Below are 56,397 nucleotides of genomic sequence, written 5' to 3' on the forward strand. Positions count from 1 at the left end.
AAGACGTGCTGGTCATGATTTCAACGTCAGCGAGTTTGATCCCGCCGATATCGACCGTGGGTCCATCAGTCGCAGCCGCGTTGAAAATCTCTGCGCCGTCGAACTGCCCGATCCGGATGAACTGATCACGCTTCAGGTCGTCGCCTGAACTTTTGGCGACACCGAACATTGCAGCGCCATGCGCTGCAAGCTACGGATCGTTCGGCGCGTTGCTGCTCTGCGCGCTGGCGGGCTGTGTGCGTTTGGCGCGGCCTCAGTACAGACGCGAAGGTGTGTTGGCGACCAAAGCTGAAGCGTCAATCCGTTGTACAGACTGACGCTTCGCTCAGGTTCAGGCCGCCGCCACTTCGTGCGGCTCGAAACTGTCCGCCCGCGCCATCTGCCACATCCGCGAGTAAAACTCGCCGTTCACTTCGCCGGTGAGCAACTCCCCCGGTTTCAAAAACACATGCAACTGCGAGAACAACTTGATCTCGGTTGCCGACATGCGCCGCACCAGATGCTTGGCCGACAGTTGCGATGGATGCTCAAGACCCGCAGCGGCCAGCATTTCCGCCAGCGCCTTCAACGTGTTGCGGTGGAAGTTGAACACGCGCTGCGCCTTGTCCGGCACCACCAGTGCGCGTTGGCGCAAAGCGTCCTGCGTGGCCACGCCGGTCGGGCATTTGTTGGTGTGGCAGCTTTGCGACTGGATGCAGCCGATGGCGAACATGAAGCCGCGTGCGGAGTTGGCCCAGTCGGCGCCGATGGCCAGCACGCTGGCGATGTCGAAGGCGCTGACGATCTTGCCGCTGGCGCCGAGTTTGATCTTGTCGCGCAGGTTCAGGCCGACCAAGGTGTTGTGCACGAACAGCAGGCCTTCGCGCATCGGCACGCCGATGTGATCGGTGAACTCGACCGGTGCGGCGCCGGTGCCACCTTCCTTGCCGTCGACGACGATGAAGTCCGGAAGGATGCCGGTTTCCAGCATGGCTTTGGCGATGCCCATGAATTCCCACGGATGGCCTAGGCAGAACTTGAAGCCCACGGGTTTGCCACCGGACAGCTCACGCAGTTGCTGGATGAATTGCATCATTTCGATCGGCGTGGAAAACGCGCTGTGGCGTGACGGCGACACGCAGTCTTCGCCCATCAGGATCCCACGGGTTTCAGCGATTTCCCTGGTGACTTTGTGCTTGGGCAGGATGCCGCCGTGGCCGGGTTTCGCACCTTGGCTCATCTTGATTTCGATCATCCGCACTTGCGGGTTCTGCGCCTGGGTGGCGAAGCGTTCCGGGTCGAAACGGCCGTCGCTGGTGCGGCAGCCGAAGTAGCCGCTGCCCAGTTCCCAGGTCAGGTCGCCGCCGTGTTCGCGATGATACGGGCTGATGCTGCCTTCACCGGTGTCGTGGGCGAAGTTGCCGAGTTTCGCGCCCTGGTTCAATGCACGAATGGCGTTGGCGCTGAGCGAGCCGAAGCTCATCGCCGAGATGTTGAACACCGACGCCGAGTACGGCTGCGAGCACTGCGGGCCACCGACGGTGACGCGGAAACTGCTCGGGTCGCTCAGCGGTGCCGGGCGCATCGAGTGGCCGATGAATTCGAAACCGGATTGATAGACGTCGATCAGCGTGCCGAACGGTTTGTCGGCGGTTTCGTTTTTCGCTCGCGAGTACACCAGCGAACGCTGGGCGCGGGAGAAGGGCAGGGCGTCGCTGTCGGACTCCAGCAGGTATTGGCGGATTTCCGGGCGGATACCTTCGACCAGATAACGGATGTTGCCGAGAATCGGGTAGTTACGCCGCACCGCGTGCGGGCTCTGCAGCAGGTCGAACAGACCGATCAGGCTCAGCACGCCGGTGACGGCGGTGATCGGCCACAGCCAGTCATGTTCGAGGAAAGGCAGGCTGGCGAGGGTGGAAATCACGCAGACGGCAAAGAAGGCGTAGCGGCTCAGGAGTGACAGGCTCATACGGTTTCCTTGGTTCGGACTCGGAATAAATCAGCGCCGCAGTTCCTTGTGGGAGCGTAAATCGCGCTGTTTCAGGCGTTTTGTGCCTGAAGAAAAATCGAAAACAGCTCGGACTGGGCTTTGATCCCCAGCTTGCTGTACATGTGTTTCTTATGGACTTTCACGGTTTCTACGGAGATTTCCAGCTTACGGGCGATTTCTTTACTGGAGCAACCGCTGAGCATCAAACGTCCGACATCCAGTTCCCGGGCCGTCAGTTGTGCGCCCTTGAGTTGTTGCACCGACGCCTCCAGTTGTACGCGCCAATCGGCTTGTGCGGGGGTGACGGCGAGGGCCACGGTTTCGTTGATTTCATAGGGCAGGCGCTGGCGCAACAGGCCGAGGACCCACGGCTGGATCAGCGACAGCAGGGCGATCTGCTCGTTGGTGAAACGCTGCTTGCTGCCCAGCGACAGGCACAGCGTACGGTCGCTTTCGAGCTGACAATTGAACTGGATTTCGTCGGCGACGACATTCAGACGAAAGTATCGCTGGTAATACTCGGTCAGCTCGAAATGTTCCGGCGCCACCTCCGAGAGGCGATACAAACCGGTGCGCGATTGCTCACGGCAGGCGATGTAGAACGGGTCGAGCCGGTACAGACCGCGCAGATAATCCTGGAACAGTTGGTCGGGGCTGCCGTCTTCGCCGGGGCATTCGGCAAAGACCTGCGGGTGTTGATCGGCGCTGAACAGCAACGCCACCCAGCTATCGAACGGCACGTACTGATCGAGCAAGCGCACCAGTTGCGCCCAGAAATTCGGCTTGTCGAGCGCGTCGATCAGTTGCCCGACGGCGCGGTGCCAGGTGATGTCGTCAAACGAAAGTGTCATCGATCTACCCCTATCGGGTTACCCCGGCCGCGTGATTCCCTGGCCGGCCGCTTGCTGCGCATACTGGCCCACAGACAGCCACCGGGCAATCTTTGCGCGCCCGCCGCTCATCACAAGGGAATCTCCATGAAAGTCGAACTCGCCCAACTGGCGGGCCGTGACAATGCCACGGCATACAACCTCGAACGCGCACTCGCAGCGATTGCCGCGTGTGCGCCCGACACGCAATTGATCGTGTTCCCGGAAACTCACCTGATGGGCTTCCCGACTGCCGAAACCGTGACGCAAAGCGCTGAGCCGCTGGACGGTCCGACCGTCAGCGCAGTGCTCGCCGCCGCGCGCGAACGCGACATCGCCGTGGTGATCGGCATGGCCGAGAACGACAACGGCCGCTTCTACAACACCACACTGCTGATCACTCCTGAGGGCATCGCCCTGAAATACCGCAAGACGCATTTGTGGGCGTCGGACCGCGGCGTGTTCGAGGCCGGTGACCGTTACGCCACGTGCGAGTGGCACGGTGTGCGCGTCGGCTTGTTGATCTGCTACGACATCGAATTTCCAGAGTCCGCCCGTGCCCTGGCGCAACTGGGGGTGGAATTGCTCATCGTCACCAACGGCAACATGGACCCGTACGCGCCGACCCACCGCACCGCGATCATGGCCCGCGCCCAGGAGAATCAGGCGTTTGCGCTGATGGTCAACCGCGTCGAGGCGGGGGATGACGGCTTGATGTTTGCCGGTGGCAGCGCATTGGTCGATCCGCTGGGCTCGCTGTTGTTCGAGGCCGGGCGCGAGGAAGGGACGTTCAGCGTTGAGCTGGATTTCGCTCAATTGCAGATTGCGCGCAAGGATTACCGCTATCTGGATGATCAGCGTTTGAAGTTGCCGGGGGAGGTGGTGGAGCGCAGCGATGGTGTTCGCGAATTGTTGATTCCACGCCGTTGACCGCTGCCCTCACCCTAACCCTCTCCCGGGGGGAGAGGGGACTGACCGAGTCGAATTCAGGTTTTGAAACTGCGAATTCAAGTCCAGCTGAGGATCTGAAACCCATGGAGATCGGCTCCCTTTCCCCCTCGCCCCCCTGGGGGAGAGGGCTGGGGTGAGGGGGAAAAGATTTCAAGTCGAACATAAAACTCAAATAACACCAGAACAATAAAACCAACCCGAAAACATTCGCCGAACCCGGCTCTGCCATAAATCCAATAAAATTCGGAGTAAGTCGCCCATGGCTCGTTTGCAACGCACCCTTTCATTAGGGTCGGTGGTGCTGTTCGGCGTCGCCTGGTCGCCGGTTCCGCCTACAGCTACGTGCGCAAGGCGATCAGCCCGAAACTCGGCTTCATCGCCGATTGTCTTCGGCAGTGACGCGACGTCGATGAGCGTGGGATCCTAGTGGCTTTTCAGCCAAGGCCTGATCCGAACCATGACGCTCATCTCCGCCGCTTCGCCCCGCATTATTCGCATCGCCGCCGCCCTGTTGATCGGCGCCGACGGCCACACCCTGCTGGTGCGCAAGCGCGGTACCACGGCGTTCATGCAACCGGGTGGCAAGATCGAAGCGCACGAGTTGCCGGTGCACGCGCTGGCGCGTGAGCTGGAGGAGGAGCTGGGCTTGCAGATCGATCCGGCGCAAGCGACGTTCCTCGGCCAGTTTTCCGCCCCCGCGGCCAACGAGCCGGGATTCGTTGTGCAAGCAGAGATCTTCCAACTGACCATCGACGCTGAGGTCACGCCGGCCGCGGAAATCGAAGAGGTGATCTGGGTCGATCCTGCCACTGATCCTGCCGTCGAGCTGGCGCCATTGACACGTGACCTGATCCTGCCGTTTTATCGCCAATCATTGACGGCCATCGCCTGATCATCCTCGCCAAGGACTTTGCCATGATCCCGCTTCAAGACTTGCTGATCTTCGCCGCTGCAGCCTTGCTGATGGTGCTGACACCGGGGCCGAACATGATCTACCTGATCTCGCGTTCGATCTGTCAGGGGCGCAAGGCCGGGGTTATCTCGTTGCTGGGTGTGGTCGCGGGCTTCTTTGTGCATATGTTTGCCGCAGCGGCCGGTTTGACCGCGGTGTTCCTCGCGGTGCCGATGGCCTATGAAGTCTTGAAGTGGGCCGGTGCGTTGTACCTGCTGTGGCTGGCCTGGCAAGCGGTCAAGCCCGGCGCACGCTCGCCGTTCGAGGCACAGCAATTACCGCCGGACTCGTCGCGCAAACTGATCACCATGGGTTTCCTTACCAGCGCCTTGAACCCGAAAATCGCGGTGTTCTACCTCTCGGTGTTTCCGCAGTTCATCAGCCCCGAACACGGTTCCGTATTCACTCAAAGCATCCTCCTTGGCCTGACGCAGATCAGCGTCAGTTTCAGCGTCAACCTGCTGATCGCGCTGTTCGCAGCGGGCATCGCGTCGTGGTTCGTGCGTAACCCGACGTGGCTGGCGATGCAGCGTTACTTCATGGGCTTTGTTCTCGGCGGACTCGCTGTGCGGCTGATGCTCGAGCAACGCAGGACGGCTTGACCATGTGGATCGAACGTCTGAATGCCAGCCACGCCCTGGCTTACCGCGAGCTGATGCTTGAAGCCTACGACCGGCATCCGCAAGCCTTCACTTCCAGTGTGCGTGAGCGCGCGGTGATGCCGCTGAGCTGGTGGGAAGCGCGCCTGACCAGCAAACTCGACGTCGTTCTCGGCGCGTTCGAAGCCGGCACATTGGCCGGCATCGTCGGCCTGGCGTTCGAGCCGCGCGAGAAGGCCCGACACAAAGCCACGTTGTTTGGCATGTACGTCTCGGCGGATTTTCGTCAGCACGGTTTGGGGTATGAACTGGTTCAAGCGGCGCTTGCCGAGGCGCAGCATCATCCGGCGCTCAAGGTCGTTCAATTGACCGTTACTGCCGGCAATGACGCGGCGTTCAAACTCTACGAGCGTTGCGGCTTTATCCAGTTTGGCCTCGAACCGCTGGCAGTGCGGGTGGACGAAGATTATTTCGACAAGATCCACATGTGGCGCGAGATCTGAAATCCCACAGAGTCGCGCTGTACTTGAGTCAGCGAACCGCGCTGACACCATCCAGTGTCGAGAACGAAGTGTCCTTGGCCGTCAGCAGGAAATCGCGCATGTACGGCGCATCCAGCATGTCGGCGCGAATCGCCGCGTACAGCGTCGCAAACAAACCTTTCTCACCGAGACGCTTGGCCTTCACGTAACCGCGCGAGCTGTATTCATGCAGCGCCCAGTGCGGCATGCCACACACGCCGCGACCGCTGGCGACCAATTGCATCATCATCACCGACAGTTCCGAGGTGCGCACCTGCGCCGGTTCAATGTCGGCCGGTTCGAGGAAGCGCGTGAAGATGTCGAGGCGATCACGCTCCACCGGATAAGTGATCAGCGTCTCCGTCAGCAAGTCTTCCGGCACGATGTACGGCTTGCTCGCCAAGGCATGCTGATTGGCCACCGCGAGCATGGCTTCGTAGGTAAACAGCGGCACATAAGTGATGCCGGCGATTTCCAGTGGATCGGACGTCACCACCAGATCCAGATCGCCACGGGCCAGCGCCGGCAGCGGTGCAAACGAGAAGCCCGAGGCCAGGTCGAGTTCGACTTCCGGCCAGGCATCGCGGAACTGGTCGATGGTCGGCATCAGCCACTGAAAGCAACTGTGGCATTCGATGGCCATGTGCAGACGCCCGGCGGTGCCCCCGGCGAGTCGGCTGATATCCCGTTCTGCCGCGCGCAACAGTGGCAGCGTGGCGTCGGCCAGTTGCAGCAGGCGCAAACCGGCACTGGTGAAACGCACCGGTTTGGTCTTGCGCACAAACAACTGCATGCCCATGCGCTCTTCCAGTTCCTTGAACTGGTGGGACAGCGCCGACTGCGTCAGGTGCAGGCGATCAGCCGCATCGACGAGGCTGTCGGCCTCACGCAGGGCATGCAGGGTTTTCAAATGACGGATCTCAAGCACCAGTGGCTCCATGAACAAAATTTGTCGATCAAGCGATGGTGGTGAGTTTGTCTCATGTTGATGAGGCTGTCGACTGCAACTGATTGCGCATGAGTGCTGACCGTTCAGCACTCTTCATCAAACTGTCACGCAACTGTGGCAGCGCGCTTGAACAAACTTCATCAGACTCGCGCTCTACTGGGGTTCTGCGTTTCGGTGTTTTTCATGTACAAGGTGTTTTTATCTGTCGCGGCCATGTTGGCCGCGCTTTTGTTCGGTGGGCCGTCAATGGCGGCGGCGCGTTGCGATGTCAACGTGCCGACTGAACACGTCGATCTGCAACAAGTCAGCATTGCTTATCAGAGTATTGGTCGCGCGTCGGACCCGGCGTTGTTGCTGGTGATGGGGCTGGGCGGGCAGTTGATTCACTGGCCCGACGAAGTGGTCGTGGCGCTGTGTCAGCAAGGCTTTCGGGTGATTCGTTATGACAATCGCGACGTCGGTCTGTCGACCTGGCGCCAGGCCCCGCTTGAGGCCAATCTGACCTTTGAAGTGCTGCGCTACAAACTTGGCCTGCCGGTGGCGGCGCCGTACAGCCTGACCGACATGGCCGACGATGCGCTGGGCCTGATGGATGCGTTGCACGTCGAACAATTTCATGTGCTGGGCGCGAGCATGGGCGGCATGATCGCCCAGCACCTGGCGGCGATGGCCCCGCAACGCGTCGAAAGCCTGACGCTGATCATGACCAGTTCCGGCGCCGAAGGTTTGCCGGCGCCGAGTGCGGCGCTGGTGCAGTTGTTGTCCCGCCGCGGTGCGCCGAATCGGCAGGTGGCGCTGGAGCAGCAGGCAGACCTGCTGGCGGCGCTGGGCAGCCCGGCGGTCATCGATGATCGGCAGGCACTGTTGCAACAGGCCGCAGCGTCCTACGACCGCGCGTTCAATCCTGAAGGCGTGAAGCGCCAGATCATGGCGATTCTCGCCGAGCCGAGCCGGGTCGCGTTGCTCAATCAGTTACGCGTGCCGACGCTGGTGGTGCATGGCACGGCCGATCCGTTGTTGCCGGTGATGCATGGTGTGCATCTGGCGGCACACATTCGTGGCAGTCAGTTGAAGCTGATTCCCGGATTGGCCCATCGTTTTCAGGAGGCGTTCAAAGAACCGTTGCTGGCGGCGGTGTTGCCGTATTTGCAGGCGCATCGTGAAGACACGTCGCATTGGGCGCAGATTGAGCCGGTGGTGGGTGGGAATCTGCTGTAACCGAAAGCGTTGTGGTGTTGGTGATGGCCCCTTCGCGAGCAAGCTCGCTCCCACAGGGGAACGCATTCCAAATGTGGGAGCGAGCTTGCTCGCGAAGGGGTCACCACAAAATCCGGGGCAGGTGTATCGTGCAAACTTTCCCGGACGATTTCCCCTCGCGAGGTGTGTGATGAGTTCCGCTTTGAAAATCGATTTTGTCAGCGACGTCTCCTGCCCGTGGTGCGTCGTCGGTCTGTATGGCTTGTTGCAGGCGCTGGAAGTCCTGCGCAATGAAGTGCAGGCCGAGATCCGTTTTCAGCCGTTCGAGCTGAATCCGAAGATGGCCGCCGAAGGGCAGAACATCGCCGAGCACATCCACGAAAAATATGGCTCGACCCCTGAGCAATCGCAAAAAAATCGTGAAGCCATCCGCGCCCGCGGTGCCGAACTCGGTTTCGCGTTTCGCACTGATGGCAATAGCCGTATCTACAACACTTTCGATGCGCACCGCTTGTTGTATTGGGCCGGGCTTGAAGGTGTGCAGTTGCCGTTGAAAGAGGCACTGTTCAAGGCGTATTTCAGCGATGGCGGCAACCCGTCGGATCATGCGCAATTGCTGCAGATTGCTGAGCGTGTCGGCCTGGATCGGCAGCGCGCGGGGGCGATTCTGGCATCAGATGAATTCGCCGATGAGGTGCGTGAAGAAGAGCAGGTGTGGCTGCAACGCGGGGTGAGTTCGGTGCCGACGGTGGTGTTCAACGGGCAGTACGCGGTGACGGGCGGGCAACCGGTGGAGACGTTTGTCGGGGCGATTCGGCAGATTATGGCGGAGTCAAAAGGTGGCACCGTCAGCTGAAGATCAAAAGCCCCTCACCCTAACCCTCTCCCGGAGGGAGAGGGGACTGATTGGGGGATGCTGGAGTTGTACACCGACCTAAACGTGCTGCACCTAATCCATAATCGACTCGGTTTTTCAGGTCGATGTAACTTGAACGACACCTCGGTCGGCCCCCTCTCCCTACGGGCGGTCCGACGTTTCGGGAGGGCTGGGGTGAGGGTAGATCTTGATCTTAGCTGTGCAGGCGCACCCAAACGCTGACCAATACGGTTGCCGCTATCAACCACGCCACCGCCGCAACGGCCAATGACGCTTCAAGCCGCATCCGGTCAACCATCACATACAACGTCGCCAGATACACAAAATATGGAATGATCGACCACATCCCGAACACGATCGTGGTCTTCAAATCGTCAACCGAACGCCCCTTGCCGACGATGTAATGCGCAATCAGCGCGAACGTCGGAAACAGCGGCACCAATCCTGCGATGTAATAGTTTTTGGTCTTCGACAACGCCGCAAGGATCAACACCACCGCAGCGCCGATCGCCGCTTTCAGAATCAGATCCATCAGTGGCTCAACCCATACTTTTTGACTTTGTCGAACAGCGTGGTCTTGGCCATGCCCAGTTCCAGGCTGGCCTGCGTCAGGTTACCGCCGCTGCGTTGCAGGGCGTCGCTGAGCAGGTTGCGCTCGAACGCTTCCACCGCTTCGGCGAATGCCAGGCCTTGGCCGCTGCTGGCGCCGGATTTCTTGAACGCCGGCAAACCGAGGGCGAAGCGTTCGGCGACGTTGCGCAGTTCGCGTACGTTGCCTGGCCAGTCGTGGCTCATCAGGTTCGACAGGGTCTGATTGTCCAGTTCCGGCAGCGCACGGTCGAAGCGCAGCGCCGATTGCTGGGTGAAATGTTCGAACAGTTGCAGGATGTCCTCGCGGCGCTCGCGCAGTGGCGGCAGTTCCAGCGTCACCACGTTGAGGCGGTAGTACAAGTCGCTGCGGAACTCGCCGGCCTTGCTCGCTTCGTCGAGATCGGATTTGGTGGCCGCAATCACCCGGCAATCGACCGCCACGCTCTGATTCGAACCAAGGCGTTCGAGGGTGCGCTCCTGCAACACGCGCAGCAGTTTGATCTGCAATGGCAGCGGCATGCTTTCCACTTCGTCGAGGAACAACGTGCCGCCGTCGGCGTGTTCAATCTTGCCGATCCGGCGTTTGCCGGCGCCGGTGAAGGCGTTGGCCTCGTGGCCGAAGATTTCACTTTCGAAAAGGTTTTCCGGCAGACCGCCGCAGTTCAGCGCGACGAACTGCTTGCTGTGGCGGCGACTGAAATCGTGCAGGCAACGCGCGACCAGTTCCTTGCCGGTGCCGGTTTCGCCTTCGATCAACACGTTGGCCGAGGTGTCGGCGACGTTGGCGATCAGTTCTCGCAGGTTCTGCATCGCCGGCGAGCGCCCGATGATTCGCCCCTCAAGGGAGTCGCGCTCGGCCAGTTGCCGGCGCAGCGATGAGACTTCACGGGCGAGGCTGCGTTGTTCCAGCGCACGCCGTGCGACATCGACCAGACGCTCCGGCGAGAACGGTTTTTCCATGAAGTCATAGGCGCCTTTCTGCATCGCGCCAACGGCCATGGAAATGTCGCCGTGCCCGGTGATCAGCACCACCGGCAGGCTGCGATCGCGTTGTTTCAGGCGGGTCAGCAGTTCCAGACCGTCGATGCCCGGCAGGCGAATGTCACTGATGACGATGCCGGCAAAGTTGTCGCCGACCTTCTCCAGCGCTTCTTCGGCACTGCCGACGCCGACGCAGGGAATGTCTTCAAGGGTCAGCGCCTGCTGGCAGCCGAGCAGGACATGGGGGTCGTCTTCGACGATCAGCACACTAAGGTCGTGGTTCATATTGGCTCGGCAGGAGTAGGGCTTACCAACGGTAAACTGAGGACGAAGGTGGTGCCACCGCTGGCCGGGTGTTCGACACCCAGATGCCCGCCGGTGGCCGCCGCGAGGCTGGCGGAAAGGGTCAGGCCGAGGCCCAGGCCTTGCTCGCCGGGCTTGGTGGTGAAAAACGGTTCGAACAAATGCTTGCGTGCTTCGGCGTCGATACCGTGGCCGTTGTCGCGCACGCGCAGGCGATATTTGCCGTTGAACTCTTCACCTTCCAGCCACAGCTCGGGTTGCGGTTGCGCCTGCATGGCGTCGAGGGCGTTGCCGATCAGGTTGACCAGTATCTGTTCGAGACGGGTCTGGTCGATCTGCACCTGCACATCAATGAACTGCCGATGAATGTTGAGCGCCGAACTCTCCAGGCGTGCACCCAGCAACTGCAGTGCTGCCTCCACGGCTTTGCCGAGACTGGCCTGGCCCTGATTGTCACCGCGTCGGGCGAACGAGCGCAGGCTGGCGGTGATGCGGCCCATGCGGTCGATCAAATCGTTGATGGTCTTGAGGTTGGTGCTGGCGACATCGAGCTGACCGCGCTCAAGGAACCGCACGGTGTTGCCCGACAGCGTGCGCATCGCCGCCAGCGGCTGGTTCAATTCGTGGGCGATGCTGGTCGACATCTGGCCGATGGCGGCAAGTTTACCGGCCTGCACCAGTTCGTCCTGCGCGCGGCGCAAGGTTTCTTCAGCCTGACGCCGTTCGCGGATCTGGCTCTTCAGGCGTTCATTGCTGGCGCGCAGGTCGCTGGTGCGTTCGGTAATCCGACGCTCCAGTTGATTGTTGGCTTCCTGCAAGGCTTCGCGGGCGGCGAGACGGGTGGCGATGACCTTGCGGCGCTCGTTCCAGGCGATCAGCAGAAAGGCGACCAAGGCAAACGCTACGGCGACCAGAATGCCTTGGTTGATCGCTTCGCGCCGCAGATCCTGCAAAGGTGTGAGCAGGGTGAAATTCCACGGCGTGTCGCTCAACGGGCGGGTCTGCGCCAGGTAGCTGATGTCGTCCTCGCCGGACTGCACTTCGCTGTTGGCCGGGAAGGTGAGTTTCTCCACGCCTTCGGACAGGGTTTCGCGGGCCAGCGGTTGCAGTTCGTTGAGCGGGAACCAGTAGTACTGCAGGCTGCGGGCGAGTTTTTCCTTGGTTTCTTCACTCAGCGGAATGACCGCTTTCAGGCGGCGGGCCGGATCGCTGGAAAGAATGATGATGCCGTTTTCATCGCTGACAAAGGCTTCCAGGCGCGCGCGCTGCCAACGTTCTTCCATGGCTTCGAGACGCACTTTGACCACGGCGACGCCGATGATCTTGCCATGCTCTTCAAGACCGTGAGCAAGGTAATAACCGGGCTCGCCGTTGGTGCTGCCGATGCCGTAGAAACGCCCGGGCTCGCCACGCACGGCTTTCTGGAAATAGGCGCGGAAGGACAGGTCTTCACCCAGATAGCTGTCGACATCGCGCCAGTTACTGGTGGCCATCACGCGGCCGGTGGTGTCCATGACGTAGATGGCCCGACTGCGGCTGCGCCGGTTCAGGCCTTCAAGGTAAGCATTGACCGTTTGCCGGTGTTCCGGGGTCGGGTCGGCCAGCAACTGCGGCACACTCGTTTCGAGTTCCAGCAGACTGGGCAGGTAGGTGTATTTGCTGATTTCGCTTTCGACCGCGCGGGCGTGCAGTTCCAGCTGACGCTGACCGTTCTCGCCGAGGCTGCGGATGCCGAAATGTTCACTGATCCAGAAGCCGGCAAAACCCAATCCGATCATCAGCGCGATGATCAGTGGCGGCAGGAACAAATGACGGATCAGACGGGGTTTCACGGCAAGTGATGGCGGCGCGGCGCGATAGAGATTGGGGTCGCATTTCATCACAGATGCCTTGGGTCAACCACAACACTTGCAGGCTCACCGCTGTCCCGGTGGGAGCGAGCTTGCTCGCGAAGAGGCCGGAGCAGTCAACATCGATGTTGAATGTCAGTCCGCTTTCGCGAGCAAGCTCGCTCCCACAGGGATCAGTGTGATGGCGCAAGTACTCGGTTTTAGTGCTGCAGGATTTTCTCGAGGAAGTGCTGCGCACGTTCGGAGCGGGCGCTGATGTCGCCGAAGAATTCCTCTTTCGGGCAGTCTTCGATGATCTTGCCGGCGTCCATGAAAATCACCCGGTCGGCCACTTTGCGCGCAAAGCCCATTTCGTGGGTCACGCACATCATGGTCATGCCTTCGTGGGCCAGTTGCACCATCACGTCGAGCACTTCGTTGACCATCTCCGGGTCGAGCGCCGAGGTCGGTTCGTCGAACAGCATGACGATCGGGTCCATCGCCAGCGCACGGGCAATCGCCACACGCTGTTGCTGACCACCGGACAGTTGCCCAGGATGCTTGTGCGCGTGCGCTGACAAACCGACGCGTTCGAGCAGTTGCAGACCTTTCTTGGTAGCCTCTTCCTTGCTGCGGCCCAACACCTTGATCTGCGCGATGGTCAGGTTTTCGGTGATGGTCAGGTGCGGGAACAGTTCGAAATGCTGGAATACCATGCCGACGCGCGAACGCAGTTTCGGCAGGTTGGTCTTCGAGTCGGCAATCGAGGTGCCGTCGACGACGATGTCGCCTTTCTGGAACGGCTCCAGCGCGTTGACGCATTTGATCAGGGTCGATTTGCCGGAACCCGACGGGCCGCAGACCACGATCACTTCGCCTTTTTTGACCTCGGTGCTGCAATCAGTCAGCACCTGGAAGTCCCCATACCACTTGTTGATGTTCTTGATAGAGATCATACGGCGAACCTTTTTTGCAGACGCTTGACCAGCAGCGAGGCGGAAAAGCTGATGATGAAGTAGACGACACCGGCGAAGATCAGGAACTCGTTGGACCGGCCAATGATGTCGCCGCTGGAGCGGGCGGAGTTAAGGAAGTCCACCAGGCCCACGGTGTAAACCAGCGAGGTGTCCTGGAACAGGATGATCGACTGTTGCAGCAGCAACGGCGTCATCTTGCGGAACGCCTGGGGCAGGATGATCAGACGCATGGTCTGGCCATAGGTCATGCCCATCGCCTGCGCGGCAGCCATCTGGCCTTTGGGGATCGACTGCACACCGGCGCGGACGATTTCGCAGAAGTACGCGGCTTCGAACATCATGAACGCCACGACGCAGGAGGTGAACGCACCGATCGGCGTGTCTTCGCCGGTGATCCAGCGCAGCACGAACGGTACCGCCAGGTAGAACCAGGTGATCACCAACAGCAGCGGGATCGAACGGAAGTAGTTCACATAGGCGCCGGCCACCCGCGACAGCAGTTTGCTCGACGACAGGCGCATCAGTGCGAGGATGGTCCCCAGCACGATGCCGCCGACCACGCCCATGACCATCAACTGCAAGGTCATGACCATGCCGTTCCACAGGCCCGGGATGGCGGGGATGATGCCGCTGAAATCGAAGTCCATTATTTACCCCCCACGGAGATCAGGCCGGGCACGGCGACTTTCTTCTCGACCATGCGCATCAGCAACATCAGGCTCATGTTCAGGGTGAAGTAGATGAGCGTGGCCAGGGTGAAGGCTTCAAACAGGTTGGCCGAGAACTCGGCGGTCTGTTTGGTTTGCGCCAGCAATTCCATCAAACCGATCAAGGACGCCACGGAGGAGTTCTTGAAGACGTTGAGGAATTCCGAGGTAAGCGGCGGAATGATGATCCGGTAGGCCTGGGGCAGCAGCACGTTCCAGTAGATCTGCGGCAGCTTGAAACCCATGGCGCGGGCGGCGGCTTCCTGGCCGCGTGGCAGCGCCTGGATGCCGGTGCGTACCTGTTCGCAGACCCGGGCGGCGGTGAACAGGCCCAGGCACACGACAACGCTCAGGTAAGCCGAGGTAGTCGGGTTGAGGTCCTGTTTGTACCAGTCCTGCAGGTTTTGCGGCAGCAGATCGGGCACCAGGAAGTACCAGATGAACAGCTGAACCAGCAGCGGCACGTTACGGAACAGCTCGACGTAGCAGGTGGCGATGCCCGATACGATGCGGTTCGGCACCGTGCGCATGACCCCCAGAATGGAGCCCAGCAGCAAGGCGATGATCCATGCCACGATGGCAATGGCAATGGTCCAGCCCAAACCGGTGACGTACCAGTCGAGATAAGTCTCGCTGCCGACGCCGGTGGACTTGAAGAACACGCCCCAGTCCCAGTTGTAATTCATTAGGGTCTCCCCTCGAGATCGATCGATGTACAAGCACCCGCTTGGGGAAGATCCTTTCCCTTCCGACGTTGAACGCCGGGCACACGCGATCGGCTCGAAAACCGCCAGGTCGAGTGTTCCACAGTAAAGCCCGCAGGTAGTAACAGACGCCTGAGGGAAAGTGGCCCCTCAGGCAATAAGGTTAGTCAGTAATCAGATTTTTACGTCAGGCGCCGGCTTGTCGCTCGGGGTGGCGATCAGATCTTTTACCTTGTCGCTCATCGGGAAGTTCAGGTTCAGGCCTTTTGGTGGAATCGGGCTCTCGAACCACTTGCTGTAGATCTTGTTGATCTCGCCGGACTTGTACAGGGCGACGATGGCGTCATCGACCGCTTTCTTGAAGGCCGGGTCATCTTTACGAACCATGCACGCATAGGCTTCGAACGACTGTGGAGTACCGGTAATGATCCAGTCAGCCGGCTTCTTGGCCTTGGCTTCTTCGCCGGCCAGCAGGGCGTCGTCCATCATGAAGGCAACGGCGCGGCCGCTTTCCAGCATGTTGAAGGATTCGCCGTGGTCTTTGGCGGAGATGATGTTCATGCCCATCTGCTTGTCGGCGTTCATCGCTTTGATGATGCGCTCGGACGTGGTGCCGGCGGTGGTCACGACGTTTTTGCCTTTGAGGTCGGCAAAGTCAGCGTAGGACGGCTTGCCATCCTTGTCTTTCTTGACCAGCAGACGGGTGCCGATTTCGAAGATGTTGACGGTGAAGTCGACTTGCTGGGCGCGTTCGGTGTTGTTGGTGGTCGAGCCGCACTCGATATCCGCGGTGCCGTTCTGGATCAGCGGGATACGGGTTTGCGAGGTCACCAGGTTGTATTTGACCTGCAGGTCTGGCTTGTTCAGGTCTTTTTTCAGGGCTTCAACGATGGCCACTTGAATGTCGTGGGAGTAGCCCACGGGTTTACCGGAAGCATCCGCGATGTAGGAAAACGGAATGGAGCTGTCACGGTGAGCGAGCGTGATGGTGCCCGAATCGTTGATTTTCTTCAGGGTGCCGGTGAGTTCGGCGGCGAAAACTGGCGTGCTGATCAGAGCGGCCGCAATGGCTGCGCCCAGGATATGGGGAACGATGCGCATCAAATTTTCCTCGAATTGTTTTTTTTATGGAGCCAGTTCGTCGGCCCTTTTGTGCTTCGAATGCCTGACGGCTCCTGAAGTGTTGGCACAGCAGGCATTCGTCGAGAGAGTGTAGAGCATGAGTCGTGCCAGACCAGTCGACGATAGTTAACTCGTTGTTTTGTAAGATTATTAAACTTTTGTGGCGGTGTTTTTCTGCTGAGCTGATCCGGTTATCCGAATCGACCAGAAGGTCGCGTTCGGAAAACCGAACGAAAGCCCTCAGCGCCAGACAGGCAGGCAATCAAACACGAACAGCAGATGGGCGACCGCACAGAGCACGCCGAAAAACAGCACCAGGACGATCATCGGCGTGCCACCCCAGACGCGATAGCGCGGGCTGCCAAAGCGCTTGCGCGAAGCCCGCGCCAGTAGCGCCGGGGTGATCACCGCCCACAACGTTGCCGCCAACCCGGCAAAACCGATGGCATGCAGAAAGCCTTCCGGCCAGAGCAAGCCGCAAAGCATCGGCGGCACAAAGGTCACGGCGGCGGTTTGCAGGCGACCGAGGGGGCTGTCATCGAAACCCAGCACATCGGCCAGGTAATCGAACAAGCCCAGGGTCACCCCGAGAAATGAACAGGCCACGGCGAAGTTGGAGAAAAACGTCAGCAGCAGATCGACGTTGGCGCTGTTGAGCCGTGAACCCAGGGCGCTGATCAAGACATCGATGTTGCCGCCGCGCTGGGCGATGTCCTTGAACGCGTCGCGGGGAATGTTGCCCATGCTGCACAGCATCCACACCAGATACAGCGCCAGCGCGATCAGGGTGCCGCCGACCAGACAGGCGCGAATCCGCTGCGGGTCCTTGCCGTAATGCTTCATCAGGCTCGGCACATTGCCGTGAAAACCGAACGAGGTCAGGCAGAAGGGCAGGGTCACCAGCAGATAGGGCCAGTAATGGCTGTCGCCGTCATTCAGATTGAGCAGCGTGGTGCTTTGCACATGGCCGAGCAAACCGCCGAAGGTCAGGAAGAACGCGAGGATTTTTGCCCCGAACACCAGCGTGGTCATGCGGCTCACCGCCGTGGTGCTGAGCCAGACGATGAACGCCACCAGCAGGCTGAAACACAGACCGCCGGCGCGCGATGACAGCGCCAGCCCGAGCGACTGCGCGGTGTGATGAATCACCGAACCGCTGGCGGAAATGTAGGCGTAGGTCAGGGTGTAGAGGACAAACACAATGCTCAAGCCATTCAAGCGGTTCCAGCCACGCCCGAGCAGATCGCCGGTGATGGTGGAGAAACTCGCGCCTTCGCGGTAGTTGAGGTTGGCTTCAAGAATCATCAGGCCTGAATGCAACGTGCAGAACCAGGCAAACAGCAGCACGGCGACGGAGCCGTAGAACCACAGCCCGGACATGATCACTGGCAGCGAGAACATGCCGGCACCGACGATGGTGCCGCCGATGATCATGGCGCCGCCAAGGATCGATGGCGCACGTTCGACAGCGGCAACGGAGGGTATTGAGGTGACGCGCATGGCAAGGCCCGCAATTTGAATTGTTATATGGCAGTGGTTGACACGGTCCCTGTGGGAGCGGGCTTGCCCGCGAATGCGGTCGTTCAGTCAACAGTGATGTTGATGCTGATGGCCTCTTCGCGGGCAAGCCCGCTCCCACAGGGTTTTGTACAGGATGGCGAGTCAGCGGATAGCCAGCAGACGCCGCACATTGGCCAATAGAAAGCCGTCCTGCCCCGGCAACGCATCGAACGACAGGCCCACCGGCAATTCACCCGCCGCCGCTACCGGAACGCTGATACTCGGCGCCGCCAGATTGCTCGCCGGGTCGGTATTGCGCACGAAGGTTTCAAAGTTGCTCTCATCCGCACAAGCGCTGAGCAACGGTGCGCTGCACGTGACGGTCGGGTACGCCAGCAGATCCAGTTGATGGCGGCTGAACAGGGCGCGGTATTCCTGCTCCAGGCGCAGTTTGCTCATCAGCGCCTGCACATAGTCGGTGTAGGAAATCGCCGGACTTTCCAGTTGGGCGGTGAGGATTTTCTTGATCGCCGGATCGCCGATCTGCGCGAGGATGTCGAGGAACTGCTCGCCACGTCCGGCTTTCATCAGGAACCGTGGAAAGTCGATGAAGAACTCGTAGATCGGCAGCGGAAACTGGATGCGCTCGTTGATCTCGCCAATCATGGCGTCGTCGACCGGCACGAAGATCACGCCACGATCAGCCAGGGTATCGATGGCCGCGCGGCAATCACGTTGCACATTGTCGGCGAGCTCGGCCCAGAGAAAGCGTTCGGGAATGCCGATGCGCAGCGCCCGGGTTTCGGCCTGATGCAGGCTGCCGGTCAGTTGCGCGTGAACGAACTGGCAATCTTCCACGGTACGGGTCAACAGGCCCGGGGTGTCTTTGGTTTGTGACACCGGGACGATGCCGTCCACCGGATAGACGCCGGTAGTCGGGCGAAACCCGACGGTGCCGCAGAACGCCGCCGGTATCCGTACTGAACCGCCGGTGTCGGTGCCGACCGCGCACGCCACCAGCCCGGCAGCGACTGCCGCCGCGCAACCGCCGCTGCTGCCGCCGGCACTGTGGCGCTCGTTGACGGGGTTGAGCACGGCGCCATGAGTATGGTTGGCCGAGGTCACGCCGAACGACAGTTCATGCATGTTGTTCTTGCCGACGATCTGCGCGCCCAATTGGCGGAAACGCTGAACGATGCCGGCATCGGCCGCTGGCACATAGTCGGCCAGCCCGGGAGTGCCGGCGGTGGTCGGCATGCCGCTGACGTTGATGTTGTCCTTGAACGACACCGGCAGGCCATACAGCGCGCTGTCGCGTTCGGCGGCATTTGCGTTGAACGCTGACGGGTCGAAGGTGATGAAACTGTTCAGGTGTTGCAGTTGCACATGGCGCTCGCGCAGGGCGTGCTGCCAGGTGTCGGGGCAGTGTTGACCACTGCGAAATCCGTTGACGAGCTGTTCAATGGAAAGCTGGCTGTACATGGATGATTCTCGGCGTGGAAAGGGACTGGGTCAGCAGTAGCGGTACTGCGAGTACAGGTCGTCGAGCGGGTTACCGGCAATCAAATCGCCGCCCAGGCTGCTGATCACTGCGCACGCACCATTCAGCGCGGTTTGAATCGCGCCTTCGGCCCAGCCGCCGGTGAACGAGGCGCCGCAACCGGCGAGGTACAAACCGGTGTCCTGTTTCGGATCGAGAGCGGTACGGAACTGGTAGAACAGGCGCTCGGAGTAAATGTCGTCGCCGGGGAAGTTCAGCTTGAAAGCGCCGAGTGCGTGCTTGTCGGTCAGCCAGTCGTATTCCAGAACGTAGCGCTGGTAGTCGCCGTCGAGCGGGAGCAGATGGCTGGCAAACTCCGGCGCGCTCATCGCCAGTTCATCGACCAGCCGCAGGCAGCGTTGCACCTTGTCGGTCATCGAAACCATCTTGTGCGAGTCGTCTTCCCAGGTGTAACTGATCAGCACCACGCCCCAGGAGTCCGGATCGTGCGGTGCGTAGTCGAGGCAATACACGCCCTTGACCAGGGTGTCGGTCTGGATGTTGTGCGCCAGGCCATGTTTGAGCCAGAACTTGTCCTTGGTCAGGATGAACAGCTTGGATGAGCCGACCATGTGCGTTTCATTGATCGCCCGCGCGACGTCGCGATTAACGAACGCCTGGTTCTGCGTGAGCTTGAGGTTCACTTGCAGGGCGCGGGTCGTGGTCGTGGTGATGACGCGGTCGCAGGCGTAGGTTTCGCCATTGTTGCCGGCCAGCAGAATTTCGCCGTGCGCACCCTTGTTGATCGATTCGATGCGCGTGCGGCAAATCATGTCGCGCACCTGAATACCGTTGAACTCGGTGTCGGCAATCCGCTCGGCCAGCGAGGAAATACCGTTGGGCACCAGACGCTGATTGACCTCCAGCGCATTCACCACCAGGCGCAGGATTTCGGTGAACGAGGCACGGTACACCGACTGGAAACCGCCCGAGCCAATGCCCAGCGAACCGAACAGATGGAAGTCTTCGGGCTTGCGCCACGGCTTGCCGCCCGGCGGTTTTTTGCCGGTGAAGATGCGCACCATCGCCGAGTAAAACGAGCTGTCACCGAAGCAGTCCAGATAGCGTTGCCACTCGGGCTGCACTTCGCAGTAATTGTGCTGCTTGAGCAATTCGGTGATCAGCAGCGGCGGTGCCAGGCACGTGCCGTCATCGAGGGTGACACCTTCGCTGAGAAACGCGACCCAGCCCTGGTGCACGGTGCTGAACAGCGCCGGCGGCGGTTGCATCGCCGCCCAGTGATGGGCCTCGCCACGGTAGTGGATTTCGGTGTCGACGACGCCCGGGTCGGGAAACGCTTCGGTGGTCTGGATGCCGAAACGATTGAGGTAGTGAAACAGTCCGACCTCACTCGGCGGAAAGCGCATGGCGCCCATTTCGGCAATGAATTGCGGCTGCTCTTCGTCAAAACATTGGGTCAGCAGACGCCCGCCGACATGCTCAGGTTCGGCTTCAAACAGGGTGACGCGACGCGCCCCGGCACGCAGCAATTCGTAGGCGGCGACCAGGCCGCTGAGGCCGGCGCCAACGATGCCGATGTGTTTCTCGGCGCTTTCCACCGGCAGGTGGCCGATGGCTTCATCGGCACTGCGCAGGAACTGGCCATAGTCATACAGCAGATCGACGTAGGGAAAAGACAGGCACGCGGACGCCTGACTGACATCATGGGAAATAGGCTTCACAGGGAGGACTTCTCGATCGATCAGATAATTAACTGCAGGCTTTCAAGGGCGCGTGCGGGGTTGAGCAACAGGATCTTCTTGCCGTGAATCTTCCACGTGCCATCGATGTTGATCAGTTGATGTTCGACGGTCACCGGGTAGTGCCATTCGCTGTCGCCGCGCGCTTCGCAATAAAGCATGTTGGAGCTGGCGAAAGCGCTGAACGAGGCTGCGTTGAGGGTGATGCGCGGGCGCTGGGCGATGTGCAGGCTGCGGCTCTTGGGTTGCTGGGAAAAGTTGCGCGCGTTGGCCAGCCGGTTGATCCGCAGCGTGGTCAGAAAGCGGTCTTCGTACACCAGCGATGATTCGTGCAACGGGCTGACCTGCTCGCGGGTCATCGGGATCCAGTAGTGGTAGTCATCACTGAGCAGTTGTTGCCAGGCGTCGAAATCCTGCTGGTCGAGCAAGTGCAGTTCGGTCTCGATCAGTTGCTCGATGGCGTGGTGATTAGATTGATCGTGTTGCATGGTCGTCCCGCATCAAGTGCTGCCAACTGTTATAGAAATTACGCATGGCCATTTCGCTGGTGCCGGACACCACTTGGCTCTGCGCATAAGATTCGTTCGGGCTGAACAAGCGGGCGACGTTGACCCATTCGTTGGCGTCGCTGCCCAGGCCTTCCATGGCCCGTTCGTACATTTCCACGTCGTCGTGGGCGACCATCGAGCACGGTGAGTTGATCAGGTTGTTGTACTGCACGGTTCTTTCCAGCAACTGCACGGGCGCACCTTGCAGTTCGAAGATCCACGACTCGACGATGGTTTCGCGGGCACTGACCGGTTTGATCACACGCAAGGTCTGGATCGGTCCCTTGACCATCAGGTTGGGGAAATACACGGTGTTGTGGCGGGTGTCGTCGAGGATCGCCCGGGCCTGCTCTTCACCGTAGCTTTGCACCATCAAGTCCCAATAACCGGGGATGTCGGTGTAGGCCTTGTGAATCGAATTACTGACCCCGGTGTGCCCGTGGCCATTGGGCCAGACCCGAATGCCCATGCCGGCGAAAAACTCGTAGGAGGCCATGAACGGCGAGAACAGTTCGACCGCCATCGGTGGCTTGCCCTGATCACCGGTTTCCTGCCACAGGCGGATGGCTTCGCCGGCCGAAGATTCGTGGGCGATCATCGGGTGGCAGGTGTCGGTCTGGTTGTCGACGACCATTTTCCAGTTGCAGCGATGGCGGTGCAGCAGTGGCTGGCCGATCACTTTCAACTGACCCAGCGGCGAGCGCATGACCATGTTGTCCAGGGTCGACAGCGACTCACCGAAAAACTCCTCGAAGCCGATGCCTTCTTCCGTCAAACGGACAAACACGAAGCCGCGATAGTTGTGCACCGCGTTCACCGGGCGCATGCCTTTGTGCGCAGAACAACTGCTGAGGTCGCAGTCGTCGTATTCCTTTTTCACCGGAATGCTCAGCAGCTCGCCGTCAGTCTTGAACGTCCAGGCGTGGTACGGGCAACGCATGAAGCGGCCGACATTGCCGCGCGCTTCGGCGAGGACTTTCACGCCTTTGTGCGGGCAGCGGTTGTGCAGCACGACGATGGCGCCGCTCTTCTGCCGAACCATCGCCAGTGGCTGTTGCGCGAGGGTGGTGGTGAAGTAGTCACCGGTCTCGGGGATCAGGCTGTCGTGACCCAGGTAACACCAGCTCGCGGCGAACACGCGTTGCTGTTCCTGTTCGAAAAGCGCCTGATCAAGGAACAGAGATTTATGCACTTCTCTGCCATTGAAATAGTTGTCCAACGGGGTGTCCTCTCTCAGATCGCCAGTTTCAGGCGCGGGCTTTTCGCACGGGAAACGCAGGGGTAGATTCGCGCACTGCAGGCCGCTTCCTGTTCGCTCATGATGAAGTCGCGGTGATCGACATCGCCTTCCAGTACATCCAGCGCACAGACGCCGCATTCACCACGACGGCAGTCGGACAACGGATCGAGTCCGGCCGCTTCGAGGGCTTCGAGCAACGACTGTTGCGGGCCGACATTGACGCTGACGCCGGAGTCGGCCGCCTCGACGACAAAGCCTTGCGCGGCGTCATCGCGGGCAACGTTGAACACTTCCAGATGGATCTGCTCACGGGCCAGGCCAACGCGTTCGGCGTGGCTGAGTACTTCACCGAGCATTGCTGCCGGGCCGCAGACATACAGACGGTCATCGGCGCGCAGATCGGCGAGCACTGCGCTGATCGCCGGGCGACTGCCGGAGAGGTGCAGTTGCAGGCGTTCTTGCAGCTGTTCTTGCAGGTGCCGGGCATAGACCGCGTCGTCGGCGCTCTTGGCGAAATAATGCAGCTGCGCCGCACGGTTCAACGCGCTGAGGTGGCGCAGGATGCCGGTCAGCGGCGTGATGCCGATGCCGCCGGCAATCGCGATGTCACGCCCGCTGTCAGCGTCGAGCGGGTAGTTGAAGGTGTTCAGCGGACCTTCCAGTTCCACGCTGTCGTCTACAGCCAACGCTTGGATGTACTGGCTGCTGGCGGAGTCTGGCGACAGGCGGATGGCGAAGGTGAACCGGCCATCATCCGCAACCTCGTCCACGTGCACCGTCGAGTAATGCCGACAGTCGTCCAGCCCCGGGATCAGCCATTTGAAGTGCGCACCGGCATGGGTCATGTCCGCCAGGGAGGCCGGACCGCTGACGGTGACTTCCTTGATCGATGCCGAGAGCATCCGGCAGTGGGTGACGGTGAATTTCATGCAGGTTTTTCCTGGCTCAACGGTGTTTCGTGCAGGTAAAACCACTGGACGTCGTGGTGCTGGACGCGAAGGATCGCTACTGACAGGCGCGAGGTTTCGCTCTGATTCAGGCGATGGGTTTCCTTGTAGCGCAGGGCCACGGTCGAGCCTTCGTGCCAGACCGTGTGCAGGTCGCTGATCAGGATCTCCAGTCCTTTGCGGGCACCGACGGCGCCGTTGAACAGTTGCTCGACTTGCGCCCGACCGACCACGGCGGCCGACGTGGTGACCATGCTGAAGTGCTCGGCGAACACCGCCATCAGCGGGGCGATGGCGTCTGCGCCGGCACCGTCGGCATCGGTGAAGACGCGGTGAATCAGTTCGTGCACGTGATGAATACTGTGTTGCGCTCGTTCAACCAGGTTGTTGTTCATGGCATTCCTTTGGAGGGTTCAATTGACTCATCTGAAACAGCGGAAACAGCCCGACCAGTGCCGCAATCGCGAAGGTCGCGTGGTAGGCCTGTGTGGTGTCGAACTGCTTGAGCAACACATTGAAGATCATCAGAAACAGCGCGGCACCGAGGCTGAACGACATCTGCCGATTGATGTTCCAGATCACGCTGGCCTTGTGCGTATCGCCGCCGGCAAAGTCCATCAACGAGGTGGTTTGCGCGGTGTTGGCGCCGATGCCGCCACCAATGCCCATCAGGCTGTAGGCGATGACGATCACCCACAGGTCGGTTGGCGCGTTGACCAGCATCAGCGTGGCGATGCCGGCGCTGTGCAGGAGCATGCCAAGGGTGAACAGGCGTTTCGCGCCGACGCGGTTATAGACCCGGCCGCAAATCGTCATCGCAACGAACGCGCCGATGGCATAGAGGATCATGAACATCCCGGTCAGCCGGGCGCTGAAGTGCAAGGTGTTCTGCAGGAAGAAGATGCTCATCAGGTTGACCCCGGTGAACACGCCGGGAATCGCGTAATAGATGAAGATCGAGGTGCTGAGCTTTTTGCTTTTGAGCAGGCTCAATTCGATGATCGCGTTGCTGCAGCGGCGGTAGTGCCGCAGATACAGCGCGATGAACAGCAGGCCCGCCGCGACACAGCTCAACGCGGCCAGCGCCGGGTAGTCGCCGCCGTACAGCGACATGCCCATCAGCAGGCTGGCGAGTGCGGCGCTGACCAGCAACAAGCCTTTGATGTCCGGGCGCGGCAGGTCTGCGGGTTTGCTTTCCTTGATCCACAACCACGAGAGCCCGGCGGCGATCAGCGAGAACGGAATGTTGCTGTAGAACACCCAGCGCCAGGAACTGCTGTCGACGATGATGCCGCCGACCGTCGGCGAAATGGCCGGGGCTATCAGCGCGACGGCCATCACCAGTGTGGAGATCCTGGCCCGCTGCTCGCCCTGAAACAGGTTGAAGGTCAGCGCCTGACCGACCGGAATCAGCAGCCCGCCACCGACGCCCTGAACGAAACGCCAGATCACCAGTTCATGGAAACTGTCGGCCATGCCGCACATCCACACCGATCCGCTGAAGACCAACATTGAAGCGGTGAGAATCTCGCGGCTGCCGAAGCGTCCGGCCAGCCAGGTACTCACCGGAATAATCAGGGTCAGGCCAAGAATATAAGCGTTGGCGACCCACGCCACCGATGAAGTACTGACTTGCAAAGTTGCCGATATACTCGGCAATGCCACCGCCGACATAAATATGTTTATACAGTCAATAAAGAAGCCGATCAGAAAGATCAGCGCGATCTTATAGCGATAGTTCATGTTGTATCCCCTTTGCCGCGCAGCATAGGGGCGATGGACTTGAAGTGTCGATACGACTATGCTTAAAACAATGTTTGACAGGATTTAACAGTGAGCCATAGCGCCATGCACTCTCATCTTAATCGGGTTCAGACGTTCCTTGCGGTGGTGGATTTTGGTTCTTACACCAAGGCCGCGAATTATCTGAGTATCAGCAAAGCCATGGCCAGCCTGCATGTCAAGGCGCTGGAAGAAGTTTTGTCGGCAACCTTGTTGATCCGCAATACCCGCAATATATCGCTGACCGAAATAGGTCAGGAGTTTTATGAGGAGTTCAAGGGCATTGTCGCGGACATCGACAATGCCTTTGATAATGTCCTCAAAGGTAATAATCGGGTGTCCGGGAAGTTACGGATTAGTTCAACCATCGAGTACGGCGAAAAGTATATTCTGCCGTTGATTCCATTATTCTCCGAGCGCTATCCGGAAATCCGTTTGTGCTACAACTTCAATTCGTCTTTGAACGATCTGGTCGCGGAAAAGCTCGATCTGGTGATTCGTCTGGGTAACTTGGCGGATTCGGCATTCAAGAGTCGCAAGTTGGCCGATTATGAAATCGTGCTGGTGGCGACCGAGCAATTCCTCGCGCGACATCCCGTGCGCGAACCGCAGGATCTGAACAGTGTGCCGTGGATTGCCAACAGCAATTTACAGGCGCCGACCCAGTGGACATTGCGCCATGGGGCAGGGCAGGGCGTTGAGGTCGGCGGCACCAGCCACTTCGAATCGAACTCGTCGACAGCCATTCGCTCGATGACGTTGTCGTCGTTGGGGGTGTCGGTCCTGCCGGCGTGGGTGGTCGCAGAAGACATTGCCGCCGGGCGTCTGGTGCGCTTGCTGCCCGAGTATTCGCTGCCTTCGCAGTCGATCAATGTCGTTTTTCCCAACACCCCGCACCTGCCGCACAAGTCGCGGGCGTTCATTGATTTTCTGTTGTTGCATCTGGCGCAGTGATGCCGGCCCAAAAGCCCCTCACCCTAGCCCTCCCGAAACGTCGGACCGCCCGTAGGGAGAGGGGACTGACCGAGTCGTCCTTGCGAGTTACGCCGACCTGAAATATCAAGCCGAACTCATGATTGGAAAATCCCCCGATCGGCTCCCTTTCCCTGCGCGGTATTTGAACGCCCCCCGATCGGCACCCTTTCCCTGCGCAGTATCTGAACTACCCCCGATCTGCTCCCTTTCCCCCTCGCCCCCCTTGGGGGGAGAGGGCTGGGGTGAGGGGGGCTGGATTTCATTGGCACAACAAAAAGCCCCTGAATCTCACAACTCAGGGGCTTTCATCCAAACGACGATCCGACAATCAGGCCGCTTCGGTCTTGCGGTTCTGTTCAACCTTGCCCAGATAAGCCGCCAGTTTTTCCTGCTCCGCCGGGGTGGTGAACAAGCCCAGTTTGCTGCGGCGCCATAGGATGTCGTGCGCCGTGGTCGCCCACTCTTCGCTGCACAGGTAATCGACTTCGCGGGTGTAGAGCCCGCCGCCGAGGTGTTCGCCCATGTCGGCCAGGGTTTCCACGCCTTCGAGCATGCGCCAGGTGCGGCTGCCGTAGGTGGTGGACCAGCGACGGGCGATCTCGGTCGGGACGAAGTCGAACTTGTCGCGAATCTGCGCGCACAGGGCTTGTGGCGTGGTCATGTCTTCGCCGCCGGGCAGGGTTGCCGTGGCGGTCCAGCTCGGGCGCATTTGGGTGAAGAACGGCATCAACTGCGCCATCGCCGACTCGGCGAGTTTGCGGTAGGTGGTCAGTTTGCCGCCGAACACCGACAGCAGTGGCGCTTCTTCGCCGCTGGCCGACAACGCCAGGGTGTAGTCGCGGGTCACCGCCGACGGGTTGTCGGATTCGTCGTTGCACAGCGGACGCACACCGGAATAGCTGTGCTGGATGTCGTCGCGGCTGACCTGCTTCTTGAAGTGCGCATTGACCACTTTCAGCAGGTAATCGGTTTCACCTTCAGTAATCGCCACTTTCGCCGGATCACCGGTGTATTCACGGTCGGTGGTGCCGATCAGGGTGAAGTGGTTCAGGTACGGAATGGTGAACACGATGCGCTGATCTTCGTTTTGCAGAATGTGCGCGTGTTCACCTTCGTACAGTTTCGGCACGATGATGTGGCTGCCCTGGATCAGACGAATGCCGTACGGCGATTCCATCTTCAGGTCATCACGGATGAACTTGGCAACCCACGGGCCAGCCGCATTCACCAGCGCTTTGGCGGTGATCGAAAACAGGCTGCCGTCGGCGCGTTCCAGGTTCAGGTGCCACAGGCCTTTGGCGCGACGGGCGCTGACGCAACGGGTCTGGGTGTGCACATGGGCGCCTTTTTCGCGGGCGGCCATGGCGTTGAGCACCACGAGGCGCGCGTCGTCGACCCAGCAGTCGGAGTATTCGAAGCCTTTCTTGATTTCACTTTTCAGCGCGCTGTCGGCGCCGAACTTCAGGCTTTTCGAACCTGGCAGTTTTTCGCGCTTGCCGAGGTTGTCATACAGGAACAGGCCGGCACGGATCATCCACGCCGGGCGCAGGTGCGGACGGTGCGGCAGCACGAAACGCATTGGTTTGACGATGTGTGGCGCCTTGGCCAGCAGCACTTCGCGCTCGGCCAACGCTTCACGCACCAGACGGAACTCGTAATGTTCGAGGTAGCGCAGGCCACCGTGGATCAGCTTGCTGCTGGCCGACGAGGTGTGGCTGGCCAGATCGTCCTTTTCGCAAAGGAACACCGAAAGACCGCGACCGGCGGCATCCGCTGCGATCCCGACACCATTGATCCCGCCACCGATCACGGCAATGTCGTAGATCTCGGAGATTGGGGGCGTACGCAAGGTAGAGGTGGACATCGGCTGGCCTCGGGTTCTTTTGATTTTCTGTCTTGGAAATCGAACATTAATGTTCATTTGCGAAAATGGTAGCCCATAAACACGCGCGCAGCCAGTCACGTTCGATTGAAAAAACTCATCGAAGGAGCGATAAAGGAAAATATTCGAACATTTAGAGGCAGATCGTTCCCATGCACAGCAAAGGAATGCATCCATCGACGCTCTGCGTCGGCTTTTGAGTTGGGACGCAGAGCGTCCCGGGCTGCATTCCCACGCGGAGCGTGGGAACGAGTAACTAGACGACTTCCAGGCGAATCTTGTGCTGACTCAACAACTGCGCCAGCGCCGGCACCGGTTGCTGATCGGTCACCAGACAATCGATCAGACTGATCGGCCCCAACCGGATCATCGCATTGCGTCCGAACTTGCTCGAGTCCGCCGCCAGAATCACTTGCCGCGCATTGGCGATGATCGCCTGCGAAACCCGAACTTCCTGATAATCAAAATCCAGCAAGCTACCGTCTTCATCGATCCCGCTGATCCCGACCAGCGCGAAATCAACCTTGAACTGATTGATGAAATCCACGCTCGCCTGACCGACAACACCGCCGTCACGGCGCACATTGCCACCCGTCAGCAGCACATCGAAATCATCCTTGGCACTGAGCATCGACGCCACGTGCAGGTTGTTGGTGATGATCTTCAGGTGATTGTGATTGAGCAGGGCGCGGGCAATCGATTCGGTGGTCGTGCCGATGTTGATGAACAGCGAGGCGTGATCGGGAATCTGGGCGGCGATGGCTTCACCGATGCGTTGTTTTTCATCGCGCATCTGATCGGCGCGCATCGCATAGGCGGTGTTTTCAACGCTGGAATCGTAAGCGGCGCCGCCATGGTAACGGCGCAGCAAATTGGCTTCCGCGAGCTGATTGATGTCACGGCGGATGGTTTGCGGGGTAACAACGAACAGCGTGGCCATTTCCTCGATGCTCACATAGCCGCGTTCGCGGACCAGCTCGAGGATTTGCTGCTGACGGGGAGGCAGATTCATGGGGCTTCCTTTGGGCTGCCGTGCAAAATTTGCCCATGATGCCGCAGGAATCCGCTCCCTACCAGTTACATACCGATACGAGTACTCAGGTTGGCTTATTCCGCGTCCTCACGCGCCCAGTCACGGGTGCGGCTGACGGCTTTCTTCCAGCCTTTGTACAGCTTCTCTTTCTCCACTTCGTCCAGGCTTGGCTCGAACTCACGCTCGATCACCGCTTTACCGCGCAGTTCGTCCAGGCTGCCCCAGAAACCGCACGCCAGACCGGCCAGGTACGCCGCGCCGAGTGCCGTGGTTTCGCGCATTTGCGGGCGCTCGACCTGAGTGCCGAGGATGTCGGCCTGGAACTGCATGAGGAAGTTGTTAGCGACCGCACCGCCGTCAACGCGCAGAGCCTTGAGGCGTTCGCCGGAGTCCTGTTGCATGGCGTCGAGCACGTCGCGGGTCTGGTAGGCGATCGATTCCAGCGCCGCGCGGATGATGTGATCGACGCGCACACCGCGCGTCAGCCCGAACAGTGCGCCACGGGCATACGGGTCCCAGTACGGAGCACCGAGACCGGTGAAGGCTGGTACGAGGTATACGCCGTTGCTGTCCTTCACTTTATTGGCGAAGTATTCAGTGTCGTGAGCGTCGTTGATGATCTTCAGTTCATCGCGCAGCCACTGTACGGTCGAACCGCCGTTGAACACCGCGCCTTCCAGTGCGTAAGCGACTTCGCCACGCGGACCGCAAGCGATGGTGGTGAGCATGCCGTGCTGGGATTTCACCGCTTTGTCGCCGGTGTTCATCAGCAGGAAGCAGCCAGTGCCGTAGGTGTTTTTCGCCTGGCCTGGCTCAACGCACATCTGACCGAACAGTGCCGCTTGCTGGTCGCCGGCGATACCACCGATGGCGATGCCGCTCTTGGTGCGACCGTAGATTAACGAAGAAGCCTTCACTTCCGGGAGCATTTCACGCGGAATGTCGAGGATTTCCAGCATCTTCGAATCCCATTCCAGCGAATGGATGTTGAAGAGCATGGTGCGCGAGGCGTTGGTGTAGTCGGTGACGTGCACCTTGCCGCCGGTGAATTTCCAGATCAGCCAGCTATCGACGGTGCCGAACAGCAGTTCGCCGTTGCGCGCTCGTTCGCGGCTGCCTTCGACGTTGTCGAGGATCCACTTCAGTTTGGTCCCGGAGAAGTACGGGTCGGTGACCAGACCGGTGTTGTCGCGGATGTACTCTTCGTGGCCGTCACGCTTGAGCTGCTGGCAGATCTCAGTGCTGCGGCGGCACTGCCAGACGATGGCGTTGTAGACGGGGCGGCCGGTGGTCTTGTCCCAGACCACGGTGGTTTCGCGTTGGTTGGTGATGCCGATGGCCGCGACCTGGTCGTGGTGCAGGCCGGCCTGCGCGAGCGCCTCAACCATCACTGCGCTCTGGGTGGCGAAAATTTCCATCGGGTCGTGTTCGACCCAACCGGCCTGTGGGTAATGCTGGGCGAACTCGCGCTGCGCGGTGCAGACCACGTTCGCGTCGCGGTCGAAAATGATCGCGCGGGAGCTGGTCGTACCCTGATCGAGGGCAATGATGTAGTTCTTATTCTGAATGTCGGTCATGTCGATTGCCTTGGACGAAATAAGGGAGAGTGGGCCGTGGCGCAGGCTCTATCGGGCAGGAGCCGGCGCCGACTGTTTCAAGAAGTTCTTGGTTTGCCGTCAATGGCCGGTTCTGCATCCTTTGTAGCAGGTGTGGCGCCGGTCAGGTGACGGGCGATCAGCCCGCGGTACCCGGCAGCGCCGAGGCAGGCACCGACAATCGGTGCAAAAATCGGAATCAGGAAGTACGGAATATCGCGGCCACCCGTGAAGGAAATTTCACCCCAGCCGGCGAAGAAAGTCATCAGTTTCGGACCGAAGTCACGCGCCGGGTTCATCGCAAAACCGGTCAGCGGGCCCATCGAGCTGCCGATCACCGCGATCAGCAAGCCGATCAGCAGCGGTGCCAGCGGGCCTTTCGGCAAGCCGTTGTTGTCGTCGGTCAACGACATGATCACGCCCATCAGGATCGCGGTGATGATCATCTCGACCAGGAAAGCCTGAGCGGTCGACAGCACCGGGTTCGGGAAGGTCGAGAACACCGAGGCCAGCTCGAGGCTGGCGGTCGAGCCGCGAACCATTTGGTGAGTTTGTTCGTAATCGAAGAATAGATTGCTGTACAGCGTGTAAACCAACAGCGCGCCGCAGAACGCGCCGGCGATCTGGGCAAGGATATAAAACGGCAGTTTGCGCTTTTCGAAGTCGGCGAAGATCGCCAGGGCGATGCTCACGGCCGGGTTCAGGTGCGCGCCGGAAACGCCTGCAGTGAGGTAGATTGCCATGCTCACGCCGACGCCCCAGATGATGCTGATTTCCCACAGGCCGAAGCTGGCGCCCGCGACTTTGAGCGCGGCGACACAACCAGTGCCGAAAAAGATCAGCAGTGCAGTACCCAGAAATTCGGCCATGCATTGGCTCGATAGTGATGGTTGCTGTAAAGCAGTTGTCATTGAAAACCTCGGTTTTTGTTGTTGTCTGGCGCGTTTGCCGACAGGGCAAGGCGCGATTTTCCCCGGTCAGGAATCCCCATTCCTTTCCCGGTTTACTGCTGGGTGCTGCGGTGACGATAATTCTTACATTATTCAGATTCGAAAAAATATAGACAAGAAACAAACCTGTCAAAGGTCGAAAGTGAACCGTCGGTCACAATAAAACTATTCGCTGTGTGAATGATCCTGCGGCATCCACGCGCAAGGGGGCCTGCGCAATGTCTGCAAGCCACGGGAATCGCGGCTTGGGATAGAGCCTTTTGGTGGCTGATCACCTAGAATCCGACGCAGTATTTTTCTGTCACTGCCGAGCCTGGAGTTGCCATGACCCCTGCGTTGGACTTGTTGAAAAAAGTTCGTGCCGAACATCGCGTGCACAGTTACGAACATGACCCAAAGGCCGCGTCCTATGGGCTGGAGGCCGCAGAGAAACTCGCGCTTGAACCGGCGCAGGTGTTCAAGACCCTGCTGGCGGCCAGCGAAAAGGGCGAGTTGCTGGTGGCCGTGGTGCCGGTCGTCGGAAGCCTCGACCTCAAAGGTTTGGCGCATGCGGCAGGCGTGAAAAAAGTCGAGATGGCTGACCCGGCTGCGGCCCAGCGTTCCACCGGTTATCTGTTGGGCGGCATCAGCCCGTTGGGGCAGAAGAAGCGCCTGCGCACCTTCATCGATAACTCGGCTCAGGGTTTTGCGACTATTTATGTCAGTGCTGGCCGGCGCGGTCTGGAAGTCGAATTGGCGCCCGCCGTGCTTGCCGAACACACCCAGGCGAAATTCGCCGTCATCGGCCGTCCATAGCCGTTATTGCTGTATGCAGAAAATTGGCCGGTTCTGTCACTGGCGCTGATCGCAGCATGCCTGCATCCTCTGCCGACTGACTTAGGGAGAAAGTTATGCAGCTTGAGTTTCATCAGGTCGACGCATTCAGTGATCGGCCGTTCAGTGGCAATCCGGCGATGGTTTACCGGCTGGATGCATGGCTCTCGGACGAGTTGATGCAGAAGATCGCCGCTGAGCACAATCTGGCGGAAACCGCCTTTCTGGTGCGCGAAGGCCAGGCCTGGCATATTCGCTGGTTCACCCCGACCACCGAAGTGCCGTTGTGCGGGCACGCTACGCTGGCCAGTGCTTATGTGCTGTTCGAAATCTACAAGGAAAGCGCCGAGCGTATCGACTTCACTTGTAAGTCCGGCGCGCTGAGCGTCACTCGAGAGGGTGATCGGTTGTGGCTGGATTTCCCCTCGATCGTGCCGTCAGAGATTGGTGTGACGCTGGACGTCGAGCGGGCGCTGGGTGTTGAGGCGGTGGATGTGCTCGGCTCGAACGAACTGTTCGTGGTGCTGGAGTCGGAGCAGGCCGTGCTTGATTGCAAACCGGACATGGTTGCGCTGGCCAAGCTGCCGTGGCTGGGTGCGATCGTTACGGCGCGCGGCAATCAGCACGATTTCGTCTCGCGCTATTTCGCCCCGGCGATTGGCATCAATGAAGATCCGGTGACCGGTTCGACGCATTGCAGCCTGATTCCGTATTGGTCGAAACGACTGGGCAAGTCGAGCCTGACCGCCTGTCAGCGTTCGGCGCGGGGCGGGGAGTTGTTCTGCCGGTTGGAAGGCGAGCGGGTGAAGATTGGCGGGCATGCGACGTTGGTTGCGAGCGGTACATTGTTGTTGGGCTAGCCCAAAAACACCTGTGGGAGCGAGCCTGCTCGCGAATACGGTCGGTCAGTCAAATCTTCTGTGACTGATACATTGCATTCGCGAGCAGGCTCGCTCCCACAGTTTTGATCCATGTTGGATCAGAGGGCAGCGCTGTAGCGGCGCACGCCGTTTTCCACCGCCGGGATTTGCGCAGCGGTGCTGCCGCAGGCCTGGAACAACACCAGATGTTCAGCGGCAACACGAATCCCCACCTCTACACCGACCTGATGATCAGCATGGCTCGGAAAAATCGATTCCAGCTGCGCACCCGTCGGCAGTTGCAGGCGATACAGCGTCGAAGCGCCAAGGAACGTCTTGCCGACGATCCGCGCTTTCAACGCACTGTCCGGCGCATAAACAATGTCATCCGGACGCAACAACACATCCACCGCGCCGCCAATCGGCCAGGTATAAGCCCGATTGCCGCGCAGTTCACCCAGTTCGGTCTGCACCGATTCCGGGCTGCCGAGTTGGCCGCGAATGAAATAACCCTGACCGATGAAACTGGCCACAAACGGCGTCGCCGGTTCGTGGTAAAGGTTGTACGGCGTGTCCCACTGCTCCAGTCGACCTTCCTTGAACACGCCAACGTGATCGCTGACGGCGAAGGCTTCTTCCTGGTCGTGGGTCACCAGAATCGCGCTGGTGCCACGGGCCTTGAGAATGTCGCGCACTTCATGGCTGAGCTTGCGCCGCAGTTCGCCATCGAGGTTGGAGAACGGCTCGTCGAGCAGCAGCAGTTGCGGCTCTGGCGCCAGGGCGCGGGCGAGGGCGACGCGCTGTTGCTGGCCGCCGGACAACTCATGCGGGAAGCGCTTGCCGAGGTTCTTCAGATTGACCAGTTCGAGCAGCTCTTCGGTGACGCGCTCCTTGTTCGGGTGCTTGCGAATACCGAAGGCAATGTTGTCCGCAACACTCAGGTGCGGAAACAGCGCGTAGTCCTGAAACACCATACCGATCCGGCGTTTCTCCGGTGCCAGAGTGAAGCCGGCGCTGGAAATAGTCTCGCCGCCAAGGGTGATTTCGCCCTCGTGCACCGGTTCGAAACCGGCGATGGCGCGCAGGGTAGTGGTCTTGCCGCAGCCGGACGAACCGAGCAAGCAGCCGATGTCACCGGCGTTGAGGTGCAGATTGAGGTTCTGCACCACACGTTGATCTTGATAACCGCAAGCGAGGTTGCGCAGGTTCAGCAGTAATTCATGGCTCATGCGTGGTGATATGCCGGTTCGACGAGGAACTCGAGCAGGGCCTTCTGTGCGTGGAGACGGTTTTCTGCCTGATCCCAAGCGACGGAGCGCGGGTCATCAAGCAGGTCGAGACTGATTTCTTCGCCACGGTGCGCCGGCAGGCAGTGCATGAACAGCACGTCCTCGGCAGCGAGGTCGAGCAGGGCACGGTTGACCTGGAACGGCGCGAACAGCTTGAGGCGCTTGGCAGTTTCCTCTTCTTGACCCATCGAGGTCCAGACGTCAGTGCTCACCAGATGCGCGCCGCGCACGGCGTCTTGCGGATCGCGGACGATGGTCACGCGATCACCGGCCCTGGCGACGAACTCGGGATTTGGCTCGTAACCTTCCGGGCACGCGACGCGCAACTGGAAGTCAAACTGGATCGCCGCTTCTATATAGCTGTTGCACATGTTGTTGCCGTCGCCGATCCAGGCCACGGTTTTGCCCTGGATCGAGCCGCGATGTTCAAGGAAGGTCTGCATGTCGGCCAGCAACTGGCACGGGTGCAGGTCATCGGACAGGCCGTTGATCACCGGCACGCGCGAGTTGGCGGCGAATTCGGTCAGGGTGCTGTGGGCAAAGGTACGGATCATCACCGCATCGAGCATGCTCGACATGACGATGGCGCAGTCGCCGATCGGCTCGCCACGGCCCAGTTGGGTGTCACGTGGCGACAGAAAGATCGCCTGGCCGCCGAGCTGGATCATGCCGGCCTCGAAGGAGATCCGCGTACGGGTCGAGGATTTCTCGAAGATCATGCCCAGAACGCGGTTTTTCAGAGGCTCGAACAGTACGCCGCGGTTACGCAGGTCCTTGAGCTCAACGCCTCGACGGATCACGCTGACCAGCTCTTCGGGCGTGCAATCCATCAGGGAGAGAAAGTGCCTTGCGCTCATCATTGACTACCTTTTGCTACAGACCGCAGATGCTCAAAGCCTTGTTTCACGGAACAACGGGCGAGACCTGCGGCGTAAGCCGCACGGGGCGACGAAATAGGGGGAGGCGCGATATTGACACTAAATGTCGCGTTTTTCCAATAGCTACGTTTTTTGCGGGAATAGAAGGGTGCACAGGATGTTGCCGTCGCGCATTTGCAGCCGGGTTCACGGCCGTCGCGAGCCCCTTTGTACACTGGCCTCGCCGGGCTTGGCAATGCGGCGTGGCGGGGATCGGGTCACTTGGGTCGGTTTACCGCCGTGGCGCCATGCCACCATTTGGTCGGATGCGCAGTCTGAAACATTTGCTAAAGCAAAGTGCTGAGTTATAAATACCTTTCGAGCGACGCAGGAAGCCTCCGCATGGAATCGAAAGAAAAACTGTTAATGGAATTGCTGGGCCACACGGCTCGCTCTCTGACCCATCTCACCGCGTCGGTCACCTCAATGTCGTTCGAACTGCTGCGCAGCGAAGACGAAGTCGTCAAGAGCGCCGGCCGCCACATGATCGATCGCATGGCAACCATCAGCGCCGGGCTCGACGAACACTGGCGATTGATCGGCGAACTCACCGGCGTTCACGTCGCCCACGAGCAGATCGAAACCATCCAGGAAATCCAGCTGGCAGCACCTCCGCAGCTTCCATCGAGTTGAGCGCGGCGGTCTATCGGCTCGCCTGATAACCGCCGATTCACAAGACGAACGTCGCTGGCGCCGGACCTGCCCCGGGGCCATAGTTTTGTTCCCGCGGGCGTGATTGCCCGCCCAGAACAAGACAGAGACTGGCCATGACCAAGACTCTCCATCACCGTGCCTGCCACCTGTGTGAAGCCATTTGCGGGCTGACCATCGAGACTACCGAAACTGATGGCCATGTCGCGATCACCTCGATCAAGGGTGATGCGCTCGACACCTTCAGCCGTGGCCACATCTGCCCCAAGGCTGTGGCCCTGCAAGACATCCAGAACGACCCCGACCGCCTGCGCCAGCCGATGCGTCGCGTGGGCAGCGAGTGGCTGCCGATCGAGTGGGACGAGGCTTTTGCGCTGGTGGCCGAGAAGCTGGCGGCGATTCAGGAGCGTCACGGCCAGAACGCGGTCGCGGTCTATCAAGGCAACCCAAGCGTGCATAACTACGGGCTGATGACCCACAGCAATTATTTCCTCGGTTTGCTGAAGACGCGCAATCGCTTTTCGGCGACCTCGGTCGATCAGTTGCCGCACCACCTGAGCAGTTATTTGATGTACGGCCACGGCTTGCTGCTGCCGATTCCGGACATTGATCACACGGACTTCATGTTGATCCTCGGCGGTAATCCGCTGGCCTCCAACGGCAGCATCATGACCGTGCCAGATGTCGAGAAACGTTTAAAGGCCATCCAGGCGCGCGGCGGTAAAGTCGTTGTAGTCGATCCACGGCGCAGCGAGACGGCGGCGATGGCCGATCAACATTTGTTCGTGCGCCCCGGTGGCGATGCGGCCTTGTTGTTTGGCGTGCTCAACACGCTGTTCAGCGAAGGCCTCACCCGCGAAAGCCATTTGCCCGTTGACGGGCTGGATGACGTGCGCGCAGCCGTCGCGGGTTTCACTGCTGAAGCCATGAGTCCGCTGTGCGCCGTTCCTGCCGAACAGATCCGTCAACTGGCCCGCGACTTCGCCGCAGCGCCGAGCGCGGTGTGCTATGGCCGTATGGGCGTTTCGACGCAGGCTTTCGGCACGCTGTGTCATTGGCTGGTGCAGTTGATCAATCTGGTCACCGGCAACCTCGATCGTGTTGGCGGTGCGTTGTGCACAGAGCCGGCGGTGGATCTGGTGGCATCGACCTCGGGCGGGCATTTCAACAAATGGCAAAGCCGGGTTTCCGGGCGCCCCGAGTACGGCGGTGAGTTGCCAGTGTCGGCGCTGGCCGAAGAGATGCTGACAGAAGGCGAAGGGCAGATTCGCGCGCTGATCACCGTGGCCGGCAACCCGGTGTTGTCGACCCCGAACGGGCGGCAACTGGAGCAGGCGCTGGACGGTCTGGAGTTCATGGTCAGCATCGACCTGTACATCAACGAAACCACGCGTTACGCCGACCTGATCCTGCCGTCGACCTCGGCGCTGGAGAACGATCACTACGACACCACGTTCAACCTGTTCGCGGTGCGCAACGTCACCCGCTTCAACCGTGCGATCCTCGCCAAACCCGAGGGCGCGCTGCATGACTGGGAGATTTTTGTGGGCTTGGCCAAGGCGTTTGCCGAGAAAACCGGCAAAGAACTGAAACCGACGATGCCGCCTTCGAAGATGATCGACATGGGCCTGCGCATGGGCATGTACGGTGATGCCAGCGAGCAAAAACTCTCGTTGGCGACGCTGTTTGATCATCCTCACGGGATCGACCTCGGCGCGTTGAAAGCGAATCTGGCGTCGCGCCTGAAAACAGCGAATCAGCGTGTGCAGGCCGCACCGCCGGAGATCCTCGCTGACCTCGCACGTTTTGCTGCTTTGCAGGCCCCGGCCGCCGATGAGCTGCTGATGATTGGCCGCCGTCATGTGCGCAGCAACAATTCGTGGATGCACAATTATCACCGACTGGTGAAGGGCAAGCCGCGTCATCAGTTGCTGATGCACCCGGATGACCTTGCCAGCCGTGGGCTCAACGATGGTCAGTTGGTGCGCGTCAGCTCGCGGGTCGGGCAGATCGAAGTGGAGGTGATCGGCAGTCTCGACATGATGAAAGGTGTGGTCAGCCTGCCGCACGGTTGGGGCCATGCGCGTCCGGGCGTGCAGATGGCGATTGCCAGCGGCCAGCCGGGGTCGAGTGCCAATGACCTGACCGATGAATGCCAGCTCGACGAGTTGTCCGGTAACGCGGCGCTGAATGGTGTGCCGGTGACGGTGGCGGCGGCTTGATCTAGTCTGTCGGGGAGACCGAGCATGGCGCTCGGGATTCCGTTACAATGCGCCACCGTGCCGACCCGTGAGTCGGAAAGTTCAGCCGAGGTGCTCCATGGATATCATCGAAACGATTAAAGAGCAGATTGCCAACAACACCATTCTGCTTTACATGAAAGGCTCGCCGAATGCCCCGCAGTGCGGCTTCTCCGCGAAAGCTGCGCAGGCTGTAATGGCGTGTGGCGAAAAGTTTGCGTACGTGGACATCCTGCAGAACCCGGAAATCCGCGCCAACCTGCCGAAGTACGCCAACTGGCCGACTTTCCCGCAACTGTGGGTTGGCGGTGAGCTGGTCGGCGGTAGCGATATCATGACCGAGATGTCTGCAGACGGTTCGCTGCAAAGCACCATCAAGGCGGCTGTTGAAGCGGCTGCTGCGAACAAGTCCGAAGCCTGATCGGCTTTTTGTAGGAGTGAGCCTGCTCGCGATTGCTTTCTGCCGGTAGCGATGTTGTCGGCTGAGATGACGCTATCGCCAGCAGGCTGGCTCTCACAGGGATTACGGTATTGACCGCAATCCGGGCAATAAAAAGCCCCGCGCCTCGAAAGAGGGCGGGGCTTTTTAGTGTCTCGAGTTTAGCGGGCGCTAACTTACTCTTCGCCCATCTGCGATTGCAGATAGTTCTCAAGACCGACTTTATCGATCAGGCCCAGTTGGGTTTCCAGCCAGTCGATATGTTCTTCTTCTGATTCGAGAATGTCTTCCAGCAGTTCACGGCTGCCGAAGTCGCCAACGGTTTCGCAATGCGCGATCGCGGTTTTCAGGTCAGCGTGGCCGGTCTTCTCGATACGCAGGTCACACTCGAGCATTTCCCGGGTGTGCTCGCCGATGTGCAGCTTGCCGAGGTCCTGCACGTTCGGCAGGCCTTCGAGGAACAGGATGCGCTTGATCAGCTTGTCCGCGTGCTTCATCTCGTCGATGGATTCTTTGTACTCGTGTTTGCCGAGCTTGTTCAGACCCCAATCTTCATACATGCGCGCATGCAGGAAGTACTGATTGATCGCGACCAGCTCATTGGCAAGGATCTTGTTGAGATGCTGGATGACTGTAATGTCGCCTTTCATGATCGGAGTCCTGCCCTGTATTAGCTGTATATACGGCAGAGTTTGAGCTTCGTACTTATAAGTGTCAAACCTAAGTTATTGAATAATATATGAAAATTAATCGGAATAAGAATGTTTGTGTTCCGCGTCTGGGCGCTAAGCAGTTGATTTACAGGCATAAAAAAACCGGACATAAGTCCGGTTCTTTGAAATGGGGGGCATTACGCAGCGGTAAATTCTACCGGATAGGGGATCGCGGCCTGAGCGGTTTGCAGCTTGGTCAGGGTTTCGCGAACGACTTCCTTGGCAAGGCACGCACATTTGCCGCATTGGCTGGCGACGCCGGTGGCCTGGCGGACTTCTTTATAGCTGCAGCAACCTTCATAGATCGCTTCGCGGATCTGTCCGTCGGTGACGCCAGTGCAGAGACAAACATACATAAGTGAGAACCGTCGCTGGTTGTGACTCAATTGCGATGGATCTTAATGTTAACGAGAATGATTGTCAAAGTGCTTTCGGGAGGGTTTTGCCGATTAATAGCGGTGACTGACGAACGGTGATTACTGGCCAATCGCCTGGCCCCGTAAATGCAGCGCGGTTATCCGCTTCGTTTAAAAAACCGTTAAGGACAGGCGAAAAACGCAGTGTATGATGGTCGGCCCTTGCGAAGGGGGTTCGTGTCACAGGGCTGTCGCCTGAGGGTGGCAGGCTGGCGCGGACCCTGAACTTCAAGTTTCTACACCAGGAGATATCAATGAGCGTACTCGTAGGCAAACAAGCCCCTGACTTCACCGTCCCGGCCGTACTCGGCAATGGCGAGATCGTTGACAGCTTCACCCTGTCCTCGGCCATCAAAGGCAAATACGGCCTGGTGTTCTTCTACCCACTGGACTTCACCTTCGTCTGCCCGTCCGAGCTGATTGCTCTGGACAACCGCATGGCTGACTTCAAGGCGCGCAACGTTGAAGTGATCGCTGTGTCGATCGACTCGCACTTCACTCACAACGCATGGCGCAACACCCCAGTGAACAATGGCGGCATCGGCCAGGTGAAATACACCATGGCTGCCGACATGAAGCACGACATCGCCAAGGCTTACGACGTTGAATCCGAAGGCGGCGTGGCGTTCCGCGGCGCGTTCCTGATCGACGACAAAGGCGTTGTCCGCTCGCAGATCATCAACGACCTGCCACTGGGCCGTAACATGGAAGAGCTGATCCGTCTGGTCGACGCTCTGCAATTCCACGAAGAGCACGGCGAAGTCTGCCCTGCCAACTGGAAAAAAGGCGACAAAGGCATGAACGCTTCGCCAGAAGGCGTTGCTGCCTACCTGACCGAGAACGCTGCAGCCCTGTAAGGCGCAACGTCGAGGTACAAAAAAACCGGCCCACGTGGCCGGTTTTTTTTATGCGCGGGATTATTGGCAACAGCCTCTCGGCATCATTTGTTTCAAATGCGCGTAAAAAATACTGGATGACTGAACAGTGGCTGGATAGGGTTGTTGTTGAGTGATAAGGGGTAAGAGGGCGATGGCCTTGGCCAGAATCGCGCCTCACTTCAGTCAGAACGGTGCAATGGATTGCATGATGCAGAAGGGGATTCAAATGCCGAGTAGCTTGGACGTTGCGGATTATTTCCTCAGCCTGGAAGGGCATGAAGGTGAGATCTCCAATCTCAAAATTCAAAAAATGGTTTATTACGCTCAAGGGTTCAGTCTGGCTGTCCATGGCGAAGCTCTCTTCCCTGAAAAGCTGGAAGCGTGGATGCACGGGCCAGTGGTTCCGGATCTGTATCGAAGATTCAGCCAATTTGGATCGAGTGCCATTCCTCCTCCAAGTGATTTCAACCCCGATGTTTTCAGTGCCAAGCAACAAAGTCTGCTCAACGAAGTGTTCGACGTTTATGGCCAATTCTCGGCGTGGAAACTGCGCCAGTTGACGCATGAAGAGACCCCTTGGCGTAGAAACTTCAAGGAAGGTGAGTTCAGCCGAGAAATTCCCGCCTGCGAGATGCAGGAGTATTTCCGGGAGCATTTGGTGAACTGAAAAATGGCCAAGTTCAAACGCAGGGAACGCGATGGGGCGGTGACAGTAACGGCGCGGACTTCCACTATCGAAATGGATTCATCGGAAGCGCGACCTCCGGTTTTCTCATTTGAATATTTGCAGAGTGGCTGGTGCATTCAAGATTGCGAGGCCGTCGAACGGTCGAAGATGCTCGAGCGTCTGAGAATTTTGGGAAAAATGCCTTGGAGAGAATTGCGCAGAGAGCACAGGCATCGATATGGCTGTGAAACGATTGAAAGAAATAGCCTGAAAGTGGGGATACCCGATTTTTTAACAGGTGATGTCAGATTGTTGGTGTTTCGGGCTTTCGAACGTGTAGCGATGGTGGGTTACAAGAATCATCGGGTTTTTTACGTCGTGTGGATTGATCGAGAATTTAAGCTCTATAAGCATTAAACAAAAAACCGGCCCACGTGGCCGGTTTTTTTTATGCGCGGGATTTACCCGAAGACCATCAATCAGTCGTCGAAATCTTCCCAGCCGCCCATCTGCTTCCAGCGGTTGACGATGCCGCAGAACAGCTCAGCGGTTTTCTCGGTGTCGTAACGCGCCGAGTGCGCCTCACGTCCGTCGAAGTCGATGTCGGCGGCCTGGCAGGCTTTCGCCAGCACAGTTTGGCCGTACGCCAGACCGGCTAGCGTCGCGGTGTCGAAACTGGAGAACGGGTGGAACGGGTTGCGCTTCATGTCCAGACGCGCAACGGCCGCGTTGAGGAAGCCAAGATCGAAGCTGCTGTTGTGGCCGACCAGGATCGCGCGCTTGCAGCCGTTGGCCTTCAGTGCTTTGCGGATGCCACGGAAGATGTCGGTCAGCGCGGTTTCTTCGCTGACCGCCATGCGCAGTGGGTGATCGAGCTTGATCCCGGTGAACTCCAGCGCCGCTGCTTCGATGTTGGCGCCTTCGAAAGGCTCAACGCGGAAGAAGTAGGTGTGATCCGGGTAAACGAACCCCTTTTCATCCATGGCGATGGTGGTCGCAGCAATCTCCAGCAACGCATCGGTGGCCGAGTTGAAGCCACCGGTTTCTACGTCGACGACAACCGGCAGGTAGCCGCGAAAGCGTGCTGCCATCGGGTGACGGGAACCGCCACCGCCACTTTGACCGTCCAGTTCGTCGTCGAAATGGTCTTCACTCACGCGTGTTCCTCCAGCAGGCGCCAGCGCAGTTTTTCACCGGCGCGCAGCGGGATAACGGTCAGCTCGCCAAATGGCAGGCTGGTCGGGGCGGTCCATTCTTCACGAACCAGGGTGATGCGATCGGTGTTCACCGGCAGGCCGTAGAAGCGCGGGCCGTTAAGGCTGGCGAAGGCTTCGAGCTTGTCCAGCGCGTTACGCTGTTCGAAAGCTTCGGCGTACATCTCGATGGCGGCGTACGCGGTGTAGCAGCCGGCGCAACCGCAGGCGGCTTCCTTGGCGTGCTGGGCGTGCGGCGCCGAGTCGGTGCCGAGGAAGAACTTCGCGCTGCCGCTGGTGGCGGCGTCGAGCAGGGCTTCCTGATGGGTATTGCGCTTGAGGATCGGCAGGCAATAGAAGTGCGGCCGAATCCCGCCCACCAGCATGTGGTTGCGGTTGTAGAGTAGGTGATGCGCGGTGATGGTCGCGCCAACGTTGGCCGAAGCCTCGTTGACGAACTGCACGGCGTCGCCGGTGGTGATGTGTTCGAACACCACTTTCAGCGTCGGGAAGCGCTCGACCACACGGCGCATGTGCTCATCGATGAAAATCTTTTCGCGGTCGAACACGTCGACGTCGCCACGGGTGACCTCACCGTGGATCAGCAGCGGCATGCCGACTTCGGCCATGGCTTCGATTGCCGGCAGAATCTTGTCGATGCTGGTCACGCCGGAATCGGAGTTGGTGGTGGCGCCGGCCGGGTACAGCTTGGCGGCGTGCACGAAACCGCTGGCCTTGGCTTCACGAATTTCTTCGGGCTGGGTGCGGTCGGTGAGGTACAGCACCATCAGCGGCTCGAAGCGACTGCCGGCCGGGCGGGCAGCGAGAATCCGCTGGCGATAGCCGTCGGCTTCAGCGGCGTTGCGCACCGGCGGTACCAGGTTGGGCATGATGATGGCGCGGCCAAAAGTGCGCGCAACATCGGCAACGGTATTGGTCAACACGGCACCATCGCGAAGATGAATGTGCCAGTCGTCGGGACGCAGCAGGGTCAGGCGGTCGGACATGAGGGGATTCCAGGCGGGTCAAACTGAGGCGAATGCTACCGGAAAAGACTCTTGCAGGCACTCGCTATCAAGTTTTGCGGCAAGCGTCCGATATCCCGTAGGTATGCCGTAAACATAGTGTGAATCGGTCTTTGTGTTTCAGAAGCCAATGGAGCCTCCCGTGCGCCAGCGTTATTTAGCCTTGCTCAGTGTGTTTGCCAGCCTTCCGGCGATGGCGCTCACGTACCAGACCCGTCTGGAGAACATTGAGTGGACGGTCGCCGGCGACAAGTTCGAATGTCGTCTGACCCAGCCGATCACCGATTTCGGCTCGGGTGAATTCGTGCGCAAGGCGGGCGAGCAGGCGATATTCCGTCTGAATGCCTACAACGCCATGCTCGGTGGCGGCTCGGCGACGTTGCTGGCAGCCGCTGCGCCTTGGCAACCGGGCCGTGGTGACATCAATCTGGGCTCTGTGAGGCTCGGCAGCGGTAATGTGCTGTTTAACAGCTCGCAGTCGCAGGCCGGTGGTCTGATCAGCGGTCTGCTGGACGGTCGCAGCCCGGTCGTACGCCGTGCCTCGGGCGATGGCCGGGTTTCGGAAGTGCGGTTATTGCCGGTCAAGTTCAGCAAGGCGTTCAACGATTACCAGACGTGCGTGGCGAAATTGCTGCCGCAGAATTTCGACCAGATCAAGCAGTCTCAGATCGGCTTCCCCGGTGAAGGCGTCGACCTCGATGCCGCCGCCAAGGCCAAGCTGCAAGTGATGCTCGAATTCATGAAGGCCGATCCGACGGTCAATCACATCGAACTCGACGGCCATTCCGACAACAGCGGCAATCGCCTGACCAACCGTGAGCTGTCGCGCCGGCGGGCGCTGGCAGTGGTCGATTTCTTCAAGGCCAATGGCATTCAGGAATCGCAGATCACCGTGCGTTTCCATGGCGAGCAATATCCCATCGTGCCGAACACCAATGCAGCCAATCGCGCGAAGAACCGTCGGGTCAATGTCAAGCTGGCGCGAGTGGCACCGATTACTACTCCGGCACCGCAAGCGAGCACGCCCGCCAGCACTGCGGCGACTTCCTGACCCGCCGGTCATCGTCGCGCTCTCGACAGCTTCTGTCGCTTTGTCGTCTTAAGCTGTCGCGCCTCTGTAAATTATCGCGTTTGAGCGGTAGACTCCTCGGCTTTCCGTAGAACCCCGTGGAGTGATGGCATGGCGGACGTAAACAAGGTCGTTCTGGCGTATTCCGGCGGCCTGGACACTTCGGTGATCCTCAAGTGGCTGCAGGATACTTATAACTGTGAAGTGGTGACCTTCACCGCTGATCTCGGTCAAGGCGAAGAGGTCGAGCCGGCCCGCGCCAAGGCTCAGGCCATGGGCGTCAAAGAAATCTACATCGACGATCTGCGCGAAGAATTCGTGCGTGATTTCGTGTTCCCGATGTTCCGCGCCAACACCGTTTACGAGGGCGAGTACCTGCTGGGTACTTCCATCGCACGTCCGCTGATCGCCAAGCGCCTGATCGAAATCGCCAACGAAACCGGCGCTGATGCCATTTCCCATGGCGCCACCGGCAAGGGCAACGATCAGGTGCGTTTCGAACTGGGTGCCTATGCACTCAAGCCTGGCGTAAAAGTCATCGCCCCTTGGCGCGAGTGGGACCTGCTGTCGCGCGAGAAGCTGATGGACTACGCCGAGAAGCACGCGATTCCGATCGAGCGTCACGGCAAGAAGAAATCCCCGTACTCGATGGACGCCAACCTGCTGCACATCTCCTATGAAGGCGGCGTGCTGGAAGACACCTGGACCGAGCACGAAGAAGACATGTGGAAATGGACCGTCTCCCCGGAGAACGCTCCTGACAAACCGCAATACCTGGAACTGACCTACCGTAACGGCGACATCGTTGCGCTGGACGGCGTCGAAATGACCCCGGCCACCGTACTGGCGACGCTGAACAAGATCGGTGGTGCTCACGGTATCGGCCGTCTCGACATCGTCGAAAACCGTTACGTCGGCATGAAGTCCCGTGGCTGCTACGAAACCCCGGGCGGCACCATCATGCTGCGCGCGCACCGTGCGATCGAATCGATCACGCTGGACCGCGAAGTCGCTCACCTCAAAGACGAGCTGATGCCGAAATACGCCAGCCTGATCTACACCGGTTACTGGTGGAGCCCTGAGCGTCTGATGCTGCAACAGATGATCGACGCTTCGCAGGTCAACGTGAACGGTGTGGTTCGCCTGAAACTGTACAAAGGCAACGTGATCGTTACCGGCCGCAAGTCCGACGATTCACTGTTCGATGCCAACATCGCGACCTTCGAAGAGGATGGCGGCGCTTACAACCAGGCCGACGCGGCGGGCTTTATCAAGCTCAACGCGCTGCGCATGCGCATTGCTGCCAACAAGGGCCGCAAGCTGTTCTGATTGTTCAGACCGGTGCGTAAATGAAAGGGCGATCTTGTCTGCGAGACAAGATCGCCCTTTTTATTGGATGCTCTACCTTGCTCGCCCCATCTGCCCGGCGAGGGCTGTTCTTTCAAACCCGCCCCAGCAGCGTTACCGCTTGCGAACACACGTTGTAAACAATGCAGGGCGTTGTGCCCGAGCCTTTCTTCGCCTGTTTGATTTGCAGTAAGGCGTTTTGTGTCAGTAAACCGTCCGAAACGTGGTTGCTGATAAAAATGATGAGCCGCCCGGTTTTCTTCTCGCTGCGGGGGATTTTTTCCAGAAGCGTGTTGAGCTCTTTCACTGCATTGATACCCCTCGCGTCGATGATGTGCAGGTTGCTCGAGGGCATGGCTAATTGAACATGGTGTTGAACAACTGGTTTGGCTTTTATGACGCTGTCCGGTGGCGGGTCGGGCACGCTATGCGCCTTGCATGTGTTCTGGCACGGGTCTGCGACGGTTTCGGCGGACACGATGCAACTTGAAACGCCGAGAAAGCCGGGGGCGACGGAATCTTGTGTCGATGTGTTTCGTTTGCTGTTGCGATCATTGTTGTCGATGGCTTTTAAAAAACTCTTGTCGGTTTCGAAGTCTGAGGGGGAATAGAGCGACCGATAGTTGAAGTTTAATGTCATGAAGAACAGAAACAACAAATAGAACGGAAAGGTGATCAGGAACCAGACGTAGAACTCCCGATCGTCGTTATTGAGAAACGGCAGAGAGACGGCGGCCGATGCTTCGGAAATTGCAGCGAAGATGGCGATGACCGTCATCGGGTTGGTGATTTTACTCTTTATCTTTAACATTATTTGCTCTTTGGTTGATGTTTGTTAATGCAGTGTGTTTTGAATTGGCGGTTTTTCGTGTTTCTGGTTATAGCAAAAACATCTGATGAAGTATAAGTAACCTTGGTTTAAAACTTTGTAAGTTATTGGCGGTGTGCTGCTGCGGTAAGTGGGTGATGTTGTTGCCTGGTATTTCCATGTGCTTAACCAGTTCAAGTATTGTCAGGCGGTTTTATGTGTCTGATTTTAACTGTCCGGTCAGCAAGGCCCGATCGCCGTGACAGTGTCTACGGCAATAGGGAACAGATGGCGCGGGGCGAGAAGCGAGAAAATACCGCGAAGAAACAAGCCAGAACGCATCAGATGCGAAGACGGAGAAGGGTTTTTTGTGGGATTTATCCTCAATGGCTGTAGGGAATGTCTCTCGATGCAAGTGCATGTGAGACCTGGCATGCCATCGCACAAGTGACTGGGCTATTGTGCGTGCTCTAAAAATTCGAACAGCGAAACTGGACTTGCCCATGAATAAAGTGCTGATCGTGGATGATCACCCCGTCATTCGTCTTGCGGTGCGTATGCTGATGGAACGTCATGGCTACGAAGTCATTGCGGAAACTGATAACGGTGTGGATGCGTTACAACTTGCTCGCGAACAAATGCCGGATATTGTCATTCTGGATATTGGCATTCCCAAACTTGATGGTCTGGAGGTTATTGCGCGACTGACCACAACTGCCATGCCAATTAAAGTGCTGGTGTTGACGTCGCAGGCACCCGGGCATTTTTCAATGCGCTGCATGCAATCGGGGGCGGCAGGTTATGTATGTAAACAACAGGATCTGACCGAATTGCTCAGCGCGATCAAAGCGGTATTGTCTGGCTACAGCTATTTTCCCAATCAGGCACTGCATACCGTGCGGACAAGCCTGGGCAACGCCAGTGAGGCCGATATGGTCGATCGTCTTTCGGGGCGCGAAATGATGGTGTTGCAACAATTGGCGCGTGGAAAGACCAACAAGGAAATCGCCGATGGCATGTTTTTGAGCAACAAGACCGTCAGCACCTATAAAACCCGCTTGTTGCTCAAGCTCAACGCGCGCTCGCTGGTCGATCTGATCGAGTTGGCGCAACGTAACGGACTTGTCTGAAAGTCTGAGTGGCTGACGGAATCATGGGCCGATCGAATTCAGCTATCGCAGAAAGTAAAAAGCCTCCGTTTCGGGAGGCTTTCAAGTTTCAAAGATCAAAGTCGTAATCAGCCAATTGCCTTTGCAGTCGGCGCTCCTCAAGCAGGTTGTCGATGGTGCGGCGTTTGCTCAGATTGGTTTTGGCGACTTCGACCACAGGTTCGGCGTCTTCAGTCTCGATGTCGTCGTCTACATCCAGTGCTTCTTTGTCAGTACTCATACAAGGTTGACTCCCGGCTAATACTGCCTTTGGCGCTCCTTATATCGGTAATGCAGCGACGGGTAAAAAAGATTTTTTCAATCGACTTATCAATTATTGCAATAGCCGATCAATCGTCCGAAGTTTTGTGTTTGTACTCGCACAGATCTTCGATGCGGCAACTGCCACAGCGCGGCTTGCGGGCCAGACACACATAACGCCCGTGAAGAATCAGCCAGTGGTGTGAGTCGAGCAGAAATTCCTTGGGTACAAATTTCATCAGCTTGTTTTCTACCTCAACCACATTTTTACCCGGGGCGATGCCGGTGCGGTTGCTGACCCGGAAAATGTGCGTGTCGACCGCCATGGTCAACTGGCGAAAAGCGGTATTGAGTACGACGTTAGCCGTTTTGCGGCCTACCCCGGGAAGGGCTTCCAGTTCCTCACGGGTCTGTGGAACTTCACTGTCGTGGCGCTCGACCAGCAAGCGGCAAGTCTCGATGACGTTCTTGGCTTTGCTGTTGTAGAGGCCGATGGTCTTGATGTATTCGGACAACCCTTCGATGCCCAGGGCATAAATGGCCGCCGGCGTGTTGGCCACCGGGAACAGTTTCGCCGTGGCCTTGTTGACGCCGACGTCGGTCGACTGCGCCGAAAGAATGACCGCAATCAGCAGTTCGAAAGGCGAGGAATAGGCCAGTTCGGTCTTGGGTTCGGGATTGTCTTCATGCAGTCGACGAAAAATCTCAAGACGTTTTGCAGCATTCATGGGCGATGCGTTTCCTTGGAAATTGAGTTCGAACGAGTCCACGCCTGACGAGCGGCCAACAGCAATCCGGCGAGAATCAAGGCGCCGGGGACCAGCGTCGCCCCATGCAGGCCGGCGCCGAAGAAAACCAGGCCATGCCAGTGCTCCGTCAAGCCGACAGCGAGGCTGCCGTGGCCGATGAGTTCGCGCAGCACGGCAAACCCCAGCAGCACGGCGCCAAAAAGGGCGCAGTGCTTGAAGCATTCGGCCAGAGGTTGGCGAAAGAAACCATTGTGTTCCAGCAGCAGGCATTGCCAGGCGATCAAGCCTGCGTAGACTGCAAACGCCTGCTGCCATGGCAGAAACCAGCGTTGCGCGAGGATCTCGGCACAACTGGCCAATGTTGCAGCGAGCACGATACTGGCCAGCCATGCGGCGCTGCCGCTCAGGCGCGAGCGCAGGGGGGCCATGCACACGCCATAAGTGCCGACCACGGCGACCAGCATCAATAACGTCCCCAGGGCGCCGGCCAACGTGGCAGTCGTGCCGAGCAGGAACACCCAAAGCAACGCGCTCGCTGAACGGTTCATGCTCCGCTCCCCAGTAATGCTGCCCGATGTTCATCAAAGTAGCGCAGCGCATCATGGATGGCATTGAGCGCCGCCCGCGAGGTGATGGTCGCCCCGGCGATCTGATCAAACTGTCCGTGATCTTTTTTCAACGCCCAGCCATCTTCGGTCGGATCGGTGTTCGACTTGCCGGAAAACGCCTGCAGCCAGCTGTTCGGCCAATCGCCGATCAGGCCGCCGAGTGCCGGGGTTTCGCTGTGCTGCAGGGTTTTCACGCCGAGTAATTTGCCGTTGGCATCAATGGCGATCAGCAACTCGATGACGCCGGCATAGCCCTGCGTCTGACTGCGCAGCAACACGGCCACCGCTTGCCCGTTTTTGCTCGCGCGGTAAGCGCCGATGAGTGCGCTGTGGCCCAACGCAGGTTGACTCAATGTCAGTGGCTTTTCCAGCGGCTGGTTGTCGTAGATCTCGGTGGGGAGCACATCGAGTAATTTGCGACTGTCGAGCAAGCGTTGCTCGGCGGCAATCTGTGGCGCACTGCTGCGCTGCACAAAACAGGTCGCACCGACACCAACCACGGTCAGCAGCACCAGGGTCAGCGTGCTGGTCGCGCGGTTCATGGGCTCACCTGTGGCTGACGGCTGGCGGCAAAGCGCTCCAGTGCCGGCACGCAAAGGTTCATCAATAGCACCGCGAACGCGACGCCATCCGGGTAACCGCCCCACGTGCGAATCAGGTAAGTCAGTAACCCGACGCCTACGCCAAACAACAAGCGAGCGAGCGCTGTTTTCGCGCCGGATACCGGTTCGGTGACGATAAAAAACGCGCCGAGCATGGTCGCGCCGCTGAGCAGATGAAACAGGGGCGAGCCATGCGAGTCCGAGCCCGAGCCGTTCCAGCCCAGCAGGCTTGCAACAAACAGACTGGCGAGCATACCGACCGGCGCCTGCCAGGCAAAAACGCGGCGTTGCAGCAAGAACAGCCCGCCGGCGAGGAACGCCAGGTTCACCCATTCCACGCCGCGCCCGCCGAAGCGACCGAACGCCGGATTGCTGGCGAACAGCTCGTCCATGGTCAGGCTTTTGTTGATGCGCAGACTGTCCAGTGCGGTGGCCTGCACCCAGGCGTCCGGCGCCTGGCCGAGATTGAAGACGTGTTGCAGCGTCGCTGACAGATCCATGCCATGCGCTGGCCACTGAGTCATTGGCTGGGCAAACAGCACCATCGCCAGGGCGAAGCCGAGCATGGCCGGATTGAACGGGTTTCTGCCGACGCCGCCGTACACATGCTTGCCGAACAACAGCCCCGTGGCCATCGCCGTCACCGTCAGCCACCACGGGCAATACGGTGGCAAGGCGGCGGCCAGTAACGTCGCGCTGACCAAGGCACTGCCATCACTCAGCGCGGGTTGTAGCGGTTGTCGGCGTAGCCGCGCGACGCCCGCTTCAACCAGCATTGCGCTGCTGACGCACAGGATCAGATTGATCAACACGCCCCACCCATAGAACCAGAACAGCGCCAACAGTCCCGGCAGGGTGGCCAGCAGCACCCGCTTCATCGCCTGTTGCAGGCGATCATCGGGTGCCTCAAGGGGTGACATGATCTTGCACCTGGCGCTCGGCGTCGTGCAGGCGGGCGCGGGCCTTGTCGAGGATTTCGTTAGGCGTGTCAGCCTGGCGTTCGAGTTTGCTGAGGTCGGCACGGGCGTAGGCCATCTCCGTTTTCAACTGACGAAGCTGGCTGTCGATCGGACGTTTCTCAACGCGCACCAGATCAGGCACAGGCTGATCACTACTGGCTTCGGCGGCGTGCAGCGCCTGTTCGGCATCGCGTAGCGCCTGTTCCAGCGTCGCTATGTGCGCCGGTGCGGCATCGGCAGCCTGGGCTTTTTTCAGTTCGGCGCGACGCATGGCCAACTGAATTTTTGCCCGCTTCAGGTCGGCATCTTTCGCCGGGGCGGCGACTGGCGGTTCTGCTGGCTGGCTGCTTTCCATTTGTGCCAGCGCCTGTTCCGCCGCTTCGAATTGCTGTTGCAGCACGATCAATTGCGCCTGCTGTTCGAACGTCGGCGGATGACCGAAGGCTTTCAGCGATTTGTGCAATTGCGCACGGCTCATCGCCACATCGATCTTGGCTTTCTTCAGTGCCGCATCGACGCTGGCGGCCTTCTGCGCGCGAACTCGCTCCAGCGCAGCCTGCACCGGATCGCTGGCGCTGACTTGTGGTTGAGCAGCGCGTTGGGCTCGCGCTTCACGCTCTGCCTGTTTCTGCTGTTCTTCCCTTTGCAGGCGCGCATTGCGTCGTTCGAAACGCTGGCGCGCGTGATCGCGTTTGGCCGCGCGGGCACGCTGCTCTTGCAGGCTGAAGGCCAAGCCCCCGACCACGGGCAATGTGCTCGGCGGCAGCGGATGCATCTCGATGCAGTCGACCGGGCAGGGCGCAACGCACAGATCGCAACCGGTGCACTCATCAATGAGCACGGTGTGCATCAGTTTGGCAGCACCAACGATGGCATCGATCGGGCACGCCTGAATGCATTTGGTGCAGCCGATGCATTCGGCTTCGCGGATATACGCGACTTGCGGCGGTGCCGAACCACGGCTGATGTCCAGCTCCAGCACCGGCACTTTCAACAGCTCGGCCAGTGCCGCGATGGTTTCATCACCACCGGGCGGGCACTTGTTGATCGGCTCGCCCTCGACGATGCCTGCTGCGTACGGCTTGCATCCGGGATGGCCGCACTTGCCGCATTGGGTCTGCGGCAGGAGCGCATCGATGCGTTGAATCAGACTCATGTTTTGATCAGTCCACTGAATCCGAGAAAAATCACTGCAATCAGTCCGGCGCCGATCAGGTCGATCGGCAAGCCGCGAAAGGGCAGGGGAATGTCGTTGTCGGCGCTGCGTTCACGCAAATCCTGAAACAGGCTCAGCACCAGCCAGAAACCCAGCCCGGCACCCAGACTCAACGCGATTGCAGGCAACCAACCCAGGTCATTTTGCGCATTGATCAGCGCCAATCCGAGCACGCCGGCGTTGCCCAGCAACAGCGGCCACAAACCGTCGAATGGCAAATTGGGCAAGCCGCGAGCCAGGCCTTTGAGCAGCGGGGCGATCAGCAACACGCTCAATGGCAGAAACACGAACAACCGCAAGGCCTCAAGTTGCAGCGGCACCAGCAGCCAATGCCAGATGGCGTCACTGCTGATGCCGACGATCAACATCAGACACAACGTCGCCAAACCCAGCGCATGCACCTGGCGACGACTGGCCGCCAGTAGCGGATCGACGCCCAGCGGCCAGTGCAACACAAAATTGTTGAGCAGGGCGGCACTGATCAGCGTAAGCACGAGTTCGGTCATGGTTCTGCCGGCCAAGCGGGCGGAGGTCTCTTAAGGTTAGGCATTATCCGGCAGCCACGTTGGCTGGGCCAGATATGAAAAATCCCACCGGCATGCGGGGCACGCCGGTGGGATCGATGTGTTGCAGGGCCTTACTTGATGCGTTGACCCGGCTTGGCGCCGCTGTCCGGGCTCAGCAGGTAAATCTCTTCACCGCCAGGGCCCGCCGCCATCACCATGCCTTCGGAGATACCGAACTTCATTTTCCGTGGCTTGAGGTTGGCGATCATCATGGTCAGGCGACCGTCGAGCTTCGACGGATCCGGATAGGCGCTCTTGATGCCGGAGAACACGTTGCGTTGCTCATCACCGATATCCAGGGTCAGGCGCAGCAGCTTGTCGGCGCCTTCCACGTGTTCGGCCTTGACGATCAGCGCGACGCGCAGGTCGATGGCGGCAAACGCGTCGAAGTCGATTTCCGCCGACAGCGGTTCCTTGGCCAGTTCGCCATTGCCGGCCGGGGCGGCGGCACCGGTGTCGGTCTGGCTGGCGGTCAGGTCTTCTTTGGAGGCGTCGCTCATGGCTTGCACTTTTACCGGGTCGATGCGGGTCATCAACGGCTTGAATTCGTTCAACTGGTGGTTGGCCAGCAGGGTGGTGTGGTCGTTCCAGGTCAGCGGGGCGACGTTGAGGAATGCCTCGGCATCGGCAGCCAGCAGCGGCAGCACCGGTTTGAGGAAGATCACCAGTTGGCGGAACAGGTTGATGGCGGTGGCGCAGATCGCCTGGACTTCAGCCTGTTTGCCTTCCTGCTTGTTCAACGACCACGGCGCCTTGTCGGCGATCCAGGCGTTGGCGCGGTCGGCCAGGGCCATGGTTTCACGCATGGCGCGGGCGAAGTCGCGGGCTTCATAGGCGTCGGCAATGCTTGGCGCGGCAGCGAGGAAAGCCTCGGTCAGCTCCGGCGCAGCATTGGTGTCGACCAGCAGGCCGGCGTTACCTTTCTGAATGAAACCGGCACAGCGGCTGGCGATGTTGACTACTTTACCGACCAGGTCGGAGTTGACCTTCTGCACGAAGTCTTCGAGGTTCAGGTCGAGGTCATCGACGCCACGGCCCAGTTTGGCCGCGTAGTAGTAGCGCAGGTATTCCGGCGACAGGTGATCGAGATAGGTGCGGGCCTTGATGAAAGTGCCGCGCGACTTGGACATCTTCTGGCCGTTGACGGTCAGGTAGCCGTGCACGTTGATGCCGGTCGGTTTGCGGTAGCCGGCGCCTTCGAGCATCGCTGGCCAGAACAGCGCGTGGAAGTTGACGATGTCCTTGCCGATGAAGTGGTACAGCTCGGCGGTGGAATCCTTGCCCCAGAACGCGTCGAAGTCCAGCTCCGGCGTGCGCTCGCAGAGGTTCTTGAAGCTGGCCATGTAGCCGATCGGCGCGTCCAGCCACACGTAGAAATACTTGCCTGGCTCCCCCGGAATCTCGAAACCGAAGTACGGCGCATCGCGGGAGATGTCCCACTGTTGCAGGCCGGCATCCAGCCATTCGGCGATCTTGTTGGCGACGGCGTCTTGCAGGGTGCCGCTGCGGGTCCAGGCTTGCAGCATTTCCTGGAAGTCCGGCAGTTTGAAGAAGAAGTGCTGGGAATCCTTGAGCACCGGGGTGGCGCCAGAGATCGCCGACTTCGGATCCTTCAGGTCAGTCGGTGCATAGGTCGCACCGCATTTTTCGCAGTTGTCGCCGTACTGGTCTTCAGTGCCGCATTTCGGGCAAGTGCCCTTGATGAAGCGGTCGGCCAGGAACATTTTCTTTTCCGGGTCGAAATACTGGGTGATCGAGCGCTGGGCGATGTGCCCGGCGTCACGCAGCTTGAGGTAGATCTGGCTCGACAACTCACGGTTTTCTTCGGCGTGAGTGGAGTGGAAGTTGTCAAAATCAACCAGAAACTCGGCAAAGTCGGCGCTGTGTTCAGCCTGCACATTGGCGATCAGTTGTTCCGGGGTGATGCCTTCTTTTTCCGCGCGCAGCATGATCGCCGAACCGTGGGCGTCGTCGGCGCAGACATAAATGCATTGATTGCCGCGATGCTTCTGGAAGCGCACCCACATATCGGTCTGGATATATTCCAGCATATGGCCAAGGTGAATCGAACCGTTGGCGTAGGGCAGGGCGCTGGTGACGAGGATCTTGCGTGGTTCGGACATGTGGGGCTTCGCTACTTGATGAAACGGAGGTCGGCCACTATAAAGCGCCGGGCAAGATATTTCACCCCTGCAAATCGTTGCCGGGCATGCCGTCCGGAGGATAGAAGGGGTAGGATAGCCGCCATCTTTTCCCAGTCTTGTTATCGGAGTTGCCCATGAGTGCCGTCACTCGCGCAGCGGTGGAAGCCGTCCTCAGCCAATACACCGACCCTTACCTGAACCAGGACCCGGTCAGCGCCGGTTGCGTGAAAAACATCGAGATCGTCGGTGACCGCGTAAACGTGCAGCTGGAAATCGGCTACGCCGCCGGTCTGTTCAAGAGCGGTTGGGCGCAACTGCTGCAACTGGCCATCGAAAACCTCGATGGCGTGGTGATCGCCAAGGTTGAAGTGAACAGCGTCATCGCCGCGCACAAGGCCCAGGCACAGATTCCGGGGCTGGCCAACGTCAAGAACGTAGTCGCCGTGGCCTCCGGCAAGGGTGGGGTCGGCAAGTCGACCACCGCTGCCAACCTCGCACTGGCACTGGCTCGCGAAGGCGCCAAGGTCGGCATTCTCGACGCCGATATCTACGGCCCGAGCCAAGGCATCATGTTCGGCATCCCCGAGCGCACCCGCCCGGAGGTCAAGGACCAGAAGTGGTTCGTGCCGCTCAAGGCCCATGGCGTTGAAGTCATGTCGATGGCCTTCCTGACCGACGACAACACGCCGATGGTCTGGCGCGGGCCGATGGTCTCCGGCGCCTTGCTGCAACTGGTCACGCAAACCGCGTGGGGCGATCTGGATTATCTGGTCATCGACATGCCGCCAGGCACTGGCGACATTCAGCTGACCCTGGCGCAAAAAGTCCCGGTGGCCGGCGCGGTGATCGTCACTACTCCGCAGGATCTGGCATTGCTCGATGCACGCAAAGGCGTGGAAATGTTCCGCAAGGTCAACATTCCGGTGCTGGGCGTGGTGGAAAACATGGCCGTGCACATCTGCTCGAACTGCGGGCATGCCGAGCATCTGTTCGGGGAGGGCGGCGGTGAGAAACTGGCGACGCAAT

The 56,397-nt window shown here is 59.4% G+C and carries 56 protein-coding genes and 1 pseudogene (1 of these 57 only partly in view); 20 read left to right on the top strand and 37 right to left on the bottom strand.

Annotated elements, in window-relative coordinates; genetic code table 11:
- Positions 1 to 331 precede the first annotated feature (331 nt).
- Together WA225_RS09605 and WA225_RS09610 are read right to left on the bottom strand one after the other, a co-directional pair.
- Positions 332 to 1,951, bottom strand: a complete 1,620-nt coding sequence (locus WA225_RS09605) for an FMN-binding glutamate synthase family protein (protein ID WP_422607758.1) — start codon at positions 1,949 to 1,951, stop codon at positions 332 to 334.
- A 71-nt stretch (positions 1,952 to 2,022) separates the two neighbouring features.
- Positions 2,023 to 2,823, bottom strand: coding sequence for a response regulator transcription factor (locus tag WA225_RS09610; RefSeq protein ID WP_422607759.1), 801 nt, complete (start codon positions 2,821 to 2,823; stop codon positions 2,023 to 2,025).
- A gap of 126 nt (positions 2,824 to 2,949) precedes the next feature.
- Here WA225_RS09610 and WA225_RS09615 point away from each other — a divergent pair, with 126 nt between their 5' ends.
- The 5 genes and pseudogenes from WA225_RS09615 (at position 2,950) to WA225_RS09635 (ending at position 5,846) form a co-directional block, all read left to right on the top strand.
- On the top strand, positions 2,950 to 3,771 hold the full coding sequence (locus WA225_RS09615) for a carbon-nitrogen hydrolase family protein (protein WP_422607760.1): 822 nt from the start codon (positions 2,950 to 2,952) through the stop codon (positions 3,769 to 3,771).
- 280 nt (positions 3,772 to 4,051) lie between these two features.
- Positions 4,052 to 4,173 (top strand): annotated as a pseudogene (locus WA225_RS09620) (hypothetical protein); the annotation flags it as partial.
- Positions 4,174 to 4,249: 76 nt separating this feature from the next.
- Complete coding sequence (locus WA225_RS09625) at positions 4,250 to 4,684, top strand: NUDIX hydrolase (protein WP_422607761.1); 435 nt, start codon at positions 4,250 to 4,252, stop codon at positions 4,682 to 4,684.
- Positions 4,685 to 4,707: 23 nt separating this feature from the next.
- A complete protein-coding gene (locus WA225_RS09630) occupies positions 4,708 to 5,346 on the top strand; it encodes a LysE family translocator (protein ID WP_422607762.1) in 639 nt (212 codons plus the stop codon).
- A 2-nt stretch (positions 5,347 to 5,348) separates the two neighbouring features.
- Entirely contained in the window at positions 5,349 to 5,846 is a 498-nt protein-coding gene (locus WA225_RS09635; protein WP_422607763.1) for a GNAT family N-acetyltransferase, read from the top strand.
- Positions 5,847 to 5,874: 28 nt separating this feature from the next.
- Here the strand turns inward: WA225_RS09635 and metR are convergent, their stop codons facing one another.
- The gene (metR, locus tag WA225_RS09640) at positions 5,875 to 6,792 is read right to left on the bottom strand and encodes a transcriptional regulator MetR (RefSeq protein ID WP_422607764.1); all 918 of its coding nucleotides are present in this window, start codon (positions 6,790 to 6,792) and stop codon (positions 5,875 to 5,877) included.
- Between the two features lie 204 nt (positions 6,793 to 6,996).
- On the opposite strand from metR, the gene WA225_RS09645 reads away from it, so the two are divergent.
- A complete protein-coding gene (locus WA225_RS09645) occupies positions 6,997 to 8,031 on the top strand; it encodes an alpha/beta fold hydrolase (protein ID WP_422607765.1) in 1,035 nt (344 codons plus the stop codon).
- Positions 8,032 to 8,200: 169 nt separating this feature from the next.
- Positions 8,201 to 8,866 carry a DsbA family oxidoreductase gene (locus WA225_RS09650; RefSeq protein ID WP_422607766.1) on the top strand — a complete coding sequence of 222 codons (666 nt, stop codon included), beginning with the start codon at positions 8,201 to 8,203 and terminating at the stop codon, positions 8,864 to 8,866.
- Positions 8,867 to 9,080: 214 nt separating this feature from the next.
- On the opposite strand, the gene WA225_RS09655 is transcribed toward WA225_RS09650, so the two are convergent.
- From WA225_RS09655 to WA225_RS09725, 15 genes are all read right to left on the bottom strand, one after another.
- Positions 9,081 to 9,410 carry a GlpM family protein gene (locus WA225_RS09655; protein WP_422608204.1) on the bottom strand — a complete coding sequence of 110 codons (330 nt, stop codon included), beginning with the start codon at positions 9,408 to 9,410 and terminating at the stop codon, positions 9,081 to 9,083.
- A gap of 8 nt (positions 9,411 to 9,418) precedes the next feature.
- Positions 9,419 to 10,744: a sigma-54-dependent transcriptional regulator gene (locus WA225_RS09660; RefSeq protein WP_422607767.1), complete on the bottom strand. Its 1,326-nt coding sequence runs from the start codon at positions 10,742 to 10,744 to the stop codon at positions 9,419 to 9,421.
- Positions 10,741 to 12,642: a sensor histidine kinase gene (locus WA225_RS09665; RefSeq protein ID WP_422607768.1), complete on the bottom strand. Its 1,902-nt coding sequence runs from the start codon at positions 12,640 to 12,642 to the stop codon at positions 10,741 to 10,743. Before WA225_RS09665 ends, WA225_RS09660 begins: the two co-directional genes overlap by 4 nt.
- 170 nt (positions 12,643 to 12,812) lie before the next feature.
- The gene (locus tag WA225_RS09670) at positions 12,813 to 13,547 is read right to left on the bottom strand and encodes an amino acid ABC transporter ATP-binding protein (protein WP_007963947.1); all 735 of its coding nucleotides are present in this window, start codon (positions 13,545 to 13,547) and stop codon (positions 12,813 to 12,815) included.
- Complete coding sequence (locus WA225_RS09675) at positions 13,544 to 14,215, bottom strand: amino acid ABC transporter permease (protein ID WP_003227756.1); 672 nt, start codon at positions 14,213 to 14,215, stop codon at positions 13,544 to 13,546. Before WA225_RS09675 ends, WA225_RS09670 begins: the two co-directional genes overlap by 4 nt.
- Positions 14,215 to 14,961, bottom strand: coding sequence for an amino acid ABC transporter permease (locus WA225_RS09680; protein WP_008079435.1), 747 nt, complete (start codon positions 14,959 to 14,961; stop codon positions 14,215 to 14,217). Before WA225_RS09680 ends, WA225_RS09675 begins: the two co-directional genes overlap by 1 nt.
- 192 nt (positions 14,962 to 15,153) lie before the next feature.
- On the bottom strand, positions 15,154 to 16,080 hold the full coding sequence (locus tag WA225_RS09685) for a glutamate/aspartate ABC transporter substrate-binding protein (RefSeq protein ID WP_064118978.1): 927 nt from the start codon (positions 16,078 to 16,080) through the stop codon (positions 15,154 to 15,156).
- A gap of 261 nt (positions 16,081 to 16,341) precedes the next feature.
- A complete protein-coding gene (gene mtr, locus WA225_RS09690) occupies positions 16,342 to 17,601 on the bottom strand; it encodes a tryptophan permease (protein WP_422607769.1) in 1,260 nt (419 codons plus the stop codon).
- A gap of 162 nt (positions 17,602 to 17,763) precedes the next feature.
- Entirely contained in the window at positions 17,764 to 19,083 is a 1,320-nt protein-coding gene (locus tag WA225_RS09695; RefSeq protein WP_422607770.1) for an amidase family protein, read from the bottom strand.
- Between the two features lie 30 nt (positions 19,084 to 19,113).
- Positions 19,114 to 20,823 (bottom strand): FAD-dependent oxidoreductase, encoded by a 1,710-nt coding sequence (locus WA225_RS09700; protein ID WP_422607771.1) that lies wholly within the window; start codon positions 20,821 to 20,823, stop codon positions 19,114 to 19,116.
- 20 nt (positions 20,824 to 20,843) lie between these two features.
- Positions 20,844 to 21,329 carry an aromatic-ring-hydroxylating dioxygenase subunit beta gene (locus WA225_RS09705; RefSeq protein ID WP_422607772.1) on the bottom strand — a complete coding sequence of 162 codons (486 nt, stop codon included), beginning with the start codon at positions 21,327 to 21,329 and terminating at the stop codon, positions 20,844 to 20,846.
- A complete protein-coding gene (locus WA225_RS09710; RefSeq protein ID WP_422607773.1) occupies positions 21,310 to 22,608 on the bottom strand; it encodes a Rieske 2Fe-2S domain-containing protein in 1,299 nt (432 codons plus the stop codon). The genes WA225_RS09705 and WA225_RS09710 overlap by 20 nt, the downstream gene beginning before the upstream one ends.
- Positions 22,609 to 22,622: 14 nt before the next feature.
- On the bottom strand, positions 22,623 to 23,558 hold the full coding sequence (locus WA225_RS09715; protein ID WP_422607774.1) for a flavin reductase family protein: 936 nt from the start codon (positions 23,556 to 23,558) through the stop codon (positions 22,623 to 22,625).
- Positions 23,555 to 23,971: a DUF4440 domain-containing protein gene (locus WA225_RS09720; RefSeq protein ID WP_422607775.1), complete on the bottom strand. Its 417-nt coding sequence runs from the start codon at positions 23,969 to 23,971 to the stop codon at positions 23,555 to 23,557. Before WA225_RS09720 ends, WA225_RS09715 begins: the two co-directional genes overlap by 4 nt.
- Positions 23,952 to 25,319, bottom strand: coding sequence for an MFS transporter (locus WA225_RS09725; protein WP_422607776.1), 1,368 nt, complete (start codon positions 25,317 to 25,319; stop codon positions 23,952 to 23,954). The genes WA225_RS09720 and WA225_RS09725 overlap by 20 nt, the downstream gene beginning before the upstream one ends.
- A gap of 105 nt (positions 25,320 to 25,424) precedes the next feature.
- Here WA225_RS09725 and WA225_RS09730 point away from each other — a divergent pair, with 105 nt between their 5' ends.
- Entirely contained in the window at positions 25,425 to 26,312 is an 888-nt protein-coding gene (locus WA225_RS09730; protein ID WP_422607777.1) for a LysR family transcriptional regulator, read from the top strand.
- 349 nt (positions 26,313 to 26,661) lie between these two features.
- On the opposite strand, the gene glpD is transcribed toward WA225_RS09730, so the two are convergent.
- The 4 genes from glpD to WA225_RS09750 form a co-directional block, all read right to left on the bottom strand.
- The gene (gene glpD, locus WA225_RS09735; protein WP_422607778.1) at positions 26,662 to 28,197 is read right to left on the bottom strand and encodes a glycerol-3-phosphate dehydrogenase; all 1,536 of its coding nucleotides are present in this window, start codon (positions 28,195 to 28,197) and stop codon (positions 26,662 to 26,664) included.
- Between the two features lie 274 nt (positions 28,198 to 28,471).
- Positions 28,472 to 29,227, bottom strand: a complete 756-nt coding sequence (locus tag WA225_RS09740; RefSeq protein ID WP_007916700.1) for a DeoR/GlpR family transcriptional regulator — start codon at positions 29,225 to 29,227, stop codon at positions 28,472 to 28,474.
- 95 nt (positions 29,228 to 29,322) lie between these two features.
- Entirely contained in the window at positions 29,323 to 30,825 is a 1,503-nt protein-coding gene (gene glpK / locus WA225_RS09745) for a glycerol kinase GlpK (protein ID WP_422607779.1), read from the bottom strand.
- A 77-nt stretch (positions 30,826 to 30,902) separates the two neighbouring features.
- A complete protein-coding gene (locus WA225_RS09750; protein WP_064118990.1) occupies positions 30,903 to 31,754 on the bottom strand; it encodes an MIP/aquaporin family protein in 852 nt (283 codons plus the stop codon).
- Between the two features lie 363 nt (positions 31,755 to 32,117).
- Here WA225_RS09750 and ybaK point away from each other — a divergent pair, with 363 nt between their 5' ends.
- Both ybaK and WA225_RS09760 read left to right on the top strand, forming a co-directional pair.
- Positions 32,118 to 32,588, top strand: a complete 471-nt coding sequence (gene ybaK / locus WA225_RS09755) for a Cys-tRNA(Pro) deacylase (RefSeq protein ID WP_422607780.1) — start codon at positions 32,118 to 32,120, stop codon at positions 32,586 to 32,588.
- A 95-nt stretch (positions 32,589 to 32,683) separates the two neighbouring features.
- The gene (locus WA225_RS09760) at positions 32,684 to 33,466 is read left to right on the top strand and encodes a PhzF family phenazine biosynthesis protein (RefSeq protein ID WP_422607781.1); all 783 of its coding nucleotides are present in this window, start codon (positions 32,684 to 32,686) and stop codon (positions 33,464 to 33,466) included.
- Positions 33,467 to 33,585: 119 nt separating this feature from the next.
- Here WA225_RS09760 and WA225_RS09765 read toward each other — a convergent pair whose 3' ends face one another.
- Both WA225_RS09765 and argF read right to left on the bottom strand, forming a co-directional pair.
- Positions 33,586 to 34,695 (bottom strand): ABC transporter ATP-binding protein, encoded by a 1,110-nt coding sequence (locus WA225_RS09765; RefSeq protein ID WP_422607782.1) that lies wholly within the window; start codon positions 34,693 to 34,695, stop codon positions 33,586 to 33,588.
- Positions 34,692 to 35,612 carry an ornithine carbamoyltransferase gene (gene argF / locus WA225_RS09770; RefSeq protein ID WP_093430582.1) on the bottom strand — a complete coding sequence of 307 codons (921 nt, stop codon included), beginning with the start codon at positions 35,610 to 35,612 and terminating at the stop codon, positions 34,692 to 34,694. Before argF ends, WA225_RS09765 begins: the two co-directional genes overlap by 4 nt.
- A 402-nt stretch (positions 35,613 to 36,014) precedes the next feature.
- On the opposite strand from argF, the gene WA225_RS09775 reads away from it, so the two are divergent.
- The 3 genes from WA225_RS09775 to grxD all read left to right on the top strand — a co-directional run bounded on the left by WA225_RS09775 (position 36,015) and on the right by grxD (position 38,984).
- Positions 36,015 to 36,305 (top strand): hypothetical protein, encoded by a 291-nt coding sequence (locus WA225_RS09775; protein WP_007916677.1) that lies wholly within the window; start codon positions 36,015 to 36,017, stop codon positions 36,303 to 36,305.
- Positions 36,306 to 36,439: 134 nt separating this feature from the next.
- Positions 36,440 to 38,545 (top strand): molybdopterin oxidoreductase family protein, encoded by a 2,106-nt coding sequence (locus WA225_RS09780; RefSeq protein WP_422607783.1) that lies wholly within the window; start codon positions 36,440 to 36,442, stop codon positions 38,543 to 38,545.
- Positions 38,546 to 38,642: 97 nt separating this feature from the next.
- Entirely contained in the window at positions 38,643 to 38,984 is a 342-nt protein-coding gene (gene grxD, locus WA225_RS09785) for a Grx4 family monothiol glutaredoxin (protein WP_042560740.1), read from the top strand.
- Between the two features lie 194 nt (positions 38,985 to 39,178).
- On the opposite strand, the gene bfr is transcribed toward grxD, so the two are convergent.
- Together bfr and WA225_RS09795 are read right to left on the bottom strand one after the other, a co-directional pair.
- The gene (gene bfr / locus WA225_RS09790; protein WP_277759098.1) at positions 39,179 to 39,652 is read right to left on the bottom strand and encodes a bacterioferritin; all 474 of its coding nucleotides are present in this window, start codon (positions 39,650 to 39,652) and stop codon (positions 39,179 to 39,181) included.
- Positions 39,653 to 39,852: 200 nt separating this feature from the next.
- Entirely contained in the window at positions 39,853 to 40,071 is a 219-nt protein-coding gene (locus WA225_RS09795) for a bacterioferritin-associated ferredoxin (protein ID WP_003227725.1), read from the bottom strand.
- 314 nt (positions 40,072 to 40,385) lie between these two features.
- Between WA225_RS09795 and WA225_RS09800 the strand changes: the two genes are divergently transcribed.
- From WA225_RS09800 to WA225_RS09810, 3 genes are all read left to right on the top strand, one after another.
- Complete coding sequence (locus WA225_RS09800; RefSeq protein ID WP_003227723.1) at positions 40,386 to 40,988, top strand: peroxiredoxin; 603 nt, start codon at positions 40,386 to 40,388, stop codon at positions 40,986 to 40,988.
- A 172-nt stretch (positions 40,989 to 41,160) separates the two neighbouring features.
- Positions 41,161 to 41,676, top strand: coding sequence for a Panacea domain-containing protein (locus WA225_RS09805; RefSeq protein ID WP_422607784.1), 516 nt, complete (start codon positions 41,161 to 41,163; stop codon positions 41,674 to 41,676).
- A gap of 3 nt (positions 41,677 to 41,679) precedes the next feature.
- Entirely contained in the window at positions 41,680 to 42,093 is a 414-nt protein-coding gene (locus WA225_RS09810) for a hypothetical protein (RefSeq protein ID WP_422607785.1), read from the top strand.
- Between the two features lie 62 nt (positions 42,094 to 42,155).
- Here the strand turns inward: WA225_RS09810 and rnt are convergent, their stop codons facing one another.
- A complete protein-coding gene (gene rnt, locus WA225_RS09815) occupies positions 42,156 to 42,833 on the bottom strand; it encodes a ribonuclease T (protein ID WP_007916667.1) in 678 nt (225 codons plus the stop codon).
- Positions 42,830 to 43,876, bottom strand: coding sequence for a dihydroorotase (pyrC, locus tag WA225_RS09820; protein WP_422607786.1), 1,047 nt, complete (start codon positions 43,874 to 43,876; stop codon positions 42,830 to 42,832). The genes rnt and pyrC overlap by 4 nt, the downstream gene beginning before the upstream one ends.
- Positions 43,877 to 44,036: 160 nt before the next feature.
- Between pyrC and WA225_RS09825 the strand changes: the two genes are divergently transcribed.
- Positions 44,037 to 44,945 (top strand): flagellar protein MotY, encoded by a 909-nt coding sequence (locus WA225_RS09825; RefSeq protein ID WP_422607787.1) that lies wholly within the window; start codon positions 44,037 to 44,039, stop codon positions 44,943 to 44,945.
- Between the two features lie 129 nt (positions 44,946 to 45,074).
- Complete coding sequence (locus WA225_RS09830; protein WP_129395322.1) at positions 45,075 to 46,292, top strand: argininosuccinate synthase; 1,218 nt, start codon at positions 45,075 to 45,077, stop codon at positions 46,290 to 46,292.
- A gap of 112 nt (positions 46,293 to 46,404) precedes the next feature.
- On the opposite strand, the gene WA225_RS09835 is transcribed toward WA225_RS09830, so the two are convergent.
- The gene (locus tag WA225_RS09835) at positions 46,405 to 47,121 is read right to left on the bottom strand and encodes a hypothetical protein (RefSeq protein WP_422607788.1); all 717 of its coding nucleotides are present in this window, start codon (positions 47,119 to 47,121) and stop codon (positions 46,405 to 46,407) included.
- A gap of 500 nt (positions 47,122 to 47,621) precedes the next feature.
- On the opposite strand from WA225_RS09835, the gene WA225_RS09840 reads away from it, so the two are divergent.
- The gene (locus tag WA225_RS09840; protein WP_064119001.1) at positions 47,622 to 48,248 is read left to right on the top strand and encodes a response regulator transcription factor; all 627 of its coding nucleotides are present in this window, start codon (positions 47,622 to 47,624) and stop codon (positions 48,246 to 48,248) included.
- Between the two features lie 88 nt (positions 48,249 to 48,336).
- Here the strand turns inward: WA225_RS09840 and WA225_RS09845 are convergent, their stop codons facing one another.
- From WA225_RS09845 to metG, 8 genes are all read right to left on the bottom strand, one after another.
- Positions 48,337 to 48,507, bottom strand: coding sequence for a PA3496 family putative envelope integrity protein (locus tag WA225_RS09845; protein WP_422607789.1), 171 nt, complete (start codon positions 48,505 to 48,507; stop codon positions 48,337 to 48,339).
- 109 nt (positions 48,508 to 48,616) lie between these two features.
- Entirely contained in the window at positions 48,617 to 49,255 is a 639-nt protein-coding gene (gene nth, locus WA225_RS09850) for an endonuclease III (RefSeq protein WP_064119002.1), read from the bottom strand.
- Positions 49,252 to 49,824: an Rnf-Nqr domain containing protein gene (locus WA225_RS09855; protein WP_422607790.1), complete on the bottom strand. Its 573-nt coding sequence runs from the start codon at positions 49,822 to 49,824 to the stop codon at positions 49,252 to 49,254. Before WA225_RS09855 ends, nth begins: the two co-directional genes overlap by 4 nt.
- Positions 49,821 to 50,426, bottom strand: coding sequence for an RnfABCDGE type electron transport complex subunit G (locus WA225_RS09860; RefSeq protein WP_422607791.1), 606 nt, complete (start codon positions 50,424 to 50,426; stop codon positions 49,821 to 49,823). Before WA225_RS09860 ends, WA225_RS09855 begins: the two co-directional genes overlap by 4 nt.
- Positions 50,423 to 51,406, bottom strand: a complete 984-nt coding sequence (locus tag WA225_RS09865; RefSeq protein WP_422607792.1) for an RnfABCDGE type electron transport complex subunit D — start codon at positions 51,404 to 51,406, stop codon at positions 50,423 to 50,425. Before WA225_RS09865 ends, WA225_RS09860 begins: the two co-directional genes overlap by 4 nt.
- A complete protein-coding gene (rsxB, locus tag WA225_RS09870) occupies positions 51,393 to 52,601 on the bottom strand; it encodes an electron transport complex subunit RsxB (RefSeq protein ID WP_422607793.1) in 1,209 nt (402 codons plus the stop codon). The genes WA225_RS09865 and rsxB overlap by 14 nt, the downstream gene beginning before the upstream one ends.
- On the bottom strand, positions 52,598 to 53,167 hold the full coding sequence (locus WA225_RS09875) for an electron transport complex protein RnfA (RefSeq protein WP_422607794.1): 570 nt from the start codon (positions 53,165 to 53,167) through the stop codon (positions 52,598 to 52,600). Before WA225_RS09875 ends, rsxB begins: the two co-directional genes overlap by 4 nt.
- A 131-nt stretch (positions 53,168 to 53,298) precedes the next feature.
- On the bottom strand, positions 53,299 to 55,350 hold the full coding sequence (gene metG, locus WA225_RS09880; RefSeq protein WP_422607795.1) for a methionine--tRNA ligase: 2,052 nt from the start codon (positions 55,348 to 55,350) through the stop codon (positions 53,299 to 53,301).
- A 155-nt stretch (positions 55,351 to 55,505) separates the two neighbouring features.
- Between metG and apbC the strand changes: the two genes are divergently transcribed.
- On the top strand, positions 55,506 to 56,397 hold the 5' portion of the coding sequence (gene apbC, locus WA225_RS09885) for an iron-sulfur cluster carrier protein ApbC (RefSeq protein WP_008079385.1). It continues 203 nt past the right edge of the window; the window shows 892 of its 1,095 coding nt (coding positions 1-892); the start codon lies at positions 55,506 to 55,508; the stop codon falls past the right edge of the window.

The sequence above is a fragment of the Pseudomonas sp. genome, from assembly GCF_049300855.1.
Lineage (GTDB): Bacteria > Pseudomonadota > Gammaproteobacteria > Pseudomonadales > Pseudomonadaceae > Aquipseudomonas.

Bases quoted from the DNA above. Each gene is read 5' to 3' on its own strand.
- WA225_RS09605 (WP_422607758.1), bottom strand. From the start codon at position 1,951: ATGAGCCTGTCACTCCTGAGCCGCTACGCCTTCTTTGCCGTCTGCGTG.
- WA225_RS09610 (WP_422607759.1), bottom strand. From the start codon at position 2,823: ATGACACTTTCGTTTGACGACATCACCTGGCACCGCGCCGTCGGGCAA.
- WA225_RS09615 (WP_422607760.1), top strand. From the start codon at position 2,950: ATGAAAGTCGAACTCGCCCAACTGGCGGGCCGTGACAATGCCACGGCA.
- WA225_RS09625 (WP_422607761.1), top strand. From the start codon at position 4,250: ATGACGCTCATCTCCGCCGCTTCGCCCCGCATTATTCGCATCGCCGCC.
- WA225_RS09630 (WP_422607762.1), top strand. From the start codon at position 4,708: ATGATCCCGCTTCAAGACTTGCTGATCTTCGCCGCTGCAGCCTTGCTG.
- WA225_RS09635 (WP_422607763.1), top strand. From the start codon at position 5,349: ATGTGGATCGAACGTCTGAATGCCAGCCACGCCCTGGCTTACCGCGAG.
- WA225_RS09645 (WP_422607765.1), top strand. From the start codon at position 6,997: ATGTACAAGGTGTTTTTATCTGTCGCGGCCATGTTGGCCGCGCTTTTG.
- WA225_RS09650 (WP_422607766.1), top strand. From the start codon at position 8,201: ATGAGTTCCGCTTTGAAAATCGATTTTGTCAGCGACGTCTCCTGCCCG.
- WA225_RS09660 (WP_422607767.1), bottom strand. From the start codon at position 10,744: ATGAACCACGACCTTAGTGTGCTGATCGTCGAAGACGACCCCCATGTC.
- WA225_RS09665 (WP_422607768.1), bottom strand. From the start codon at position 12,642: ATGAAATGCGACCCCAATCTCTATCGCGCCGCGCCGCCATCACTTGCC.
- WA225_RS09670 (WP_007963947.1), bottom strand. From the start codon at position 13,547: ATGATCTCTATCAAGAACATCAACAAGTGGTATGGGGACTTCCAGGTG.
- WA225_RS09675 (WP_003227756.1), bottom strand. From the start codon at position 14,215: ATGGACTTCGATTTCAGCGGCATCATCCCCGCCATCCCGGGCCTGTGG.
- WA225_RS09680 (WP_008079435.1), bottom strand. From the start codon at position 14,961: ATGAATTACAACTGGGACTGGGGCGTGTTCTTCAAGTCCACCGGCGTC.
- WA225_RS09685 (WP_064118978.1), bottom strand. From the start codon at position 16,080: ATGCGCATCGTTCCCCATATCCTGGGCGCAGCCATTGCGGCCGCTCTG.
- mtr (WP_422607769.1), bottom strand. From the start codon at position 17,601: ATGCGCGTCACCTCAATACCCTCCGTTGCCGCTGTCGAACGTGCGCCA.
- WA225_RS09695 (WP_422607770.1), bottom strand. From the start codon at position 19,083: ATGTACAGCCAGCTTTCCATTGAACAGCTCGTCAACGGATTTCGCAGT.
- WA225_RS09705 (WP_422607772.1), bottom strand. From the start codon at position 21,329: ATGCAACACGATCAATCTAATCACCACGCCATCGAGCAACTGATCGAG.
- WA225_RS09715 (WP_422607774.1), bottom strand. From the start codon at position 23,558: ATGAAATTCACCGTCACCCACTGCCGGATGCTCTCGGCATCGATCAAG.
- WA225_RS09720 (WP_422607775.1), bottom strand. From the start codon at position 23,971: ATGAACAACAACCTGGTTGAACGAGCGCAACACAGTATTCATCACGTG.
- WA225_RS09725 (WP_422607776.1), bottom strand. From the start codon at position 25,319: ATGAACTATCGCTATAAGATCGCGCTGATCTTTCTGATCGGCTTCTTT.
- WA225_RS09730 (WP_422607777.1), top strand. From the start codon at position 25,425: ATGCACTCTCATCTTAATCGGGTTCAGACGTTCCTTGCGGTGGTGGAT.
- glpD (WP_422607778.1), bottom strand. From the start codon at position 28,197: ATGTCCACCTCTACCTTGCGTACGCCCCCAATCTCCGAGATCTACGAC.
- WA225_RS09740 (WP_007916700.1), bottom strand. From the start codon at position 29,227: ATGAATCTGCCTCCCCGTCAGCAGCAAATCCTCGAGCTGGTCCGCGAA.
- glpK (WP_422607779.1), bottom strand. From the start codon at position 30,825: ATGACCGACATTCAGAATAAGAACTACATCATTGCCCTCGATCAGGGT.
- WA225_RS09750 (WP_064118990.1), bottom strand. From the start codon at position 31,754: ATGACAACTGCTTTACAGCAACCATCACTATCGAGCCAATGCATGGCC.
- ybaK (WP_422607780.1), top strand. From the start codon at position 32,118: ATGACCCCTGCGTTGGACTTGTTGAAAAAAGTTCGTGCCGAACATCGC.
- WA225_RS09760 (WP_422607781.1), top strand. From the start codon at position 32,684: ATGCAGCTTGAGTTTCATCAGGTCGACGCATTCAGTGATCGGCCGTTC.
- WA225_RS09765 (WP_422607782.1), bottom strand. From the start codon at position 34,695: ATGAGCCATGAATTACTGCTGAACCTGCGCAACCTCGCTTGCGGTTAT.
- argF (WP_093430582.1), bottom strand. From the start codon at position 35,612: ATGAGCGCAAGGCACTTTCTCTCCCTGATGGATTGCACGCCCGAAGAG.
- WA225_RS09775 (WP_007916677.1), top strand. From the start codon at position 36,015: ATGGAATCGAAAGAAAAACTGTTAATGGAATTGCTGGGCCACACGGCT.
- WA225_RS09780 (WP_422607783.1), top strand. From the start codon at position 36,440: ATGACCAAGACTCTCCATCACCGTGCCTGCCACCTGTGTGAAGCCATT.
- grxD (WP_042560740.1), top strand. From the start codon at position 38,643: ATGGATATCATCGAAACGATTAAAGAGCAGATTGCCAACAACACCATT.
- bfr (WP_277759098.1), bottom strand. From the start codon at position 39,652: ATGAAAGGCGACATTACAGTCATCCAGCATCTCAACAAGATCCTTGCC.
- WA225_RS09795 (WP_003227725.1), bottom strand. From the start codon at position 40,071: ATGTATGTTTGTCTCTGCACTGGCGTCACCGACGGACAGATCCGCGAA.
- WA225_RS09800 (WP_003227723.1), top strand. From the start codon at position 40,386: ATGAGCGTACTCGTAGGCAAACAAGCCCCTGACTTCACCGTCCCGGCC.
- WA225_RS09805 (WP_422607784.1), top strand. From the start codon at position 41,161: ATGGCCTTGGCCAGAATCGCGCCTCACTTCAGTCAGAACGGTGCAATG.
- WA225_RS09810 (WP_422607785.1), top strand. From the start codon at position 41,680: ATGGCCAAGTTCAAACGCAGGGAACGCGATGGGGCGGTGACAGTAACG.
- pyrC (WP_422607786.1), bottom strand. From the start codon at position 43,876: ATGTCCGACCGCCTGACCCTGCTGCGTCCCGACGACTGGCACATTCAT.
- WA225_RS09830 (WP_129395322.1), top strand. From the start codon at position 45,075: ATGGCGGACGTAAACAAGGTCGTTCTGGCGTATTCCGGCGGCCTGGAC.
- WA225_RS09835 (WP_422607788.1), bottom strand. From the start codon at position 47,121: ATGTTAAAGATAAAGAGTAAAATCACCAACCCGATGACGGTCATCGCC.
- WA225_RS09840 (WP_064119001.1), top strand. From the start codon at position 47,622: ATGAATAAAGTGCTGATCGTGGATGATCACCCCGTCATTCGTCTTGCG.
- WA225_RS09845 (WP_422607789.1), bottom strand. From the start codon at position 48,507: ATGAGTACTGACAAAGAAGCACTGGATGTAGACGACGACATCGAGACT.
- nth (WP_064119002.1), bottom strand. From the start codon at position 49,255: ATGAATGCTGCAAAACGTCTTGAGATTTTTCGTCGACTGCATGAAGAC.
- WA225_RS09855 (WP_422607790.1), bottom strand. From the start codon at position 49,824: ATGAACCGTTCAGCGAGCGCGTTGCTTTGGGTGTTCCTGCTCGGCACG.
- WA225_RS09860 (WP_422607791.1), bottom strand. From the start codon at position 50,426: ATGAACCGCGCGACCAGCACGCTGACCCTGGTGCTGCTGACCGTGGTT.
- WA225_RS09865 (WP_422607792.1), bottom strand. From the start codon at position 51,406: ATGTCACCCCTTGAGGCACCCGATGATCGCCTGCAACAGGCGATGAAG.
- rsxB (WP_422607793.1), bottom strand. From the start codon at position 52,601: ATGAGTCTGATTCAACGCATCGATGCGCTCCTGCCGCAGACCCAATGC.
- WA225_RS09875 (WP_422607794.1), bottom strand. From the start codon at position 53,167: ATGACCGAACTCGTGCTTACGCTGATCAGTGCCGCCCTGCTCAACAAT.
- metG (WP_422607795.1), bottom strand. From the start codon at position 55,350: ATGTCCGAACCACGCAAGATCCTCGTCACCAGCGCCCTGCCCTACGCC.